Annotated in this window: 56 protein-coding genes and 1 tRNA gene (1 of these 57 running past the window's edge); 22 read left to right on the top strand and 35 right to left on the bottom strand. The window is 68.3% G+C overall.

Features of this window, described 5'->3' with window-relative positions:
• A protein-coding gene (locus tag ACUN0C_RS17715; RefSeq protein WP_445467729.1) for an NUDIX domain-containing protein crosses the window boundary here: on the top strand, positions 1-272 show its 3' portion. It extends 184 nt beyond the left edge of the window; the window shows 272 of its 456 coding nt (coding positions 185-456); the start codon falls outside the window, past its left edge; the stop codon is at positions 270-272.
• Between the two features lie 7 nt (positions 273-279).
• Here ACUN0C_RS17715 and ACUN0C_RS17710 read toward each other — a convergent pair whose 3' ends face one another.
• On the bottom strand, positions 280-1,269 hold the full coding sequence (locus ACUN0C_RS17710) for a glutathione S-transferase family protein (protein ID WP_445467728.1): 990 nt from the start codon (positions 1,267-1,269) through the stop codon (positions 280-282).
• A 318-nt stretch (positions 1,270-1,587) separates the two neighbouring features.
• Between ACUN0C_RS17710 and ACUN0C_RS17705 the strand changes: the two genes are divergently transcribed.
• A complete protein-coding gene (locus ACUN0C_RS17705; RefSeq protein WP_445467727.1) occupies positions 1,588-2,094 on the top strand; it encodes a GNAT family N-acetyltransferase in 507 nt (168 codons plus the stop codon).
• Here ACUN0C_RS17705 and ACUN0C_RS17700 read toward each other — a convergent pair.
• The 4 genes from ACUN0C_RS17700 to ACUN0C_RS17685 are packed head-to-tail and all read right to left on the bottom strand — an operon-like array spanning position 2,091 to position 8,865.
• On the bottom strand, positions 2,091-4,160 hold the full coding sequence (locus ACUN0C_RS17700; RefSeq protein WP_445467726.1) for a hypothetical protein: 2,070 nt from the start codon (positions 4,158-4,160) through the stop codon (positions 2,091-2,093). The two genes, ACUN0C_RS17705 and ACUN0C_RS17700, sit on opposite strands and share 4 nt — an antisense overlap.
• A complete protein-coding gene (locus ACUN0C_RS17695; protein ID WP_445467725.1) occupies positions 4,157-6,937 on the bottom strand; it encodes a DUF4159 domain-containing protein in 2,781 nt (926 codons plus the stop codon). Before ACUN0C_RS17695 ends, ACUN0C_RS17700 begins: the two co-directional genes overlap by 4 nt.
• Positions 6,934-7,857 (bottom strand): DUF58 domain-containing protein, encoded by a 924-nt coding sequence (locus tag ACUN0C_RS17690; RefSeq protein ID WP_445467724.1) that lies wholly within the window; start codon positions 7,855-7,857, stop codon positions 6,934-6,936. The genes ACUN0C_RS17695 and ACUN0C_RS17690 overlap by 4 nt, the downstream gene beginning before the upstream one ends.
• A gap of 3 nt (positions 7,858-7,860) precedes the next feature.
• Positions 7,861-8,865 (bottom strand): AAA family ATPase, encoded by a 1,005-nt coding sequence (locus tag ACUN0C_RS17685; RefSeq protein WP_445467723.1) that lies wholly within the window; start codon positions 8,863-8,865, stop codon positions 7,861-7,863.
• A gap of 152 nt (positions 8,866-9,017) precedes the next feature.
• Here ACUN0C_RS17685 and ACUN0C_RS17680 point away from each other — a divergent pair, with 152 nt between their 5' ends.
• From ACUN0C_RS17680 to ACUN0C_RS17670, 3 genes are read left to right on the top strand one after another with little or no spacing between them, the layout of a single operon-like run.
• Complete coding sequence (locus ACUN0C_RS17680) at positions 9,018-9,584, top strand: DUF1285 domain-containing protein (protein WP_445467722.1); 567 nt, start codon at positions 9,018-9,020, stop codon at positions 9,582-9,584.
• Positions 9,577-10,227 carry a CoA pyrophosphatase gene (locus tag ACUN0C_RS17675; protein WP_445467721.1) on the top strand — a complete coding sequence of 217 codons (651 nt, stop codon included), beginning with the start codon at positions 9,577-9,579 and terminating at the stop codon, positions 10,225-10,227. The genes ACUN0C_RS17680 and ACUN0C_RS17675 overlap by 8 nt, the downstream gene beginning before the upstream one ends.
• Positions 10,224-11,435: a CCA tRNA nucleotidyltransferase gene (locus ACUN0C_RS17670; RefSeq protein ID WP_445467720.1), complete on the top strand. Its 1,212-nt coding sequence runs from the start codon at positions 10,224-10,226 to the stop codon at positions 11,433-11,435. Before ACUN0C_RS17675 ends, ACUN0C_RS17670 begins: the two co-directional genes overlap by 4 nt.
• On the opposite strand, the gene ACUN0C_RS17665 is transcribed toward ACUN0C_RS17670, so the two are convergent.
• Together ACUN0C_RS17665 and hemF are read right to left on the bottom strand one after the other, a co-directional pair.
• The gene (locus tag ACUN0C_RS17665; protein ID WP_445467719.1) at positions 11,404-11,601 is read right to left on the bottom strand and encodes a DUF1059 domain-containing protein; all 198 of its coding nucleotides are present in this window, start codon (positions 11,599-11,601) and stop codon (positions 11,404-11,406) included. The genes ACUN0C_RS17670 and ACUN0C_RS17665 overlap by 32 nt on opposite strands.
• Before the next feature lie 69 nt (positions 11,602-11,670).
• Positions 11,671-12,564, bottom strand: a complete 894-nt coding sequence (gene hemF / locus ACUN0C_RS17660; RefSeq protein WP_445467718.1) for an oxygen-dependent coproporphyrinogen oxidase — start codon at positions 12,562-12,564, stop codon at positions 11,671-11,673.
• Positions 12,565-12,737: 173 nt separating this feature from the next.
• On the opposite strand from hemF, the gene ACUN0C_RS17655 reads away from it, so the two are divergent.
• Entirely contained in the window at positions 12,738-13,304 is a 567-nt protein-coding gene (locus ACUN0C_RS17655) for an HdeD family acid-resistance protein (RefSeq protein ID WP_445467717.1), read from the top strand.
• A 9-nt stretch (positions 13,305-13,313) separates the two neighbouring features.
• Here ACUN0C_RS17655 and ACUN0C_RS17650 read toward each other — a convergent pair whose 3' ends face one another.
• Positions 13,314-13,778 carry a tRNA (cytidine(34)-2'-O)-methyltransferase gene (locus ACUN0C_RS17650; RefSeq protein WP_445467716.1) on the bottom strand — a complete coding sequence of 155 codons (465 nt, stop codon included), beginning with the start codon at positions 13,776-13,778 and terminating at the stop codon, positions 13,314-13,316.
• Between the two features lie 161 nt (positions 13,779-13,939).
• Here ACUN0C_RS17650 and ACUN0C_RS17645 point away from each other — a divergent pair, with 161 nt between their 5' ends.
• Positions 13,940-14,782, top strand: coding sequence for a cupin domain-containing protein (locus tag ACUN0C_RS17645; protein ID WP_445467715.1), 843 nt, complete (start codon positions 13,940-13,942; stop codon positions 14,780-14,782).
• A 41-nt stretch (positions 14,783-14,823) separates the two neighbouring features.
• On the opposite strand, the gene ACUN0C_RS17640 is transcribed toward ACUN0C_RS17645, so the two are convergent.
• The 3 genes from ACUN0C_RS17640 to ACUN0C_RS17630 are packed head-to-tail and all read right to left on the bottom strand — an operon-like array spanning position 14,824 to position 16,989.
• Positions 14,824-15,519: a DUF502 domain-containing protein gene (locus ACUN0C_RS17640; RefSeq protein WP_445467714.1), complete on the bottom strand. Its 696-nt coding sequence runs from the start codon at positions 15,517-15,519 to the stop codon at positions 14,824-14,826.
• Positions 15,520-15,561: 42 nt separating this feature from the next.
• The gene (locus ACUN0C_RS17635; RefSeq protein ID WP_445467713.1) at positions 15,562-16,272 is read right to left on the bottom strand and encodes a D-lyxose/D-mannose family sugar isomerase; all 711 of its coding nucleotides are present in this window, start codon (positions 16,270-16,272) and stop codon (positions 15,562-15,564) included.
• 9 nt (positions 16,273-16,281) lie between these two features.
• On the bottom strand, positions 16,282-16,989 hold the full coding sequence (locus ACUN0C_RS17630; RefSeq protein ID WP_445467712.1) for a PIG-L deacetylase family protein: 708 nt from the start codon (positions 16,987-16,989) through the stop codon (positions 16,282-16,284).
• A gap of 49 nt (positions 16,990-17,038) precedes the next feature.
• Between ACUN0C_RS17630 and ACUN0C_RS17625 the strand changes: the two genes are divergently transcribed.
• On the top strand, positions 17,039-18,943 hold the full coding sequence (locus ACUN0C_RS17625; RefSeq protein WP_445467711.1) for a heavy metal translocating P-type ATPase: 1,905 nt from the start codon (positions 17,039-17,041) through the stop codon (positions 18,941-18,943).
• Here the strand turns inward: ACUN0C_RS17625 and ACUN0C_RS17620 are convergent.
• The 6 genes from ACUN0C_RS17620 to ACUN0C_RS17595 form a co-directional block, all read right to left on the bottom strand.
• Entirely contained in the window at positions 18,906-19,193 is a 288-nt protein-coding gene (locus ACUN0C_RS17620) for a PilZ domain-containing protein (protein ID WP_445467710.1), read from the bottom strand. The genes ACUN0C_RS17625 and ACUN0C_RS17620 overlap by 38 nt on opposite strands.
• A 172-nt stretch (positions 19,194-19,365) precedes the next feature.
• Positions 19,366-20,382 (bottom strand): TerC family protein, encoded by a 1,017-nt coding sequence (locus ACUN0C_RS17615; protein ID WP_445467750.1) that lies wholly within the window; start codon positions 20,380-20,382, stop codon positions 19,366-19,368.
• Between the two features lie 224 nt (positions 20,383-20,606).
• The gene (locus tag ACUN0C_RS17610; RefSeq protein ID WP_445467709.1) at positions 20,607-21,890 is read right to left on the bottom strand and encodes a TRAP transporter large permease; all 1,284 of its coding nucleotides are present in this window, start codon (positions 21,888-21,890) and stop codon (positions 20,607-20,609) included.
• Positions 21,887-22,477 carry a TRAP transporter small permease gene (locus ACUN0C_RS17605; RefSeq protein ID WP_445467708.1) on the bottom strand — a complete coding sequence of 197 codons (591 nt, stop codon included), beginning with the start codon at positions 22,475-22,477 and terminating at the stop codon, positions 21,887-21,889. Before ACUN0C_RS17605 ends, ACUN0C_RS17610 begins: the two co-directional genes overlap by 4 nt.
• A gap of 58 nt (positions 22,478-22,535) precedes the next feature.
• Positions 22,536-23,516, bottom strand: coding sequence for a TRAP transporter substrate-binding protein (locus ACUN0C_RS17600; RefSeq protein ID WP_445467707.1), 981 nt, complete (start codon positions 23,514-23,516; stop codon positions 22,536-22,538).
• Positions 23,517-23,580: 64 nt separating this feature from the next.
• Positions 23,581-24,780 carry a pyridoxal-phosphate-dependent aminotransferase family protein gene (locus ACUN0C_RS17595; RefSeq protein ID WP_445467706.1) on the bottom strand — a complete coding sequence of 400 codons (1,200 nt, stop codon included), beginning with the start codon at positions 24,778-24,780 and terminating at the stop codon, positions 23,581-23,583.
• A 101-nt stretch (positions 24,781-24,881) separates the two neighbouring features.
• Between ACUN0C_RS17595 and ACUN0C_RS17590 the strand changes: the two genes are divergently transcribed.
• Both ACUN0C_RS17590 and ACUN0C_RS17585 read left to right on the top strand, forming a co-directional pair.
• Positions 24,882-27,845, top strand: coding sequence for an FAD-binding and (Fe-S)-binding domain-containing protein (locus ACUN0C_RS17590; protein ID WP_445467705.1), 2,964 nt, complete (start codon positions 24,882-24,884; stop codon positions 27,843-27,845).
• Positions 27,842-28,519 (top strand): GntR family transcriptional regulator, encoded by a 678-nt coding sequence (locus ACUN0C_RS17585; protein WP_445467704.1) that lies wholly within the window; start codon positions 27,842-27,844, stop codon positions 28,517-28,519. The genes ACUN0C_RS17590 and ACUN0C_RS17585 overlap by 4 nt, the downstream gene beginning before the upstream one ends.
• 45 nt (positions 28,520-28,564) lie before the next feature.
• Here ACUN0C_RS17585 and ACUN0C_RS17580 read toward each other — a convergent pair whose 3' ends face one another.
• From ACUN0C_RS17580 to ACUN0C_RS17565, 4 genes are all read right to left on the bottom strand, one after another.
• The gene (locus ACUN0C_RS17580; RefSeq protein WP_445467703.1) at positions 28,565-29,941 is read right to left on the bottom strand and encodes an amidohydrolase family protein; all 1,377 of its coding nucleotides are present in this window, start codon (positions 29,939-29,941) and stop codon (positions 28,565-28,567) included.
• A 26-nt stretch (positions 29,942-29,967) separates the two neighbouring features.
• Positions 29,968-31,905, bottom strand: a complete 1,938-nt coding sequence (locus tag ACUN0C_RS17575) for a TRAP transporter large permease subunit (protein ID WP_445467702.1) — start codon at positions 31,903-31,905, stop codon at positions 29,968-29,970.
• Between the two features lie 313 nt (positions 31,906-32,218).
• On the bottom strand, positions 32,219-33,400 hold the full coding sequence (locus ACUN0C_RS17570; RefSeq protein ID WP_445467701.1) for an NAD-dependent epimerase/dehydratase family protein: 1,182 nt from the start codon (positions 33,398-33,400) through the stop codon (positions 32,219-32,221).
• Positions 33,401-33,436: 36 nt separating this feature from the next.
• Entirely contained in the window at positions 33,437-33,580 is a 144-nt protein-coding gene (locus tag ACUN0C_RS17565; protein WP_445467700.1) for a hypothetical protein, read from the bottom strand.
• A gap of 177 nt (positions 33,581-33,757) precedes the next feature.
• Between ACUN0C_RS17565 and ACUN0C_RS17560 the strand changes: the two genes are divergently transcribed.
• A complete protein-coding gene (locus ACUN0C_RS17560) occupies positions 33,758-34,144 on the top strand; it encodes a hypothetical protein (RefSeq protein ID WP_445467699.1) in 387 nt (128 codons plus the stop codon).
• A 229-nt stretch (positions 34,145-34,373) separates the two neighbouring features.
• Positions 34,374-34,700: a CopM family metallochaperone gene (gene copM / locus ACUN0C_RS17555; RefSeq protein WP_445467749.1), complete on the top strand. Its 327-nt coding sequence runs from the start codon at positions 34,374-34,376 to the stop codon at positions 34,698-34,700.
• A gap of 75 nt (positions 34,701-34,775) precedes the next feature.
• Here the strand turns inward: copM and ACUN0C_RS17550 are convergent, their stop codons facing one another.
• On the bottom strand, positions 34,776-35,675 hold the full coding sequence (locus ACUN0C_RS17550) for an SGNH/GDSL hydrolase family protein (protein ID WP_445467698.1): 900 nt from the start codon (positions 35,673-35,675) through the stop codon (positions 34,776-34,778).
• A gap of 321 nt (positions 35,676-35,996) precedes the next feature.
• Here ACUN0C_RS17550 and ACUN0C_RS17545 point away from each other — a divergent pair, with 321 nt between their 5' ends.
• A complete protein-coding gene (locus tag ACUN0C_RS17545) occupies positions 35,997-36,791 on the top strand; it encodes a DUF1194 domain-containing protein (protein WP_445467697.1) in 795 nt (264 codons plus the stop codon).
• A 10-nt stretch (positions 36,792-36,801) separates the two neighbouring features.
• On the opposite strand, the gene ACUN0C_RS17540 is transcribed toward ACUN0C_RS17545, so the two are convergent.
• Both ACUN0C_RS17540 and ACUN0C_RS17535 read right to left on the bottom strand, forming a co-directional pair.
• Complete coding sequence (locus ACUN0C_RS17540) at positions 36,802-37,854, bottom strand: hypothetical protein (protein ID WP_445467696.1); 1,053 nt, start codon at positions 37,852-37,854, stop codon at positions 36,802-36,804.
• 120 nt (positions 37,855-37,974) lie between these two features.
• Positions 37,975-38,562, bottom strand: coding sequence for a DUF1134 domain-containing protein (locus ACUN0C_RS17535; protein WP_445467695.1), 588 nt, complete (start codon positions 38,560-38,562; stop codon positions 37,975-37,977).
• A gap of 198 nt (positions 38,563-38,760) precedes the next feature.
• Between ACUN0C_RS17535 and chpT the strand changes: the two genes are divergently transcribed.
• Positions 38,761-39,405 (top strand): histidine phosphotransferase ChpT, encoded by a 645-nt coding sequence (chpT, locus tag ACUN0C_RS17530; protein ID WP_445467694.1) that lies wholly within the window; start codon positions 38,761-38,763, stop codon positions 39,403-39,405.
• 141 nt (positions 39,406-39,546) lie between these two features.
• A complete protein-coding gene (locus ACUN0C_RS17525; RefSeq protein ID WP_445467693.1) occupies positions 39,547-39,912 on the top strand; it encodes a response regulator in 366 nt (121 codons plus the stop codon).
• 19 nt (positions 39,913-39,931) lie between these two features.
• Here the strand turns inward: ACUN0C_RS17525 and ctrA are convergent, their stop codons facing one another.
• Positions 39,932-40,633: a response regulator transcription factor CtrA gene (ctrA, locus tag ACUN0C_RS17520; protein ID WP_445467692.1), complete on the bottom strand. Its 702-nt coding sequence runs from the start codon at positions 40,631-40,633 to the stop codon at positions 39,932-39,934.
• 404 nt (positions 40,634-41,037) lie between these two features.
• Here ctrA and ACUN0C_RS17515 point away from each other — a divergent pair, with 404 nt between their 5' ends.
• The gene (locus tag ACUN0C_RS17515; protein WP_445467691.1) at positions 41,038-41,412 is read left to right on the top strand and encodes a flagellar export protein FliJ; all 375 of its coding nucleotides are present in this window, start codon (positions 41,038-41,040) and stop codon (positions 41,410-41,412) included.
• Between the two features lie 4 nt (positions 41,413-41,416).
• Here the strand turns inward: ACUN0C_RS17515 and ACUN0C_RS17510 are convergent, their stop codons facing one another.
• The 4 genes from ACUN0C_RS17510 to sciP all read right to left on the bottom strand — a co-directional run bounded on the left by ACUN0C_RS17510 (position 41,417) and on the right by sciP (position 43,841).
• Positions 41,417-42,160, bottom strand: coding sequence for a sulfotransferase-like domain-containing protein (locus tag ACUN0C_RS17510; protein WP_445467690.1), 744 nt, complete (start codon positions 42,158-42,160; stop codon positions 41,417-41,419).
• A gap of 12 nt (positions 42,161-42,172) precedes the next feature.
• On the bottom strand, positions 42,173-42,481 hold the full coding sequence (locus ACUN0C_RS17505; protein WP_445467689.1) for a GNAT family N-acetyltransferase: 309 nt from the start codon (positions 42,479-42,481) through the stop codon (positions 42,173-42,175).
• Positions 42,482-42,490: 9 nt separating this feature from the next.
• The gene (locus tag ACUN0C_RS17500) at positions 42,491-43,441 is read right to left on the bottom strand and encodes an aminotransferase class IV (protein WP_445467688.1); all 951 of its coding nucleotides are present in this window, start codon (positions 43,439-43,441) and stop codon (positions 42,491-42,493) included.
• A 124-nt stretch (positions 43,442-43,565) separates the two neighbouring features.
• Entirely contained in the window at positions 43,566-43,841 is a 276-nt protein-coding gene (gene sciP, locus ACUN0C_RS17495) for a CtrA inhibitor SciP (RefSeq protein ID WP_445467687.1), read from the bottom strand.
• Between the two features lie 165 nt (positions 43,842-44,006).
• Here sciP and mnmA point away from each other — a divergent pair, with 165 nt between their 5' ends.
• The 3 genes from mnmA (at position 44,007) to ACUN0C_RS17480 (ending at position 46,091) form a co-directional block, all read left to right on the top strand.
• Positions 44,007-45,158 (top strand): tRNA 2-thiouridine(34) synthase MnmA, encoded by a 1,152-nt coding sequence (gene mnmA, locus ACUN0C_RS17490; protein ID WP_445467686.1) that lies wholly within the window; start codon positions 44,007-44,009, stop codon positions 45,156-45,158.
• A gap of 119 nt (positions 45,159-45,277) precedes the next feature.
• Entirely contained in the window at positions 45,278-45,661 is a 384-nt protein-coding gene (locus ACUN0C_RS17485) for a DUF883 family protein (protein WP_445467685.1), read from the top strand.
• 4 nt (positions 45,662-45,665) lie between these two features.
• Positions 45,666-46,091: a hypothetical protein gene (locus ACUN0C_RS17480; RefSeq protein ID WP_445467684.1), complete on the top strand. Its 426-nt coding sequence runs from the start codon at positions 45,666-45,668 to the stop codon at positions 46,089-46,091.
• A 4-nt stretch (positions 46,092-46,095) separates the two neighbouring features.
• Here ACUN0C_RS17480 and ACUN0C_RS17475 read toward each other — a convergent pair whose 3' ends face one another.
• Together ACUN0C_RS17475 and ACUN0C_RS17470 are read right to left on the bottom strand one after the other, a co-directional pair.
• Positions 46,096-47,040 carry a 2-hydroxyacid dehydrogenase gene (locus tag ACUN0C_RS17475; RefSeq protein WP_445467683.1) on the bottom strand — a complete coding sequence of 315 codons (945 nt, stop codon included), beginning with the start codon at positions 47,038-47,040 and terminating at the stop codon, positions 46,096-46,098.
• Positions 47,041-47,104: 64 nt separating this feature from the next.
• Positions 47,105-48,187 (bottom strand): endonuclease/exonuclease/phosphatase family protein, encoded by a 1,083-nt coding sequence (locus ACUN0C_RS17470; RefSeq protein WP_445467682.1) that lies wholly within the window; start codon positions 48,185-48,187, stop codon positions 47,105-47,107.
• A gap of 65 nt (positions 48,188-48,252) precedes the next feature.
• Between ACUN0C_RS17470 and ACUN0C_RS17465 the strand changes: the two genes are divergently transcribed.
• Both ACUN0C_RS17465 and ACUN0C_RS17460 read left to right on the top strand, forming a co-directional pair.
• On the top strand, positions 48,253-49,158 hold the full coding sequence (locus tag ACUN0C_RS17465) for an NAD(P)-dependent oxidoreductase (RefSeq protein WP_445467748.1): 906 nt from the start codon (positions 48,253-48,255) through the stop codon (positions 49,156-49,158).
• A gap of 345 nt (positions 49,159-49,503) precedes the next feature.
• The gene (locus ACUN0C_RS17460; protein WP_445467681.1) at positions 49,504-49,662 is read left to right on the top strand and encodes a DUF3309 family protein; all 159 of its coding nucleotides are present in this window, start codon (positions 49,504-49,506) and stop codon (positions 49,660-49,662) included.
• A 6-nt stretch (positions 49,663-49,668) separates the two neighbouring features.
• On the opposite strand, the gene ACUN0C_RS17455 is transcribed toward ACUN0C_RS17460, so the two are convergent.
• Together ACUN0C_RS17455 and ACUN0C_RS17450 are read right to left on the bottom strand one after the other, a co-directional pair.
• Positions 49,669-50,043, bottom strand: coding sequence for a hypothetical protein (locus ACUN0C_RS17455; protein WP_445467680.1), 375 nt, complete (start codon positions 50,041-50,043; stop codon positions 49,669-49,671).
• A gap of 12 nt (positions 50,044-50,055) precedes the next feature.
• On the bottom strand, positions 50,056-50,886 hold the full coding sequence (locus ACUN0C_RS17450) for a universal stress protein (protein WP_445467679.1): 831 nt from the start codon (positions 50,884-50,886) through the stop codon (positions 50,056-50,058).
• A gap of 202 nt (positions 50,887-51,088) precedes the next feature.
• Between ACUN0C_RS17450 and ACUN0C_RS17445 the strand changes: the two genes are divergently transcribed.
• Positions 51,089-51,165: transfer RNA gene (locus tag ACUN0C_RS17445), tRNA-Met, on the top strand.
• Here the strand turns inward: ACUN0C_RS17445 and ACUN0C_RS17440 are convergent.
• Both ACUN0C_RS17440 and ACUN0C_RS17435 read right to left on the bottom strand, forming a co-directional pair.
• Entirely contained in the window at positions 51,122-51,925 is an 804-nt protein-coding gene (locus ACUN0C_RS17440) for a tyrosine-type recombinase/integrase (RefSeq protein ID WP_445467747.1), read from the bottom strand. The genes ACUN0C_RS17445 and ACUN0C_RS17440 overlap by 44 nt on opposite strands.
• 524 nt (positions 51,926-52,449) lie before the next feature.
• Positions 52,450-53,864 (bottom strand): hypothetical protein (locus ACUN0C_RS17435; protein ID WP_445467678.1); only part of this gene is annotated, 1,415 nt, incomplete at its 5' end.

The raw sequence follows: 53,864 nt of genomic DNA, 5'->3' as shown, positions 1-53,864 counted from the left end.
TCCGGGAGGTGCGCGAGGAGGCGGGGGCGGTCCTCGACGCGCCGCCAGTCCTCGTCGGCCTCTACCGCAACCGCAAGGTCGATCCGCGCGATCACGTCGCGCTCTATCTCTGCCGGGACTGGTCCCAGCCGCACCCCCCGAACCTGCCGAACCGCGAGATCGTGGCGTGCGAGGCGTTTGCGCTGGAGCGCCTGCCTCCGGACACGACGGCCGCGACGCGCGCCCGCATTGCGGAGTTCCTGGACGGCAGGACGCCCGGCCAAGACTGGTAGCGCGCCCCTACTTCGGCATGCCGAGCGCCGGAAAGCGATCGCGGTCGTGCGGCGCATCGAGGATCTGGTTCGGCCCGAGCGGGACGATTCCGGTCGGGTTTATCGTCCGGTGGCTGCCGTAATAATGCTGCTTGATGTGGTCGAAGCTGACGGTCTCCTTCACGCCGCGGATTTGGAAGAGATCGCGCAGGTATTCCGACAGGTGCTTGTAGTCGCTGATCCGCTTCCAGTTGCACTTGAAATGGCCGTGATAGACGGCGTCGAACCGGACGAGGGTCGTGAACAGCCGCCAGTCCGCCTCGGTGAGCTGGTCGCCCACGAGGAAGCGATGGTCGGAGAGGCCTTCGTCGAGTTCGTCCAGCGTCGCGAAGAGCTGGCGGAACGCCTCGGCATAGGCCTCCTGCGTCGTCGCGAAGCCGGCGCGGTAGACGCCGTTGTTCACGCTGCCGTAGACGCGCTCGTTGATCTCGTCGATCTCGGATCGGAGCGGCTCCGGGTAAAAATCGAGCGTGTCGTCGCCGAACCCGTCGAAAGCCGAATTGAGCATCCGGATGATGTCGGCCGATTCGTTCGAGACGATGGTGCTGCGCTCCTGGTCCCAGAGCACAGGCACCGTCACCCGGCCCGTATAGCCCGGCGCGGCCTTCAGGTAGACCTCGTAGAGCCGCCGCGCGCCGTGGACATGGTCGGGCAGGTCGTCGCTGAACGTCCAGCCCTCACTGCCCATGTGCGGCTCGACCACGGACAGGCCGATCGCGTCGGTCAGCTTCTTGAGCTTGCGGAAGATGATCGTTCGGTGCGCCCAGGGACAGGCCAGCGAAACATAGAGATGGTAGCGGCCGGGCTCGGCCTTGAAGCCGCCTTCGCCAGTCGGCCCGGCCGCGCCGTCGGCCGTCACCCAATTGCGGAATCCGGAGGGCGCGCGCTCGAAGCGACCGCCGCTGCTCTTCGTGTCGTACCAGGTATCGTGCCACTCGCCATTGACGAGAAGACCCATGCTTACCCCCTCGTGAGCATGGCCGAAGAAAGCGGGCTTCCTCCTTTCCGGCTCGTCAGAGCGGCCGCCTCGCAACGCGGCTCACCCGCTCCCCCGACCGTAGTTCGGTCGGTGCTGAACGGTTCCGCCCCGCTCGCGTTCCGCTTGTGGACGACGAAAGGTCGTGTTACGCGCGCCCCATGGTCCACGAGAGCCGCACCCGAATCGCGCGACGACGGCGTCACCCGGCGCTGCGATGCGGCGCATCCCGTTTTCTCACCGGCGGTCCCGCGGCCTGAATTCCGCACGTCGCCGGACACCTTCTCCGCGCGGGCGACCATGACCAGACCAAACGACGCAATCCGCCCCGAGCGGCCCGACGACGAGGCCGCGATCGAGGCGCTCCAGAAAGCCGCCTTCGGCCCCGGCGCCTATGCGCGGTCGGCCTTCCGCGTACGTGAGCAGGCGCCGCACGATCCCCGCCTCTCCTACGTCTCCGAAACCGACGGGCGGCTGGTCGGGTCGGTGCGGCTGACGCCGATCGCCATCGGCGAGGCTCGCGGCTATCTGCTCGGCCCGCTGGTGGTCGACCCCGCCTACAAGAACCTGGGTTACGGCAAGGCTCTCGTCCGACACGTCCTCGGCTGCGCCGCCCAGGCCGGCGAGCGGTTCGTGATCCTGGTCGGCGACCCGCCCTATTACGCGCCGTTCGGATTCAAGCCGGTTCCCGGCGGGCGGGTTGCCATGCCGGGCCCAACCGACCCGAAGCGGATCCTGGTGGCGGAGCTCGTGCCTGGCGCCGGGGAGAGCCTCTCGGGCATGATCCGGGGGGCGGCGAAGACCTAACGGCCCTCGCGGTACCAGAGCGCGCCGAAGCCACCGACGAGCAGGGCGAGGCCAAGAAGGCCGCTCATGAGCGGCAGGCGGTCGACGCTCTTCAGGACCGACGCTTCGGAGCGGCGGAAGCCGATCCAGCCGTCGCCGGCCGCCGGCGCCCGCGCCGAAACGGACACGACCCGCGGGACGCTGATGCCGCCGCCGCTTGCGAGCCGTCGCACGGATCCGCGCGTCGCCTCCGCCATCGGTGCGAGCCGTTCGGTGGTGCTGATGACGTCCTGGAACTCGCGAGGATTGGCCGGGCCGACATGGGCGAGCGCCGTCAGGTCGCCGTCCTGGGCGCGGTGGAGCCCGATCGGGGCCTCCTCGACGACGGTCCGCCACAGGCCGGGCTTCGCCTCAGCCATCGTGGCCTGGCGCGTCTGGCCGAGCGGCCCGGTGAGTTGCACCGTCGGAGCGGCATCGGCGAGCGTCTGGCGTTCCACGATGAGCGTGCGGCCCTCCGCGCGCGCCGTCAGCGCCTCCTCCTCGAGCTCCGGCTCCTTCATCAGCCAATGCACGAGGCGGCGCAGCAGCGAAGCATGCGGGCCGCCGCCCTCGAAGCCGCGCGCCCACAGCCAGGCGTGGTCGGAGAGGAGCGTGGCGACCCGGCCCTTGTCCTCGCGCGCGAGCACGAGAAGCGGCCGCCCGTCGGGTCCCTCCATCGCCACCTCGCCCGCGATCACGTCGGCCTCGACGATACGGAACCAGCGGCTCCAGGCGGGCGGGTCGGATTCGGAGCCGGGCAGGTCCCGCGTGACCGGGTGGCGTGCCCCGGTGGCGCTCAGCGTCGCATGGTAGGGCTGCTCGTACATTTCGCCCGTCGGGACGGCCGGCAGGATAGAGCCGAGCGGCGTCTCGTAGAGGCTCGAGGGCGAGGCATAGTCGGGCCCGGCGGCGACGAGCACCGCGCCGCCGTCGCGCACGTAGCGGGCGAGGTTGTCGTAGTACATGATCGGCAGCACGCCGCGCCGCTGGTAGCGGTCGAAGATGATGAGGTCGAACTCGTCGATCTTCTCCGAGAAGAGCTCGCGGGTCGGGAAGGCGATCAGCGACAGCTCGTTGATCGGCGTGCCGTCCTGCTTCTCCGGCGGGCGCAGGATGGTGAAGTGGACGAGATCGACCGCGGCATCCGATTTCAGGATGTCGCGCCAGGTGCGCTCGCCGGCATGGGGCTCGCCGGAGACGAGGAGCACGCGGAGCCGCTCGCGCACCACGTCGATCTCGGCGACGGCGACGTTGTTCTCGAGCGCCAGCTCGTTTTCGGCTGCCTCGACCTCGACCTCCGCGATCGTCTTGCCCGCGTGAGTCAGCGGCAGGTCGAGCGTCTGCGTCTCGCCGACACCCACGGCGTCGACGGCGACCTCCACCCCGTCGATGCGGAGGCGGACGGTGACGGGGGTGCCGGGCGCGAGCGCATTGTCGATCACGCGGAATGCGATCGTCTGCGGTTCGTCGAGGATCGCGAAGCGGGGCGCCCGCTCGATCACGATGCGGCGGTCGCGTTCGCCCTCCTCGCCGGTGACGAGGACGTGCAGCGGTGCCGTAAAGCCGAGCGCGGCGGGATCCTCCGGCACGTCGTGGACGACGCCGTCGGTCACGAACACGGCGCCTCCGATCTGGTCGGCCGGCAGGTCGTCGACCGCCCGCGTGAGCTCCGAAAAGAGCTTCGTGCCGTCGCCGGCGGGATCGTCACCGGCGCGCACTTCCCGCACGTCATAGGTTCCGAGCGCCGCAAGCCGTTCCTTCAGCGTCGCCACGGCGGCCTCCGTCTGTCCGCGCCGCTCGCCGAGGCCCTGGCTGGCGCTCTCGTCGACGATGATCGCGACCGTGGACGGCAGCCCCTCGCGTTCCTCCTTCTGCAGGACCGGGTTGGCGAGGGCGAGGACGAGGAGCGCGCCGGCGACGGCCCTGAACCCCGTCCCGCGAATCCTCTGCCAGCCGAGGATGAGGACGACGGCCGCGAGCCCCGCGGCGAGCGCCATGATCCACGGCCAGGCGAGGACGGGCTCGAAGGCGATGCCGAACCGGTTCATTGGCCGAGGCGCTCCAGCAGGGCGGGGATGTGCACCTGGTCGGCCTTGTAGTTGCCGGTGAAGGAATACATCACGATGTTGACGCCCGTGCGGAAGGCCAGCTCGCGTTGGCGCGGGTCGGCCGGCACGGTCGGATAGAGATAGCGGCCGCCCCCGTCGATCGCCCAGGCGGCGGCGAAATCATTGCCGGTGATCAGGATGGGCGAGACGCCGTCGCCGGCGCGCACCGGGCGGTCCGGATCCTGCGGCGCGTCGCCGATGCTTTCCACCCACAGGTCGGAAGCGTTCCAGCGCCCCGGGAACTCGTTCAGCAGATAGAAGGCCTTGCCCAGCACGTGGTCGGGCGGGACGGGCTCGAGCGGCGGAACGCCGACGCGCGCGAGGATGTCGCGGAGCTTGTCCGTCTCCGGCGTGGCGCCGCCGGCGCCGGGTAGGATCGCACCGCCGGCGTCGCGGGTGTCGAACAGGATGGTGCCGCCGTTCTTCATGAAGCCGTCGATGCGGGCCATGACCTCCGGGGCAGGCACCTCGGCGTCGGCGTCGATCGGCCAGTAGACCAGGGAGAAGAAGACAAGCTCGTCCGTCGCGAGGTCGATCGCGATCGGCTCGCCCGGCTCGAGGGCGGTGCGGCTCGCCAGATACTGGCTGAGACCGTCCAGCCCGGCCCGGCTCGTCTCGTCGATGTCGGAATTGCCGGTCAACACGTAGGCAAGCCGCGTCTGGAGCGTGCCGGCAAGCGCCGCTTCGTCGGCGGCGTCGGCCTGCGCGCTCGCGCGTTCGCCGCCGAAGGCGAGCATGGCGGCGAGCGCGAGCCCGGCGGCATTCGCCAGGCGGCCCGTCAGGCGGCCGGACAGGAAAAGCACCGCGAGGCCGTCCAGGATCGCGAGGATGGCCGCAGCGGCGAGCAGATACGGCCAGAGCGGCTCGGAGCGGCCGGGCTCGAGCGCGCCCGTGGTGCCCGTCCATTGCAGGCGGGCCGGATCGAGCGGCGCGAGGATGGTGTCGGGACCCACGACGTTGAGCGCACGAACGGTGCCGTCGCGGTCGTAGAGGCCGGGGGGCGTGTCCGGTCCTGCTCTTGCGTCCAGAAGGGACGAGACCAGCTTCGCGTTCGGCCCCGGGGGCGCGAGCCGGCCGTAGCCGTCGAGAGTCTCGACCGGCCGCCACGGCTGCGCGGAGCGGTCGTCGACGGCCTCGTCGGCAGCGCTGCCGCGGGATTCAACGGTGCCGGCGGCACTTACGATGGCCGTCAACATCTCGACGAACGCGCCGGAGATCGGGAGGTTGGACCAGCCGGGCTCGGCGGTGACGTGGAAGAGGATGGTCCTGCCCTCGCCGATCCGCCGCGCGGTGACGAGCGGGGTTCCGTCGCGGAGCTCCGCCCACACCTCGGCATCGGCGAGCGCGGTCGGCTCGGCGAGGATCTGGCGGTTGACGAGCACGTCGGCAGGGACCGCGATGCGCCCGAAAGCGCCGGCGGCGGGGAAGCTCCCGATCGGCTGCGGCTCCTCCCAGGAGAGCGAGCCGCCGAGCGCGCGTTCGCCCTGCCTGAGCGCGACCGGAAGCAGGCGCGGATCGCTGCCGCCGATCTGCGAACTCGCGAACCGCACGAGCGTGCCGCCGGCTTCCATCCAGCGCAGCAGCGCATCCGTGGTCTCCGGCGGCAGATTGCCGGTGGCGGTGAGCACGATCACGGAAGCGCCACGCTGGATGAGCGCCTCGAGGCTGGCGCCGGTGCTCGGCGCGTTGGGGCGGAGCAGGTCCGCCCGCGGCTCCAGCGCCCGCTCCACATAGGTCAGCGGCGACAGCAGCGGCTGGGCGCGCTCGGTCGCCTCGCCGACGACGAGGCCCACCGTCTTGCGCCGCCAGTTGCCGTCGAGGAGTTGGACGGCGCCGGCGCTCGCCTCGCCCGTAATAGCGATCCGGGCGAGCGCGTTGCGGAGATCGGCCGGCAGATCGATCCGCCCCTCAGCCTGGTCGGCGCCGCCGAAGGCGATTCCCGTCTCGACGATGCGCCGGCCCTCCTCGTCGAAGCCGGCGAGGACTGCGCGCTCCACCGCGCCGACCCGGATCACCGGGATGCGGACCGCATCGGCGGCGTTCTCGGGCGGCAGAAGGGCGATCACCGGGCGCTCGGAGCTGAGCAGCCGGCCGGAGCGTCCGACCGTCGCGAGCACGCTCGCCAGATCGGCCGCGCCGCCATCGTCGATCGTGCCTGCGATCCACAGGACGTCCATGGAGCCCGCGCCATGAGCATTGGCGATCCGCGCCGCCGCGGCCGCCCGATCCGGTAGATAGGGCCGGGGCACGAGCGCGGCGAGCCGGCGCGCCGCCGCCGAGGCTTCGGACGCCGTGACCGGCTCGGCCCGTTCCGCGGTCGGCACGAGCGCGACGGGGCGGCCGTCGCGCTGCGCCTCGGCGATTGCCGCCTCCGCCACTCTTATGCGGTCGGCAAAATCGGGCGCGGCGTCCCAGCCGTTGTCGAGGACGATGAGCAGCGGCCCCTCGCCGGGGGCGAGCCGCTCGTCGGGCCGCAAAGCGGGCTGCGCCAGCGCGACGATGAGGAGCGTCACGAGGAGGAGGCGGAGGGCGGTCAGCCACCAGGGCGTCCGGCGCGGCGTGTTCTCCCGGTCCTCCAGCCCGAACAGGATCCGCGTCGGCGGAAAGACGACGCGGAGCGGCTTCGGCGGCGTCAGCCGCAGGATGAGCCAGATCACCGGCAGCGCGGCGAGCGCGGCAAGCATCCAGGGGGCCAGGAAGCCGATCGAGCCGATCATCCGGAGACCCGCTGCCGGCCGGGCAGACTCTCCACCGCCGGCCGGCCGCCCACGAGCCGTCCCTGCAGGAAGAGCAGGCCTTCGGCCGCAGGACGATCGGTATGGTGGACGCCGAAGGAGAATCCCGCCTTGCGCGCGGTTTCAGCCATGGCATCGCGGTGGGCGGCGAGCCGCGCCCGATAATCGTCGCGGATCGCGCCCGCCCGCTCGGTGATCCAGGTCGCTCCGCTCTCCGGATCCCGGAACTCGAGCCTGCCCTCGTAGGGGAAGGCCTCCTCGGCCGGGTCGAGCACCTGGAGGAGGTGGAGATTGGCGCCGCGGCCGGCCACGTCGCGGATGCGGGCGCGCATCGTCTCCGCCTCGCTCAGGCAGTCGCTGATCACGACCACCTCCGCGAAACGGCCGATCCGGTCCGTGTCGGGCCATTCCCGGGGCGCGTCGGCCTGCAGGAGCGCGGCCGCCATGCGCTCGGCCGCGTCGCGGCCGATCCGGGGCTCCACGAGCCCGGGCAGGCCGACGCGCTCGCCGCCGCGGCCCAGCATGTCGGCGAGCGCGAGCATGAGGATGATCGCCCGGTCGATCTTCGAGACGGGCGAGAGGCGGGAGTGGAAGTCCATGGAGGGGGAGAGATCGGCCCAGAGCCAGATCGTCTGGGAGGCCTCCCACTCGCGTTCGCGCACATAGAGATGGCGGTCCCGCGCAGAGCGGCGCCAGTCGATGCGCCGCGCCGGCTCGCCGCTCACATAGGGCCGGAACTGCCAGAAGGTCTCGCCGGGGCCGGGCCGGCGGCGGCCGTGGACGCCCAGCATGACGTTGGCGGCGACGCGCCGCGCGTCAACCAGCAGTTCGGGCAGGCGCGCGGCCAGCGTCCGCGCCGCGCCGACGCGATCCCGGATGCTGGTCGGCGCCGTGCTGGCCATCGGCTAGAGGTTCGTCCCCACGGCCCGCGCAATCAGGTCGCGAACGCCGACCCCGTCGGCGCGAGCGGCGAAGGTTACGGCCATGCGGTGCTGGAGCACCGGGATGGCGAGCGCCTCCACGTCGTCGAGGGAGGGTGCGAGACGGCCGCCGATCAGCGCGCGGGCGCGCACGCCGAGCATCAGCGCCTGGCTCGCGCGCGGGCCGGGGCCCCACGCGATCTTGTCGGCGATGTCGGGCTGCGCCTCGCCGGGCCGGACCGAGCGGACGAGGCGGAGGATCGCCTCCACGACCGCCTCGCCGACCGGCATGCGGCGGACGAGGGCCTGGATGTCCATCAGCTCGCGTGCGGAGAGCACCGGCTTGGCGGCGGCCTGGGTGGCGCCGGTCGTCTCGAACAGCATGCGCCGCTCGGCGTCGATGTCGGGATAGAGCACGTCGATCTGCATGAGGAAGCGATCGAGCTGGGCCTCCGGCAGCGGGTAGGTGCCCTCCTGCTCGAGCGGGTTCTGCGTCGCAAGCACGTGGAAGGGACGGGGCAGGTCGTGCGGCTGGCCGGCGATCGTGACGTGGTACTCCTGCATCGCCTGCAGGAGCGCGGACTGCGTGCGCGGGCTGGCGCGGTTGATCTCGTCGGCCATCAGCAGCTGGGCGAAGATCGGGCCCTCGATGAAGCGGAAGCTGCGGCTGCCGTCCGGCGCCTCTTCGAGCACTTCGGCGCCGAGTATGTCGGAGGGCATCAGGTCCGGCGTGAACTGGATGCGTCGGGCGTTGAGGCCGAGGACGGTGCCCATGGTCTCGACCAGCTTCGTCTTGGCGAGGCCCGGAACGCCCACGAGGAGACCGTGGCCGCTCGCGAAGACGGTGATGAGAGCCCGCTCGACGACTGTCTCCTGGCCGAAGATGACCTCGCCGATCGCGGTCCGGACCTCGACGAGACGCGCCGCGGCGTTCTCGGCCTCCCGCACCACGCTATCCGGATCGATCGGGAGGGTGTCGATTGCGCTCATAGCGGACTATCCATAGATCAGCGACCATCCTGATGTGGTGCACGAACCGTGCCGAGGACAGGTGTTGTTGTTGTGCGGAGCGATTGTGTCAGGGCGCGGGCAGAACGGAAATCACTTTCGGGCCATCGCCGGCGCATGTCAGGGGTGAGATCGTGAGCGGACCGACGCTGCCCGCCGGACTTGCGGCGCTCGTCGAACGGGCGGGCTCGGCCGCGCCGGAGCGCCCGGTCGAGCGGTGGGATCCGCCCGATTGCGGCGATATCGACATGCGGATAACCGCCGACGGAACCTGGCACTACATGGGCGGCCCGATCGGACGCGAGGCGCTGGTCCGGCTGTTCGCCTCGGTGCTTCGGCGCGAGCCGGACGGCCGCTACGTGCTGGTGACGCCCGTCGAGAAGCTCGGCATCCGCGTCGACGACGCACCGTTCGCCGCCGTCGAGATGGCGGCCGACGGGGAGGGGCGGGCGGCGCGGCTGACCTTCCGCACGAATGTCGGAGATGTCGTCACGGCCGGGCCGGATCACCCGCTCCGCTTCGCGCTGGAAGCGGAGACCGACGGCCTGAAGCCTTACGTCCTGGTGCGCCGGGGGCTCGAGGCTCTGCTGGCGCGCCCGGTCGCATTCGAGCTCGCGGAGCTTGCGAGCGCCCACGAGGGACGGCCCGGCGTCTGGTCGGGCGGCGCCTTCTTCGCCTTTCCCGAGGCCGCACATGGCTGAGCACGTCCGTTACGGCGCGGAGGATTTCCGCCGGCGCGTGCACGAGCGGCTCCTGCCGCATCCGGGTGCGGCCGTCGGCGACCACAGCCTCAATCCGGAGATCGCAGAGCTCTTCCACGGCGTCCCGCACCGGCCCGCCGCCGTGCTCGTGCCCGTGGTGGTGCGCGAGCCGCAGGCAACCGTCATCCTGACCCTGCGTACCGATACGCTCTCCTCGCATCCCGGGCAGGTGGCCTTTCCCGGCGGACGGATCGATCCGGACGACGACGGGCCGGTCGCGGCGGCGCTCCGGGAAGCGGAGGAGGAGATCGGGCTCGATCCGGCCTTCGTCGAGACGCTCGCGCTCGGCCCCGATTATCTGAGCGGGTCGGGATTCCACGTCGCCCCGGTGCTGGCGCTGGTGAGGCAGGGCTTCGCGCTCCGGCCGAACCCGCACGAGGTCAGGGACGTCTTCGAGGTGCCGCTCGGCTTCCTGATGGATGCCGCCAACCACAGGAAGGCGAGCCGCGTCTGGAAGGGTGCGACCCGGCACTTCTTCGAGATGCCGTACGGAGAGCGCTACATCTGGGGCCTGACGGCGGGCATCCTGCGCGTGCTCTACGAACGGCTCTACCAGGACGAACTGGCGGAGGCCGGCGAATGATCCCCTCGCTCGCCCGAGCCGACTTTCTCAAACTCGCTTCGACGCGAATGGCGCTTGCGGCGCTTGGCGCCGAGGACGGGCGCACCCGCGTAGTCGGCGGCGCGGTGCGCAACACGCTGCTCGGCCAGGCGGCCACCGACATCGACTTCGCCACCCAGCTCCGGCCGGAGGAGGTGATCGCGCGGGGCGAACGGGCGGGGCTGGAGGTCGTGCCGACCGGGCTCGCCCACGGGACCGTGACGCTCGTTGCCGGCGGGCGCCCCTTCGAAGTGACCACGCTGCGCGCCGACGTCGAGACCGACGGCCGCCGCGCCGTCGTGCGTTTCACCGAGGACTGGGCCGAGGACGCCTCCCGCCGCGACTTCACGATGAATGCGCTCTATTGCGGGGCGGACGGCATCGTCCACGACCCGCTCGGGGGCTACCCGGACCTCCTCGAGCGGCGGGTCCGCTTCATCGGCGACGCCGAGGACCGCATTCGCGAGGACTATCTCCGCATCCTGCGCTTCTTCCGCTTCTTCGCCTGGTACGGGCGCGGACGCCCCGACGCCGAAGGCCTCAAGGCCTGCGCCCGGCTCAAGCCGGGACTGGCGATCCTCTCCGCCGAAAGGGTATGGAGCGAACTGAAGCGCCTCTTCTCCGCTCCCGACCCGACGCGGGCGCTGCTCTGGATGCGGACGACGGAGGTCCTGCAGCGGGCCCTGCCGGAGAGCTGGGGCATCGATGCGATCCACCGGCTTGTCGGGACCGAACAGGCAGAGGGCTGGACGCCCGATACGCTGCTGCGGCTCGAAGCGGTGCTGCCCCCGCACCGGGCGCGGCTGGAAGCGCTCGCCGACCGGCTTCGTCTCTCCAAGGCCGAGGCCGCGCGGCTCCTCGCCTGGGCGGAGGCGCCGGAGCCGTCGGAGTCCCTTTCCGATGTCGAGCTGTCGAAGCTTCTCTACCGGACCGGCGTCGGGCCGATCGCCGACCGCCTCCGCCATGCACTCGCGCGCGAACGGGAAACGGCGCCGGAGAACGTTCCGCTCCGTCGATGGCAGCTGGCATTCCTTTCAGCGTGGGACCGGCCGACCTTCCCCCTTTCGGGCAAGGACCTGCTCGCCGAAGGCATGTCCGCCGGCCCGGAGATGGGCCGACGGCTGAAGCAGCTCGAGGAACGCTGGATCGAAAGCGGGTTCAGCCTCGAGCCTGCTGCGCTTCTTCACTGACCTCCTGGATCCGCGCCTTCGCGCGCTCCAGGAATCGCGGCGTGACGACCAGGTCGTGCGCCTGGCGGGCATGGCGGGCTTCGATGTGGAGGACGTCCTGGTCGGTATCCGCCTGCGCCTTGAAGTTGCAGCCGGGCACCAGATCACCGCACGAGATACGCTTCATCATTGGCTCCCTCGTTCTGGACAGTTTCCATTCTGGCACGCTTTGCAGCGGTTTTGCGGCGGCGGAATGTCACGGCCATCTGGCGAGCGGTGGCATGGACGAGAGGATGGAGGCGACGTTGCCGCCCGTCTTCAGCCCGAACACGGTGCCGCGGTCGTAAAGCAGGTTGAACTCGGCGTAGCGCCCGCGCCGGACGAGCTGCTCCTCGCGGTCGGCTTCGGTCCAGCGCGTCGCGAAATTGGCGCGCACCAGCTCAGGATAGACGGCCAGGAAGGCGCGGCCGACATCCCTCACGAAGGCGAAGTCGGCCTCCCATTCGCCGGAATTCAGGTAGTCGAAGAAGATGCCGCCGATGCCGCGCGGCTCGTTCCGGTGCGGCAACCAGAAATAGTCCGCGCACCAGTCGCGATAGCGCTCGTAATCGACCTGCGCGTGGCGATCGCAGGCAGCCTTCATGGCGCGGTGGAAACGGACGGTATCGGGATCCTGCTGCGTGCGCCGGCGGTCGAGCACGGGCGTCAGGTCGGCCCCGCCGCCGAACCACTGGCGCGTCGTGACGACCATGCGTGTGTTCATGTGGACGGCGGGCACGTGCGGGTTCTGCAGGTGCGCGATCAGCGAGATGCCGGACGCCCAGAATCGCGGGTCCTCCGACGCGCCCGGGATTTGCGTGCGGAACTCCGGCGCGAATTCGCCGTGCACGGTGGAGACATGGACGCCGACCTTCTCGAAGACCCGCCCGCGCATCACGGACATGACGCCGCCGCCCCCGTCCGCTCCGGAATGGTCCGCGCGCGACCAGCTCGTACGCTCGAAGCGGCCGGGCTCCCGGTCGGCCATCGGCACGCCGCTCGGCAGCTCGCGTTCAAGGATCTCGAATGCCGTGCAGATCTGGTCGCGCAGGCGCTCGAACCAGACCCGCGCCGCGCTCTTCTTCGCGTCCAGATCCTCCGGGAGGGACATGGCGTCCAGATCGGGACGGTATCGTGCCAGTGGGTTCTGCATGGAGCCGGGGTTAATCCATCGCCGCGCCGCGGGAAAGACACCCTTCAGCAACGGGGCGCAGCGCGATTGGCTCCGGCTGGGGGCACGGCTAGGCTGCGCGCCTGCCAAGGTGGCAGAGGGGGAGGGGTGTCATGGTCATCGCCAATGAGATGATGCCGTCGGGTGCTCCGGCGCGCGCGCTGCGCTCGCGCTGGGGCTGGTTCGTCGCGCTCGGGCTGGTTGCGATCCTCGCCGGAATGATCGCGCTTGCGAGCGTGGTGACGGCGACGGTCGCGAGCATTTTCCTGGTCGGCCTCATGATGATCGTTTCGGGAGTCTTCGAGGTGATCCACGGCTTCCAGATGAAGGACTGGAGCCGCTTCTTCCTCTGGATCGTCATCGGCCTGCTCTACATCGCCGCGGGCTTCATAGCGTTCTCCAATCCGCTGCTGGCCTCCGCGGTGCTGACGCTGATGCTCGGCATCGGCCTCATCACGGCCGGAATCGTGCGGATCGTGCTGGCCATGAACATGAAGAGCGGCTCGGCCTGGGGCTGGCTGGTCGCGTCCGGGATCATCACGCTGGTCCTTGGCGCGATGATCGTGTTCGGGTGGCCCGCCACCAGCCTCTACGTGCTCGGCATCTTCCTGGGCTTCGACCTGATCATCTCCGGCGCCGCCTGGCTCGCGATGGGCCTGGCGCTTCGCAAGCTCGCCTGACGGCGCGCGTCACGGCCGCGGGAGGTCGCCGATCTGGCGAAGCGCCTCGGCGACCGCTATCCCGGCCGCCACCGCAACGTTCAGCGAGCGGTTCCCCGCTGCGAGGGGAATGCGGAGCACCGCGTCCGCGCTTTGTTGGACCGGGAGGGGCAGGCCGGCGCTCTCCCGGCCGAGGAGGAGCACGTCGGACGGGGCGAAGGCGAAATCGTGCAGCGCGATCCGGCCATGCGTCGAAAGCGCGACGAGCCGGCGGCCGGCTGCGGTCCGCCACGCCTGGAACGCCGGCCAGTCCCTGTGCTCGCAGATCGTGGCCCGGTCGAGGTAGTCCATGCCCGCGCGCCGCAAGTGCCGGTCGGTCAACACGAAGCCGCAGGGATGGACGATGTGGACGCTCACGCCGAGGCAGGCGCCGAGCCGAATGATGGCGCCGGCGTTCTGCGGGATGTCAGGCTCTAGAAGGGCGCAGGCGACCATGGCGTAAACCTCTTGCCTGGACCGATCCCGCACGCGGCTTTGCGGAACCGGCGGCGGCAGTCGGCCGGCGAGAAAAGCGCGGTCGCGGCGGGCACGGTTGCGCCCGGCACGGCGACACACGAGAATGCGGCCGAACGAACGAGTGGCGATGGGAGGAACGAATGGCAATCCAGTTCAGCGCAGGCACGACCGATGCGGAGTCTGGCGGCCCGGGCATCGCGCGCCGGCGGATGCTCGACACGGATCGGGTGCCCGGCACGCGGGTGCTGCTCGATTTGCTCACGCTCGAAGCCGGCGCGGCTCTGCCGCTCGACATCGCCTCCGACAGCCTCGCCTGGTTCCAGCTCCTGGAGGGAGCGGTTCGATTTTCCGGGGACGGCGTTCGCGCCGAACAGGAGCTCACTGCCGACCATGTCGCGTTTCTGCCGCCTGGCTTCCGCGGGCGGATCGTGAGCGCGGAGGGGGCATCGCTGATCCGGGCCGAGGCCCCCAAAGCGGCTGAACTCGATCCGGATCTGACCGCCAATCCGCCGAAGCTGCGAGTGATCGACTGGACGCGGGAGCCGGTGCTCGATTCCGAGCACGACGCCCGCAAGCGCATTTACCTGGCGACGCCGAAGCTTTTCGGCACGCACGCCATCAAGGGCGAGATGATCATCTACCCGCCCGGCACGAGCGGCGCCAATCATCACCACGTCGGCGCCGATCACTTCATGTTCTTCCTGAAGGGGAGCGGCACCGCCTATGCCAATGAGGCACCGTTCCGCGTGAAGAAGGGCGACCTCGTCTATTTTCCGGACCTCGAGCGGCACTATCTGACCGCCGACCCGGATTGCGAGATGAGCTTCGTCGAGTTCTTCGCGCCGGGCACGTTCCAGACGATCTGGGTCAACCCGGCCGAGGTCTGCACCTGGAACCCCACGGGGCGCGACATCCGGGGCAATGGCGGCGTACGCGAGATCGCCAGGCACGGCGGCGAGGCTGCGACGCCCGCCGACGTCTGACGGCGAGGCATCGGCCCCCGCTGCCCGCGCGGTGAAAGGCATCACGCCTGAGCCGCGGGCGGGGCCGCGCCGGGCAAGTCCGGCGGGCGGCGGCCGGACGGCCGGATCGGGATCGCATCGGGCGAAAGCGCGCCGCCCGACACGATGAACGCCATGGCGTCGTTGGTCGTCCAGTCGAGCCAGACGATGCGGGACGTCGGCACGATCTCGACGTAGCCGGAGGTCGGGTTGGGTGTCGTCGGGACGTAGACGGCGGCCAGCTCCTCGCCGGTATCGGCGGCGTGGAAGATGCGGGTCACGAAGCCGACGGCGCGCATTTCGGGCGTCGGGAACTCGATAAGGACAATCCGCTGCGTCTGTTGCCCGCCGGCTCCGCCCTGCACCGAATCGACGAGCGTCCTGGTGGCGCCGTAGATCGTCTTCACGAAGGGCGTGCTCTCCATGATGCGGTGCACGAGGCGGAAGAGGCGCCGCCCGATGACGGCGTTCGTGGCGGCACCGAGCAGATAGAGCATGACGAAGACGAGCACGAGGGCGAGCGCCGACTGGAACCAGGGATCGACGAGAAGGTCGGCGATCTCCGGATAGTTCGGCCTCACGCCGCGCGCCAGGGTGGCCACGAAGGGACGCCCGATCCAGACGAGCAGATTGAGGAAGAACCAGACGAGCCAGAGGCTCACCCAAATCGGTATGATGGCGAGCAGGCCCGCCAGGATGTTTCGCCGGATCCGGTCCAAGACCTCTCCCCATGTCGGTTAGCCGGTACGAACCGCGCCACTCTAGACCGAGATCGTTCCCGATTTGTCACGTGCCTGGCCGAGGAGCCTGTCGTAGTCGCCGACGAGGAGGCGGTCGGGCGGCTCGTCCTCGTCGATCTCGGGAAAACGGCCGACCGGATCGCGGAAGACGATGTCCGTGAGGTCGTCGTTGACGGTCGAGACCTCACCGACGAGCACGTCACTGATCTCGCCGCGGAAGGCGTGCCAGATCCCCGGAGGCAGGGTGACGCTCTCGCCGGGATGGAGGCGGAGACGTGCACCCGGGCCGAGCCGGCGCTCGCGCCCGTCGCATTCGACGCGCACGGCCGCCATCGGCTCGATGGCGCCGTCCGGTCCGGAGGCAAAGAGGTCGAGGGCGAGGATCGCGCCGGCGCGGTTGATGATGTCCTCCGTCTTCCGGAGGTGCCGGTGCATCGGACAGGTCTGGCCGCGCCGGACCACCATCACCTTTTCGCAATAGGATCGCTGCCCGGGTCCCTCGGCGTCGCCGTTGCGCATCGTGAAGAGCACGAGCCCGGTTTGGCGGAAGGCGCCGGAGCCGAAGTCCGTCACGTCCCAGCCGAGCCTCGCCGCGATCAGACCGCCGATCTCTGCGCGCGCCGCGGCAAAATCGTCCGGATTCCAGTCGGCGAATGCCGGCAGCGCGAAATCGTGGCGGGCGATGAATCGCCGCGCGTCGCGGACGATGGCGTTGACGTCGGACCGCCTCATCCCGTCCCCCTACGAGCCGCCGCCGAACGGCCGCACGGGCGGGGCAGGCGGCAGCAGGTCGCGCACATCTCCGAACGGGAAGCGGCTTTCGAAGCGATAGGCCTCGGCGCGGGCGTCCCCCCCGGCATTGCATTGCAGGGCGCGCAACCGGTTGAGGGTGTCCGCCGCCGTCACGAAGCGCTCCGAATCCTGCGAGGCATGGCACCGGATTGCGGCGCGCTTCGTCTCCATGCCGGCCGTGACGTCCACATAGTGGGTCGGCTGGAAACCGACGCCTGCCATGGTGTCGGCGTGGAGGAGGGGGACATTGAAGCCGGCCCCCGCCACAAGTGCCGCAGCGAGCGCCCGATGGTCGGCATGGTAGTCGTTCGGCGCATGGGTAACGATCAAATCGGGGCGCAGGGCGTCGATCTCGGCGGAAAGCAGCGCCGGAAGGCGCGGCTCCGCGGACAGACCCCCGTCCGGCAGGTCGAGGAAGCGGGGTGTCACGCCGAGGATGGCGCCGGACTGCTGCGCCTCGTGCCGCCGGCGGGCGGCAAGCGCGTCCGGCGCGCCCGCGCCGCCCCGCGCGCCATCGGTGGCGATCACCCAGCCCACCTCGTCCCCGCGCGCCTGCGCGGCGAGCAGGAGCCCGAAGAAATAGATCTCGACGTCGTCGGGATGGGCGCCGAAGCCGATGATGCGCATCATGGTCCCATGGGCGAGAGAGGGATTCATAGGGCCGCATCCCGGGCTTCGCCAGATGGTTGCGGCATGACCGGGTTAGATGATGGCGGCTGAACGCTTCAAATGGGGCTGGCTCGACCTCGCGCTCCTCGGCGCGGCCGGCGCCGGCCTTGCCGCCGGCGTGCTCGCCTGGGCGCTCGGCGACGCGCGCACTGCGGCAGTGCTTTGGGGCGCTGGGATCGTGCCCGTGCTGGCCGGCCTGGCATTCGAGATCGTCACCTCGCTCCGGCGCGGCGAGGTCGGGCTCGACATCATCGCCGCACTCGCCATGACGGCCGCGCTCCTGATGGGCGAGACGCTTGCCGGCGTGGTGGTCGCGCTGATGTATTCCGGCGGGCAGTTCCTCGAGAGCTATGCGGCGCGAAGGGCTCGGCGCGAGCTGACGGCACTGCTCGAGCGCGTGCCGCGAACCGCCGCACGCTTCGAGCCGTCCGGGCTGGTCGAGGTCCCGATCGAAGCGGTTCAGCCGGGCGACAGGCTCCTCGTGCGGCATGGCGACATCATCCCGGTCGACGGCACGGTTGGGACCGGGCCGGCAGCGCTCGACCAGTCGGCGCTGACCGGCGAATCGCTGCCCGTCCGCCGCGCTGCGGGCGAAGAGGTGCTCAGCGGGTCGCTCAATGTCGGCGCTCCGTTCGAACTCCGCGCGATCCGTCCGGCCGCGGAGAGCACGATGGCGGGAATCGTCCGGCTGGTGGCGGGTGCCGAGCGGGCGAAGGCGCCCATGTCCCGGCTCGCGGACCGGTACGCCATGCTGTTTCTCGGCGTGACCCTCGCGCTCACCGCTGCAGCCTGGCTCGGGTCAGGCGACGGAAGCCGCGCGCTCGCCGTCCTGGTCATCGCGACCCCATGCCCGCTCATCCTGGCGGTGCCGATCGCGCTCATTGCCGGCGTATCCCGTGCAGCCGCTCACGGCATCCTCGTGAAGGGCGCAGCCGCGCTCGAGGGGCTGGCGGCGGCGCGCGTGATGGTGATCGACAAGACCGGGACGCTCACCTCCGGCCAGCCGGAACTGGTCGGCGAGGAAGCGCTGGCCGGCGATCCCACCGAGGCGCTGAGGCTCGGTGCGTCGCTGGAGCAGGCCTCGCGCCATCCGGTCGCCACGGCGCTCGCGCAGGCGGCGCGGGGCCGCGGGCTCGTCCTCTCCCCACCGTCGGACGTGAGTGAGGATGCGGGGGCGGGCGTGGCAGGGACGGTCGAGGGCAGGGCCGTTCTCGCCGGATCGCCGGCCTTCGTGCGTCAAGAGCTCGGAACGGCCGGCGATGCGCTCGATCGCGCATTCCCGAACGACCGGCTCGCGGTCGTCGTGGCGATCGACGGCCGACCGGCGCTCGTCCTCTACCTTGCCGATCGGGCGCGCCCGGAGGCTGTCCAGGCGCTCCGAGCCCTGCGCCGCCTCGGCGTCACGCGTTCCGTGCTCGCCACCGGAGACCGAAACGAGATCGCCGGTTCAGTTGCGGCCGGCCTCGGCTTCGATGCCGTGCGCGCCGAACTCGTGCCGGCGCAGAAGGTCGACGTCGTGATCGCAGAACGGGTCCATGGCCGCGTGATGATGGTGGGAGACGGCGTGAACGATGCGCCGGCGCTCGCGGCAGCCGATGTCGGGGTGGCGATGGGCGGGCGCGGCGCCGCGGCCTCGGCCGAAGCCGCCGACATCGTTCTCCTCAGCGACGATCTCTCCCGGCTCGCAAGCGGCGTGGGCGTTGCGCAATACGCAATGAAGATTGCGCGCCAGAGCGTGTTCGTCGGGATCGGCCTCTCCAGCGCCGGCATGGTGGCTGCCGCGCTCGGCTACATCCCGCCGGTGCAGGGCGCCCTCATCCAGGAGGCGATCGACCTCGCCGTCATCCTCAATGCGCTGCGGGCGCTCGGGGGGCCGAGAGAGCGTGCGGAGCGCGTGGCGCCGTTCAGACCGCCCGCTTCTGCGGCCGGGCAGGCCCGGTGAAGTGAATGCCGGCCTCCAGCCCGTTCTGCCAGGCGACCTCGGCCGGGAGGATGCGGCGTTCGCTTTCGATCAGGAGCTCGAACGTCCCGGGAAGCTGCGTGAAAGCGCCGAACTTCAGGCGGGCGCCGACCTCGCTCATGTCGCGGATCAGGCAATCGAGCACGAGCTGGTCGGACAGGATGATGCGGCCGGCTTTCAGCGTGCGGTGCCGCTCGTGCTCCCGGCCCTTCTCGCGATCCTCTTCCGACACCATCGTCTCCCCGCCCGGCCACTCAACCGCTTCTGCCGGCGCCAATATCGCCGGCCGGCGTTAATTCTTCGCTGACCGCTCGGCATCCGGGTATCCGCGGGCTCCATGACCGGGAGCAGCGGGCGGGGCGCTGCGGGCAGGAATGCCGGCCACGCAGCGCCCGCACGTCCGGTCACGCTTGCTTCGGCTCGAGGGGGCGCGGTTCCTCGCCGGCCGCACCTGCCCCGCGGGTCCGGCGCAGCGAATAGAGAACGCCCGCCGAGAGGATCGCGAAGGTGATGCCGAGCGACCATTCGGCCGGGAACTTCTCCCACCCGAGGAGATCGGCGACGAAGATCTTCGAGCCGATGAAGACGAGCAGGACGGCGAGCGCCTGCTTCAGGTAGGCAAAGCGGTGCAGGACGGCGGCGAGCGCGAAATAGAGGGCGCGCAGGCCGAGGATGGCGAAGATGTTCGACGTGTAGACGATGTAGGGGTCCGTCGTGATGGCGAAGATCGCCGGCACGGAATCGACCGCGAAGACGACGTCGGTGATCTCGATCAGGACGAGTGCGAGGAAGAGCGGCGTGGCGTAGAGCGCGGCCCGCCCCGTGCGCTGGTCCGGGAGCCTCACGAAGAACCGGTTGCCATGGAGTTCGTCGGTGACGTTGAGCCGCCGCCTGAGGAACTTCAGGATCGGGTTGCCCGACAGGTCGGGCTCATGACTGCTCCACCAGAGCATCTTGATGCCGGTGGCGATGAGGAACGCGGCGAAGATGTAGAGCACCCAGTGGTACTCGGACACGAGCGCCGCGCCGAAGCCGATCATGATCGCGCGCAGCACGATGACGCCGAGAATGCCCCAGAACAGGACCCGGTGCTGGTACGCGCGCGGAATGGCGAAGAAGCCGAAGATGGTGGCGATGACGAAGAGGTTGTCGACCGCGAGGCTCTTCTCGATCAGGAAGCCCGTTACGTACTCGACGCCGGCCTGCCGGCCGATGGTCCACCAGACGAAGGCGCCGAACGCCAGCCCCAGGACGATGTAGAAGGCCGAGAGCGAAAGGCTCTCGCGGATGCCGATCTCGCGGCTGCCGCGATGGAAGACACCGAGATCGAGCGCGAGCAGCGCGACCACGAGGCCGAGGAAGCCGAGCCACATCCAGAGCGGCTTCTCGAGAAACAGAGTTGTGAGAATGTCCATCGAAATCCCTCCTGTTCGAAGGGAACGCGATGCCGCGCGCGACAGAGCGATTCCGGACCCGGCATCGAGTTCACCCGATGCGGTCCGACATCACGATGGGACATCGTCAGAGGGGCCCGGCCCGCGGTGGGGTAGATGGCGGAACTTCCGCACCTCTTCAAGGGGCGGGCGCGATTTTCCGGCCGTCGGGAGCGGGAGAGGCGTCGCGCTTCGCGTTGCTGCAGGACCGGCTACCGGTAGAAGTACTCGACGAGGCCCATGGGGACGATCGGCACGTAGGTCACGAGCATCAGGACCGCGGTCAGCACGGCGATGAACCAGACGTTGACCTTCGACACCTCCCAGATGTCGGCCTTGGCGATTGAGCAGGCGGTGATGAGGACGCTGGCGACCGGCGGCGTCTGCTGGCCGATGGCGAGGTTGAGCGTGACGATCAGGCCGAAATGCACGGGATCGATGCCGACGGCGGTGATGAGCGGCACGACGATCGGGATGACCAGGATGATCGCGGCGGCCGAGTGCAGGAAGAAGCCGATCACCAGGAAGAAGACGTTGAGGAGCGCCAGGATGACGTACTGGTTCTGCGTCATGCCGAGGATGGCCTGGGCGAGCTGCTGCGGCAGCCGCATCTCGGTCAGGTAGACGCCGACCAGTGCGGAGGCCGCCACCAGCAGCATGACGATCGCCGTCTGCACTGCGCCGTCGAGGATCGCCTGGCGGAGATAGCGGAAGTCGAGATCGCGGTACACGACGCCGCCGATGAAGAGCGCCGCCACGACCGCGAGGCCCGCGCCTTCGGTCGCGGTGACGAAGCCGCCAAAGATCGAGCCGAGGATGATCACCGGCATCACGAAGGCCCAGGCGGCTTCCTTGAAGGTCCGCCAGACCCGGCCGAGGTTGAAGATCTCCTCGACCGGCCAGCCGTAGCGGCGGGCGAAGTAGTAGCAGAGGAGCATCATCGAGAAGCCGCCGATGATGCCCGGCACGATGCCGGCCACGAAGAGCTGCACGATCGAGGCATTGGCCATCACCCCGTAGAGGATCATCGGGATCGACGGCGGGATGATGATGGCGAGCGATGCGGAGGAGGACGTGACCGCTGCGGCGAAAGCGCGGGGATAGCCCCGTTTCTCCATTGCCGGGATGATGATCGTGCCGACCGCCGCCACGTCGGCGACGGCCGAGCCGGAGATCTCGGCGAAGAACATGGAGACGCCGATATTGATCATCGCCAGCCCGCCGCGGATGAAGCCGAACAGGGCGGAGGCGAAGGCGATCAGGCGGCGCGAGATGCCCGACGCGTTCATGATCGCGCCGGCCAGGATGAAGAGCGGGATCGCCAGCAGCGGGAAGCTGCGCGCGCCGTCATACATGACGAGCGCGACATTCGGCAGGATGTCGACGCCCTGCGTCGTCACCATGGCGACGACGGCCACCACGCCGAGCGCGACGGCGATCGGAACGTTGATGAGGATCAGGGCGAAGAGCCCGAGCAGCATGAGCGCGAGGATCACGGATGCGCCCTCCCGGCCCGGCCGCGCAGGATCGCGTCGGGGTCGTCCCCGAACTCCTCCTTCGCCGCCGCAATCGCCTGCTCGACTTCCTCGTGCTCGAGCGAGATGCCGGCCCTGAGCTTCGCGAAATAGCCCGGCATGGACAGGAGTTCGCCCACGATGAAGAGCGCCGCGCCGACCGGAATGACGGACTGGGTGAGCTGGATCGGTACCCAGGTGAGGGAGACGAGCGTCGAGCCTTCGAGCACTTCGAGCACCACCATGCCCATCCAGGCGAGGATGACGAAGAAGCCGATGACGATGATTTCGCCCACGACCGCGAGGGCCATCCTCGGGCCGACCGGAAGCGCCATCAGCACGCCGTCGAAGCCGATATGGCCCCGTTTCAGGGCGGCGAGCGCGCTCGCATAGTAAGTGAGCCAGGCGAGCAGCACCGAGGCCACCTCGTCGTACCAGCTGGGAGATGAGCCCATCGTGCGCGTCACGACCGCGTAGACGACGATCGCGGTCAGCGCGACGACCAGCACGCCCGAGACGATCTCCAGGATCAGTTCGAGCGCGCGCGACGCCCAGTTCACGAATGTCATCGGGGGAAGCCGTCCTGGCGTGGGGGGCTCCCGCGGCGCGGAAGCCCCGTGCTGCGGATCAGGAGCTCTGGCCGAGTGCGAGCGCCTTGTCGATCAGCGTCTTGCCTTCGGGCACTTCGGTTGCGAAGGCGTCGTAGACCGGCTGCGAAGCCTTGATGAAGGCGTCCTTGTCGACCTCGTTCATCGCGACGCCGGCATCGGTTATGACCTTCACGAGATCGCGGTCGAGCTCCGCCGCCTTCTCGTACACGAAGGCCTGCGTCTCCTTGGCTGCCTCCTCGAGGATCTTCTGCGTCTCCTCGTCGAGGCGACCGAACTTGTTCGAGCCCACCACCACGTAGGCCGGCGTGTAGACGTGGCCGGTCATCGACAGGAACTTCTGCACTTCCTGGAACTTGGCGCTCGCGATCTGGGCGAGCGGGTTCTCCTGGCCGTCGATGACGCCCGTCTGCAGCGCCACGAAAACCTCCGAGAACGCCATCGGGGTCGGGTTCGCCCCGTAAATCTGGAACATCTTCACCCGCCAGACGCCCTTCGGCACGCGCAGCTTGATGCCCTTCAGATCTTCCGGCGTGTTGATCGGATGCTTGCTGTTCGTGATGTGGCGGAACCCGTTCTCCCAGATGCCGAGGATCCCGTAGCCCTTCGCCTCGGCCGCCGGGGCGAGCTCGGGCCAGACGATCTCGGCCTCGATCTTCTTCATGTGGTCGCGGTCCTTCACGAGATAGGGCATCTCGAACATGCCGAAGGCCGGAACCACGGACGACATGACCGTGGAGGGAAGCGCGAAGTCGACGGTGCCGAGCTTCAGCTTCTGGAGGAGCTCGTCGTCCCCGCCGAGCTGGCTCGAGCCGTAGACGACGACCTTGGCCTTGTCGCCGAGCTTGGCATTGGCGATCTCGGCGAACTTGTTGGCGGAGGCCTCGAACAGGGATCCTGGCTCCCCGACATGGCCGAACTTCAGTTCGGTCTGGGCGAGGGCCGGGGACGCGAACGTCGCGGCCAGAATGAGCCCCGCAAGGCGGGCTGCGAGTGTCATGGGTCTTCCTCCCGTTTTTCGTTTCCAGTGAGCGCCGGCTTCTGCCGGTCTTCTCGTTGAAAGACTATTCCGCTGCCGCCCTTCTTGTCTCTCCGCGTCCGGCGGTGGAGCCGAGAAAATCGAGCGCCGCCTGGACGCCGCCGCGTTCGTGCGGCACGCCGGCGAGCTGGAGGCCCATTTCGACGCCAGCCAACGTGCCGGCGAGCATCAGGTCGTTGAAGTCGCCGAGATGGCCGATGCGGAAAACGCGGTCCGCGACCTTCGAGAGGCCGTTGCCGAGCGACATGTCGAAGGTCTCCGCGACGACTCGGCGGAAACGGTCGGCGCTGTGGCCCTCGGGCATGAGGACGGCGGTCAGCGATCCGGAATAGTGGCGCGGCTCGCGGCAGAACACTTCGAGGCCCCAGGCCTCCACGGCCCGCCGGGTCGCTTCGCCGTGACGCGCGTGCCTCTGGAACACGTTGTCGATCCCCTCCTCGTGCAGCATGTCGATGGCTTCGGCGAGGCCGTAGAGGAGGTTGGTCGCCGGTGTGTAGGGGAAGAACCCCGTCTCGTTGGCTGTGAGCATCTCGTCCCAGGACCAGAAGGACTTCGGCAGCTTCGAGCTTCTCGACGCGGCGAGCGCCTTGTCGCTCAGCGCGTTGAAGGAGAGGCCCGGCGGCAGCATCAGGCCCTTCTGCGAGCCGCCCACCGTGACGTCGACGCCCCACTCGTCCTGTCGGAAGTCGATCGAGGCGAGGGAGGAGATGGTGTCCACCATGAGCAGCGCCGGATGGCCGGCGGCGTCCATCGCCTTGCGGACGGCATCGATCCGCGTGGCGCAGCCGGTCGACGTCTCGTTGTGGACGACGCAGACCGCCTTTATGCGGTGCGCGCGGTCCTCGCGCAGACGGTCTTCAATGGCTTCCGGATGAAGGCCGGACCGCCAGTCGCCCTGCAGGAATTCCGGCTCGAGCCCAAGCCGGGAGGCAAGCCCGCGCCACAGCGAGGCGAAATGTCCGGTTTCGTACATGAGCACGGCGTCGCCGGGCGAGAGCGTGTTCACCAGCGCTGCTTCCCAGGCGCCCGTTCCCGAGGCCGGATAGATGATGACCGGCCCCGAGCACTTGAAGATCGTCTTCATGCCGTCGAGCACGCGGCGGCCGAGCGCACCGAATGCGGGGCTGCGATGGTCCATGGTAGGCATGTCCATCGCCCGCAGGATTCGATCCGGGACGTTGGTGGGACCGGGGATCTGCAGGAAGTGCCGGCCGGGCGTGCGCATCGGGAACTCCGTCGGGTCGGCGCCATGCGGCGCGACGCTGCATCGGTTGCAAGTGAATTATGCATTCATTATTCGTGTCAAGCGCCGATGTCGAGGTCCCGATGGCCGTCCACTCCCTTCGTCCCGCTCTTCAGAACCGGCTCAGTGCTGCACTACGGGGCGAGATCCTATTCGACGCCTTCTCGCGCGGCCGCTATGCGACGGACGCGTCCTTCTACCAGATCATGCCGGTCGGCGTCGCGGTCGTGCGCGGTGAGGAGGACGTCGCGGCCGCCCTCGCCATCGCCCGCGAGGAGGGGGTCACGGTGCTCGCCCGCGGCGGCGGGACGTCCCAGTGCGGGCAGACGGTCAACGATTCGCTCGTGCTCGACACGTCGAAACACTTCAACGGCATCCTGGAGCTCGATCCGGCGAACCGGCGCTGCGTCGTGGAGCCCGGCATCGTGCTGGACGAGCTGAACCGCGCGCTGAAGCCGCACGGGCTCTGGTTTCCGATCGACGTCTCGACGGCCTCGCGGGCGACGATCGGCGGCATGGCGGGGAACAATTCTTGCGGCACGCGCTCGATCCGGTACGGCATGATGCGCGACAACGTCATCGCCATCGACGCCCTGACGGCGGACGGGCGCAAGATCCGGTTCGACGCCGTATCGCGCGACGAGGCGCTTCGGAACGCAGCCGGGCCGGACGAGGGCCTCTTCCGCGACCTCCTGACGTTCGGCGCCGAGAATGCGGACGAGATCCGGGAGCGTTTTCCGAACGTGATCCGGCGGGTCGGCGGATACAACGTCGATGCGCTGCTGCCGAACGGTCCCACCAACAAGCTCGCCGACCTGCTGGTCGGATCGGAGGGGACGCTGGCGCTTTCCACCCGGATCGAGCTGAAGCTCTCGCCGCTGCTCGGCCGGAAGCTCGTGGGCGCCTGCCATTTCGCCCGGTTCTACGATGCGATGGATGCGGCGCAGCACATCGTCCCCCTCGGCCCGACGGCCGTCGAGCTCGTCGACCGCACCATGATCGAGCTCGCGCGCGACATCGCGATGTTCCGCCCGACGGTCGAGCGCTTCGTGCGCGGCGAGCCGGACGCGGTGCTGCTGGTGGAGTTCGCGGAGGAGGACATGGCGGAGAACGACCGCCGCCTCCGGATGCTCGGCGAGGTGATGGGCGACCTCGGCTATGGCTGGGATCGCGACGGGCGGAACTGGGGCGGCGTCGTCGAGATCACGGATGCCGGCCTGCAGGCGGCGATCACGGAGGTGCGTCAGTCGGGCCTCAACATCATGATGTCCATGAAGGAAGCGGGAAAGCCGGTGTCCTTCGTCGAGGACTGCGCCGTGCCGCTCGAGCACCTCGCCGACTACACCGATCGCCTGACCGCGATCTTCGAGAAGCACGGCACGCGCGGCACCTGGTACGCCCACGCCTCCGTCGGCTGCCTGCACGTGCGCCCGGTGCTGAACCTGAAGCTCGAGAAGGACGCGAAAGCGATGCGTGCGATCGCCGAAGAGGCGTTCGAGGCGGTGCGCGCGTACAAGGGCTCCCATTCCGGCGAGCACGGCGACGGCATCGTCCGGTCCGAATTCCACGACATGATGTTCGGCGGCCGCATGGTCGAGCTCTTCGAGCGGGTCAAGGATCGCTTCGACCCGGGCGGCGTGCTGAACCCCGGCAAGATCGTGCACGCGCCGCGCATGGACGACCGCAACCTGTTCCGCTACGGGCCGGCATACCGCCCCGCCGGCATGACGCCCGCGCTCGACTGGTCGGCCTGGAAGAGCCCGGCCGCCGGATTCCAGGGCGCGGTCGAGATGTGCAACAACAACGGCGCCTGCCGCAAACTCGAGGGCGCCGTGATGTGCCCCTCCTACAGGGTCACGCGGAACGAGCGCGACGTGACGCGCGGCCGCGCGAACAGCCTGAGGCTCGCCATATCCGGCCAACTCGGGCAGGACGCGCTCGCCTCCGACGAGATGATGGAGACGCTGAAGCTCTGCGTCTCTTGCAAGGGCTGCCGGCGGGAGTGCCCGACCGGCGTCGACATGGCCAAGATGAAGATCGAGGTGCTCGCCGCGCGGAGGGCCCGGTACGGCCTCGGGCTCCGCGACAGGCTCGTCGCCTACCTGCCGCGCTATGCGCCGCTCGCGGCGCGCATGCCCTGGCTGATGAACCTGCGCGACCGCGTGCCGGGCGCAGCATCGCTGACCGAGAGGCTTACCGGGCTTACCGCGAAACGTTCGCTGCCGGCGTGGCGGCGCGACAGGTTCGATCCCAGGGGTCAGGCTGTCGGCCCGGAAGACGGGCGCGAAGTCCTGCTCCTGCCCGACACCTTCAACGTCTATTTCGAGCCGGAGAACCTTCGTGCCGCACTGTCGGTGCTGACGGCCGGGGGATATCGGGTCCATCTCGCCGGCCCGCTCGACGGCGGGCGGCCGCTCTGCTGCGGGCGCACCTTCCTGTCGGTCGGCCTGGTCGAGGAGGCGAAAGTGGAGGCGACGCGGCTGATGGCGGCCGTCCTGCCCTTCGCGCGACGGGGCGTTCCGATCGTCGGGCTGGAGCCGAGCTGCCTCCTGGCGCTGCGGGACGAGCTCGCCTCCGTGCTGCCCGGGCGGGATGCGGAGACGATCGGATCGCATGCGCTGCTGCTGGAGGAGTTCCTTGCGCGCGAAGCGGATGAGGGCCGGCTTGCATTGCCGCTCTCCCCGGTGGCAGGGAAGGCCTATCTGCACGGGCACTGCCACCAGAAGGCATTTGCCGCAATGGGCGCGGTCGAGAAGGTCCTGCGGCTGGTGCCGGGCCTGGAAGTCGAGGCCATTGCCTCGTCCTGCTGCGGAATGGCAGGAGCGTTCGGCTACCAGGCCGAGACCTACGACGTCTCGATGGCGATGGGCGAGCTGAGCCTTCTGCCCGCCGTCCGGAAGGCGGAGCAAGACGCGATGATCGTGGCGGACGGCACGTCCTGCCGGCACCAGATCGAGCACGGGACCGGTCGGCAGCCGGTGCATGTGGCGCGCGTCCTCGCGCAGGCGCTTGCAACGACGGCCGAACCGGCGGAAGGGAGGGCATGACCTTGGACCTGCCGACTCCCCAGTTCATCCGGCGCCGCTCGCTTCACGACGAACTCACGGAACGCGTCCGCGCCATCATCACGGACGGCGAGCTCTCGCCCGGACAGAAGATTCCCGAGCGGGAGCTCTGCGAGCGGTTCGGCGTGTCGCGCACGCCGCTCCGCGAGGCGCTGAAGGTGCTCGCCTCGGAAGGGATCGTGACGCTGCAGCCGAATCGCGGCGCGCGCGTCAGTTCCCTCACCGTGGCGGAGCTCGAGGAGGTGTTCCCGGTCATGGGGGCGCTGGAGGCCCTTTCGGGCGAGATCGCCTGCCGCCACATCACGGAGACCGAGCTCGCCACGATCCGCAGCATCCACGAGCGGATGGTCGAGCATTGGCGGCGGGGTGAGCTCGAGCCCTATTTCCGGCTGAACCAGGCCATCCACGAAGCCATTCTCGAAGCCACCCGCAACGAGACGCTGAAGGCGATGTACCGAAGCCTCGCCGGCCGCCTCATGAAGGCGCGCTACATCGCCAACATGACGCCCGAAAGGTGGGCCGAGGCGGTCTCGGAGCACCAGGCGATCCTCGCCGCGCTGGAGGCACGGGATGGAGCGAGGCTCTCCGCCATCCTGAAGGCCCATCTCGCCGGCAAGCTCTCCACGGTAAAGGAATGGCTCGAGCGACAGGTTTGAGCGGCTGACACGAAGGGCCACGTCCAAGCCCGTCTGCGCTGCCGATCAGGCCGAAATCTTCATGTGTGCGACCGTGGCCCCGAAGGCGGTGCGGATGCGCGCTCCGGACGCGGCGAGCGCCTCCCGCCGGCGATCGAGCCCATCGTGGAGGAGACGCCCCGCCCGCTTCACCGTCGTGCCCGCGACAATCACCGTGTCCACGTTCGCCGGCCCGGCCTGCAGCACGATCGAGGCGACGGGGTCCGCCACCGGGAAAAGGTTCAGGTCGGTCGCGCGCAGCATGACGATGTCGGCCTGCTTGCCGGGGGTGAGGGACCCGACCTTGTGGTCGAGGCCGGCCATGCGCGCGCCGTCGATGGTCGCCCAACGCAGCGCCTCCTCCGCGCCGACGGTGATCGAAGCCGGGCCCCGGCCGGTTTCCGAGATCGCGTCCAGGCTGTCGAGGAAGCGCGCGCACTGGAGCGCGAAGCGCGTCACGGAGAACATGTCGCTGCTCATTCCGGACTCGATGTCGGACCCGATGCTGACCAGACCGCCGAGCGCGCGAAGCCGGTTCGTGAGGGGCCGGCCGAATCCCATCTGCATCTCGACCTCGGCGGTGACGGCGAAGCTCGCGCCGTGATCCACCAGCATCGCAAGACAGTCGTCGGCAACGGCGTTGCCGTGCACGATATTCGTCTTCGACCCGATCATCCCGCCGAGCGCGCAGAGCCGCTCGAAGCCGTCCGGCACAAGCATCGGACCGCTCACATGCATGGAGGCGACGATATCGAGTTCGCGCGCGAGCCGGAGGTCCGTCTCGGCGACCTCGTAGACCGACATCCCCGGACCCAGGATGGCGAGGCCGCAGGTGACGAGCCGGTCGTCGGTGGTGAAGCGGTCCCGGCGCAGCCGTTCGATTTCCGCGCGGGGCAGGGGGATCTCGCTGAAGTGCTTCTGGCCTTCCTTCGGATCGGGCTTGGGCGAGCCGTGCAGGAAGAGCGCCCTGATCCCGGCTTCCTCCAGCCCGTCGATCGCCGCTTCGGTGTGCTCCGGCGTCGGATTGTTGTGGCACCAGTCGACAAGGGTGGTCGTGCCGCACGCGAGCTGGTTCAGAGCCCCGACGAGGTTCGCGATGTAGATGTCGTCAGGGCGGAAATGGGTGGCGAGCCCGGCATGCATCGCGCGGAGGTACTCCTGGATGGTCCAGTCCGCCGCGATCCCCTTGAGTGCTGTCTGCCAGGTGTGCATGTGCGCATTCACGAAGCCGGGCATCACGATCATGCCGGCGGCGTCGATCGTCTGGGCGCCTTCGGGCGCCTCGAGGGCCGGGCCGATCGCCGCGATGCGGCCCTCGGCGACGAGGAGGTCGCCCCGGGCGAGCGTCCCGACGGCCGGGTCCATGCTGACGATCGCGCCGCCCTTGAGGAAGAGGTGGGCCACGTTTCACTCCCTGGTGGATTGCGTCCTCACAAGAGCGCGAGGCTGATCTGCGGAAAGGCCATGATGAGGATGGTGACGACGATCATCGTCACCACGAAGGGCGCCGCCCCCGTGAAGATGTCCCCGAGGGTGACGAATCCCGGCGGCAGCGCGGATTTCACGACGAACACGGCGAGCCCGAAGGGGGGCGTGATGAGACCCACCTCCACGGCGATCACGGTGACGATGCCGAACCACACGAAGTCGCCGCCGAACGCCGCCACCACGGGCAGCACGATCGGCAGCACGATGAGCATGATCGAGGTGGAATCGAGGATCATGCCGAGGAGGAGCACGATGACGAAATAGACGGCGAGGAACAGCGCCAGGCCGAGATGCAGGTCGGCGATGAAGGCCGTCATCTGCATCGGGATCGTGGATAGCGTCAGCATCCGGCCGTAGAGGCTTGCGGCGATGATGAGGAAAAGGATCGAAGCCGAGATGTAGCCGGTCTCCAGCACGACGCGGCGGACCGTCTCCCAGTTGAGCTTCCTCTTCAGCGCGCCGACGACGAAGGCCGCGAACGCGCCCACCGCACCGGCTTCGGTGGGCGTAAAGATGCCGGCATAGATGCCGCCCATCACAGCGGCCACGATGCCGACCACCGGGGCGAGGCGAAGCGCGACCTCGCCCGCCGTCATGCTGTCGCCCGCGACCTCGTGCGGCTTGCCGACGAACCGGGGAAAGAACGTCGCCATCACGACGTTGAGGACCGAGAAGGCGACGGCGAGCAGGATGCCCGGGATGATCGCGGCGATGAAGAGCTTGCCGATCGAGGCTTCCGCGACGAGGCCGTAGATGATGAGGAGCAGGCTCGGCGGGATCAGCATGCCGAGAACCGAGCTCCCCGCCACGACGCCGACCGCGAAGCGTGGCGTGTACCCGCCCTCGATCATCGGCGGCACGGCGACGCGGCTGAAGACCGCGGCCGACGCGATCGAGCTTCCGGTGATGGAGGCGAACACAGCGTTGGCGGCGACGGTGGCGATGCCCAGTCCGCCGCGGACGCGCCGAAGCAGGAACACGGCAACCTGGAAGGCGTCCCGGCCGACATCGGCCTTGTCGAGGAGCAGCCCCATCATCACGAAGAGCGGAACGACGCCAAATTCGTAGGAGCGGATGGTGCCGCTCGCAGCGATCCCGAGCGCGTTGTCCGCAACCATCGGGTTGTGTCGCGTGAGCCAGATGCCGACGAAGGAGAGTGCCAGCAAGGCAAAGCCGATCGGCATCCCGATCGCCACCGCGACGAGCAGCCCGCCGAGCGACAGGAGCCCGATCGTGATCGGCGTGGAGGCGATCTCGAAGTTCACGAACAGGAATGCGGCGACGCCGGTGAGGACGACGAAGATCGGGAAGGCATTGGCGACAAGGTTTCGGTAGGCGCGCGCCAGCTCCCATCCCGCCGCGGCCGTCTTCAAGGCAGTCTCGACGAGAGCCACCGCGCAGCCGACCAGGACCGCCAGCTTGAACGGCCAGACGGTGATCTGGTAGGCGCCGACCGCGCCGGTGAATTCGCCCGACGAATAGGAGCGGCCGAAATCGGCCCAGAGCCAGAGCAGCGCGCGCCAGAGGAGAAGCGTCGCGATGCCGAAGAAGAGGAGGTCGAGCGTGCGGGCGAGCGCCGGCCGCGTCTCTGCCCAATGCCCGAACAGGAAATCCGCGCGGATCAGCCGGTTGTCGCGGATCGTGCTGCCCAGCTGCAGGAAGACGCAGGCGACGATCAGCAGCGACACGATGTCGGTGACGCCGTTGATCGGCGCGCTGAAGAAATAGCGCAGCACGATGTCCGCGCAGATCAGCAGCATGATGAAGACAATGCTCGACGAGGCGAGTGCGGAGAGCGTGAACGGCACCACGCCGTAGAGCGCTCGCCCCCGGCCCGGCGCGAGCCGCGGGCCTGCCGTTCTCGTCAGTCCGTCGCTCATCTTGCAGATCCCCGGTGCTGCGCCGGATGCCGGCGACGCCCGCTGTGCCGGGGCCTCAGAGGTCGGCCGAAGGATCGCGATGCGGGGTACCGCTCCGCGCCGGCGATCCCCCTGGCAAGGCGAGGCACGAGGTCATCAGCATCGTCTTTCCTCCCGGCCCAGATCGACCCATGCCGACGAGACCGCCCTAGTCACCGCTTCAAGCTAGCTATTCCACACGCGATCCCAAATCAACGGCAAACGATTGCCATGCAGTCCGCACGCGGTGGAATAGTGCGCGATCCCGGACTCCCGCGCACCAAACCGGGCGGTCCTACGGACCCGGTCTCGGCGTCTGCCAGTACGAGACGCAAGGAATCTTCGATCGGTCGCAGCGCGCCGCATACTTCCGCGCGACCTGCGTCACCTCCGTCAGCATACCCTCCTCGAGGGTGATCGGCTGCAGCCCCATGCCCAGAAAGCGGTCGTTCACCACGTGCAGGTCGTTCTCGTCCGCTTCGGTGCGCGGATTGCGGAGATACTGGACGGGCGTCCCCGTCAGGCGGGAAACCAGCCCGGCGAGATCGCGGATCCGGTACGTCTCGGTCATCTGGTTGAGGATATTCACGCGCTCGCCGGTCTGCGGCGGATTGTCGATCGCGAGCTCGATGCAGCGGCATGTGTCCTGGATATGGATGAAGGCGCGCGTCTGACCACCCGTCCCGTGGACCGTCAGGGGATATCCGATCGCCGCCTGCATCAGGAACCGGTTCAGGACGGTCCCGTAATCGCCGTCATAATCGAACCGGTTGATGAGACGCTCGTCCAGCATCGTCTCCTCGGTCTGGGTGCCCCACACGATGCCCTGGTGCAGGTCCGTGATCTTCACCTTGTCGTTCTTGTTGTAGAAGAAGAACATCAGCTGATCCTGGGTCTTCGTCATATGATAGACCGACCCGGGATTGGCCGGGTACAGGATCTCCTCCTCCACGCTCGTCCCGCTGCCGATCTCGACCTGGACCTTCAGGTAGCCTTCCGGAATCTTCATCCCGGCCGTGCCATATCCGTAAACGCCCATCGTGCCGAGGTGGACGAGGTGGACGTCCACACCCGATTCCACGATGGCGGCGAGGACGTTGTGCGTGGCGCCGATATTGTTGTTGACGGTGTAGCGCTTGTGCCAGGACGACTTCATGGAATAAGGCGCGGCGCGCTGTTCCGCGAAATGGACGATGGCGTCCGGCCTCTCTTCAGAAATGAGCGTGAGAAGCCGATGGTAATGTTGCGCGACGTCGAAACGCTCGAAGCGGATCGACCGGCCGGCGCACTCCTCCCACGCCGCCAGTCGCTCCGACGCCGGCCGGATCGGCGTGAGGGATTCGACTTCGAGGTCAACGTCGATCTTCCGCCGCGACAGATTGTCGACGATGATGATCTCGTGGCCGCGCCGCGACAGGTGAAGGCTCGTCGGCCAGCCGCAAAACCCGTCGCCACCCAAAACGATTATCTTAGCCATCAGACCTGTACCGCTTGCGAGCGGGGTCCGGCCCGCTCAGTCGTGATTGCCCGGTTCATCCGGATGTCCGTAGGCGTCGGGCTGCAGCGCCGGGACGCGGCCCGGGACGACGAGGCTCTCCGTTCCCCGGTGCCAGGGGGACCCGTCATCGTGGAAGGGGCACGTCTCATTCTTCGCCATTCCTTGCCCGCTCCGGACGGTGCGCGCAAGGCGGCCGGATAGCGACCCGCGGGCGGCGCCCGGGCGCGGCTGGCAACAGAGTCACGAACGCCTGCCGGTGGCGCGAGCGGCCATGACGGATCGCAGGAGCCGCCGACGCGGAATTGCCGTCATCGCGGTGGAAGTTCGCCCTGAACGATGGCACGGTTGTGCTTCGACGAACGGCAGCAGGTGGTCGGGAAGCTGTTGATGCTCAGGGTGATCGCCGTGCTCCTCGTGGTCGCGGGCCTCGCCGTCGCGCCCGCCCACGCCTTTCGGTGTGGCGGGTACTCCGCTGCCATGTCCACGGCGGCGGTCGAGGCCGGCCATGGCCACGGGGGAGCAAACCATCCTGCACCGGACGGTGCCGTCGATGCCGACGGCTCGATGCACGACCACGCGGCGTGCTGTGGAAGTGCCGCACCGACCTCCGCCGCGCCGCTCCCGCCGGCGCGCGCGGGAGCGCGGTACGTCCACTGGCAGCCGGAAAGCCCGGCGGGGGTCGCCCTGCCGCCGCGCGGACCGCCGCCTCGAGTCCTGATCTGACGTCTCGGACTGAACGGGCGCAGACGATGACGTTTGCGCCGCGACAGGAATCCAGATCAGGGATCAAGACATGAAGACGTTGAACCTTTGCGCGGCTGCGGCCGCATTGCTCGTGCTGTCCTCCGCCGCCCATGCGCAGCAGGACGGTAGGCCCGAGGCATCAGGCGCCGGCGGGCACGGTCATGCGGCATCCGACACCGTCCCGCCGGCAGGATCGACGCATGACGGCATGCAGATGCCGCCCGGCATGCACGGCGGACAGGGGAGCGGGGAGGCTGCTGCCCCGAAGGGCGACCAGGGGCCGGCCTCCAAGGCCTATGCCGAGGCGAATGCCCGGATGCACGCCGAGATGGACATCGAGTTCAGCGGCGATGCCGACCGCGACTTCGCGCGCGGCATGATCGCCCATCACAACGGGGCGATCGCAATGGCCAAGATCCTGCTCGAGCACGGCAGCGATCCGGAATTGCGGAAGCTGGCCGAGGAGGTGATCGAGGCGCAGTCGGAGGAGATCGAGTTCCTGCAGGCTTGGCTGGAGAAGAACGGATCGAACTAGGGCGGACCGCGATCGTGCAGAAGGCCGCCGGAATGACCGGCGGCCTTCGCTGAGGGCAGAGCAGACGGACTCGTGCTAGTGCGGGACGGCTTCGGCGCCGGCAAGGTTCGCCATCGGGACGAGCGCCTCGGCGGATGCGACACGCGCCGGGCCGGTGAGCGTCCGGATCGCGTCGGCCAACCGGTCGGCGATACATGCGTAGCCGAAGTCGCTCATGTGCATGCCGTCGCGTGACAGCATGGCGCCGAGCGTCTCGGGGGTGCGCAAGTTCGCCTCCTTCATGAAGGCGTACCGGGAGAAGAGCGGCACATGGCGGGCGCTCGCCGTCTCGGCGATTGCGGCGTTGAAGCGCTCGAAGCGGGCGAAGTCCCTTATCCGCGTGAAGAATTGCGGATCGAAGAGCAGAAGGTCGGCTTTCGCGGCCCGGACCACCGACACGCCGCGTTCGAGCTCGTCCCTGAAGGCGGCTTCGTCCACCCCCTGCAGGATGTCGTTCGTACCGACCTGCCAGATCACGAGCGCGATCGGCCGGTCCGCCAGCGCGGCGGTGAGCCTCTCGACGGCGCGCGCCGCGATCTCTCCGCCGATGCCGGCGTTGAGCACGGTGACATCGCTCCGCTTCCAGATCTCCCGCAGCGCACCTTGAAGTTGGGCCGGGTAGCTGAAGGCCGGCGAAGAGGCGCCGACCCCCTCGGTCGAGGACGACCCGATCGCCAGGATTTCAATGGGCTGCGGCTCGTCCAGGCGGTGGGCCAGGGACGGCAGCGCCACGGCTGCGCCGGCTGCCGCGTCCGGATCGCCGACGGCTGCATTGGCCGCCAGCGTGCCAGCCTGCAGCGACGGACAGGCCGGAGCGGCGAAGCCGCTTTCCGGCGCTGCGGTCTGCAGGACCAGACCGACCGCGAGTGCGACAATAACCCTGCGCGCCGCGCAGCCGAACGTGCCGGCTCGCGCCGTGATGTGAAGTTCAGACACCGAATTGTCCCCATGCCCCTCAGGAACTCGGCGCTCATCTAGCAGAGTTGCTGGAGCGAGCACAGTCGTCGTTTGGATGAAGCAGCAGATGAGGCGCGTTCGCGTATGAACCGTGCTGTTGAAGTCACATACTTAGCAGGCTTTCTTCGGCGGATGCGCGGCGACACAGCGCTGCGGAATGTGCCTGTCGGAGCCGGATTCTCCCGCGGGTCCGCCGCTCAAGCTCGGAAACGGGCATTCACACCTGCGTGTGGCGGGACGGGCGAGGGTTGAGGCGCGACGCTCCGATGCCGATGATGAGCGGAACGCAAGGAGGCCGGCATGCCGTTTCCGGACCTGAAGATGTTCCGTGCGCTCGCGGCGGCGGCGTTCATCGCCGCTGGTCCGGCTGCAGCCGAGGAGGTCGATCTCGAACTGGTCCTTGCGGTCGACGTTTCGCGCTCAATGGACTTCGATGAGCACGCCGTGCAGCGGAACGGCTATGTCGAGGCCTTCCGCCACCCGGACGTGCTGAACGCGATCGCGTCCGGCATGACGGGGCGCATCGCCGTCACCTATCTGGAGTGGTCGGGTTCGGCGACCGGCACGATCGTTGCCCCTTGGACCGTCATCGACGGGCGCGGCAGCGCGGAAGCCTTCGCAGCGACGCTCGCGGCCGCGCCGATCCAGCGCCTGCACGGCACCTCGATATCGCACGCGCTCAACCAGGCCTCCGCGCTCTTCGACGAGAGCCCCTACCGGAGCCACCGCCGGGTGATCGACGTCTCCGGCGACGGGCCAAACAACATGGGGCCGGCGGTCCTGTCTGCCCGGGACGCCGTGCTTGCCCGCGGGATCATCATCAACGGCCTGCCGATCATGCTGAAGGCGCCGGACGGGCTCTACTCGATCCGCAACCTCGATGAGTATTACGCCGACTGCGTGATAGGCGGCCCGGGCGCCTTCCTCGTGCCGGTGCGAGCGATCGAAGGCTTCGCCGAGGCCATCCGCCGGAAGCTGGTCCTGGAGATCGCCGGGCGGCAGCCGATGCTGATGCTGGCCGCCGACACCGGCCGACGGCAATCGGTCGACTGCATGGTCGGAGAACGGCTGCGGCGGATGTGGATGGACCAGTAGGTCGGCCGCTTCAATCGCCGACGGGCTGCGGGCTCGTCGGCTTCAGTGACCGGATCTCCGCGAGGGCATCCAGGAATCGCTTCTCGGCGCTGTTCTGCTCGGGTTCCGCGGCGGCGGACGGGGTCGTCTTCGCCGCTTTTTCGCGCCTGCCGGACACCGAGGCGACCCGGGCCGAGAGACGCGAGGCGGGTGAATCGAGCATCGGCCCTGCCGCCGTCGCAGGCAACTGCGCCATGCTGCGCTTGCCCGACGCCCGCCAAGGCGTTCCTCCGAGCGCCGCCGCGGCTTCTCCGGCCATGCGGTGGAGATCGCGCGCGATCCGCTCCACCTGTTTCGTCTCGGGGGTATGATCGGCGGCCGACGGGGCGGCTTCCGGCGCAGGCTCGCCGTCCGCGCCGAGGGCTCGGGGTGCCGGCTCAGGCTCGGCCAGCGGTCTGACCTGCATCCAGGGCGCGTCGAGGATCTCGTAATCGGCGGCATCGGGAATGGCCGACATGGTCCGGCTCAGTTCGCGCAGGCTGGCCCGCAGCGTCTCCCCGTCGCCCCGCAGCCGGGCCAGCTCGATCTCGTACTGGCCGACCACCCCGCGCGATTCGGAGAGTTCGGCCTGCATGGCAGCGAGCCGCGCGCGCTCGGCCTCGATCGTCTGCTCCGCCTCGCGAAGCGCCGCGGCAGCCTCCGCCTTTTCCCTATGGAGCGCCTGCAATTCCTCGCGCAGTTGCCCGGAGATCTCGTAGAGTTCCCGGATCTCCTCGTCGCGGACGGCGAGATCCGCCGTCACCGAGGCCAGCTCCTGCTCCTTCATGTCGGAGTTGAGCCGGTAGGCGGTCGCGCTGTCGAGGAGACGGTCGACCTCGCGCTCCAGCCTGCGCGTCTCGATCGCGTGGCGGGCGCGCAGCTCGTCGCGCTCGATCTCGAATTCCGCGCGCCGGGTCGCCAGACGCGCGGTCAGGTGCGCCGCAGTGAGGCGACGGGCTCTCCCGACAAACGCGATCGCAACGACCAGGGCGACCAGGCCGCTCACGAATGCGCCGAGGGCGAACATCATGGCCGATTGAATCATTGCGGCCTCCGGGCGCGCCACCCTCTGCGCAGATATACAACTCGCATGGCAGCGGCAACAGATAGGCCGGTCCCGGCCCCGGTCCAGCCGGCCCGGCCGGGTGGAGGCGGAAGAATGCCGTCAGAACGGGTTCCAGGTCGCCGCGGGCGTGAACTTCAGGTAGCCGACATTGATGCCGAGCCGAGCGCCGACCCCCGTCCGGATCGGGACGAGATAGATCGGCTGCTGCGCGGACGTGGTGTTGGCGAGAACGGTCATGCCGAGGCCGCCGACGAGGTAGGCCGACCCGGCGATACCCCCGTAGCGGCGGAAGAGGTCCTCGACCGCCGGCAGGTCGTAGACGAGCACCATCGTGCGGTTGCCGTCTCCGCCGATGTCCCATCCGATCGACGGGCCCTGCCAGAATACGTGCCGCTCCCCTTGCGTCTTCGTGTAGAGGGTGCCCTCGCCGTAGCGGAGGCCGCCGAAGATCGCCCCGGACGCCTCTTCGCCGATGATGTAGCCGTTCGGCAGGCCGTAGCTGCTGACGGCGCGCTCCACCAGCGCGGCGAGTTCGCCGGACGCGCGGCCGAACAGCTTGTGTCCTGCCGCGACGATCTCGGCCGCGGTGTAGGTGTCGGTTGCGGGCGCCGGCTGCTGCGCGAAAGCCGCAGGCGAGAAGGCGAGAAACGCGGTCAGGAACCACGACACAAGCCGAAGACGTCCCATGAGTGGCCTCTTGCAATGCTCCGCGTGAACGGGTCCAGTCAGCATCCGTCAGGGTTAAGGCCCGGTTAATCGGCCAGCCTGAGCAGGGTTCACAAGCGCTTGTGATGGCCGGCACGGGCGGGTTATCCCTCCAGGGGTCCCCATGCGAATCGACCGGCCCCCATGCCTCCGCTTCCGAGCGCCGAACGTGAGACACCGATGACCAGCTACGAGATCGATCCGCTCGAGCTTTCCGCCCTGGTGGCGAGCCGCGTCTGCCACGACATCATCAGCCCCGTCGGTGCGATCGTGAACGGCCTCGAGGTGCTCGAGGAGGAGCGGGACGAATCCATGCGCCAGTTCGCGATGGATCTCGTCCAGAAGAGCGCGCGCCAGGCGTCCGCGAAGCTCCAGTTCGCCCGGCTCGCCTTCGGGGCCTCGGGGAGCGTCGGCTCGGAGATCGACATGGTCGACGCGGGACGCTGCGCGAAAGGCTTCATGGAGCGGGAGAAGGCGGAACTGGACTGGGCCGTGGCGGCGCCCTTCCTTCGCAAGGCGCAAGCCAAGCTGCTTCTCAACCTTCTCCTCATCGCGGTGAACTGCGTCGCCAGGGGCGGGACCATCCGCATCACGGCAGAGCGCGAAGGCGACGAAGCCGTCATGAGGGTCACGGCCGAGGGGGACCGGGCCCGCGTGCCGGCCGGGGTCCGCGAGGTGCTGACCGAAGGCGCGATACCGAACCCGCTCGACGCTCATGCGGTCCAGCCGCTCTATGCCGCGCTGATGGCGCGGGAGGGCGGAATGGCGATCACAGTCAGCGAAGAGGAGAACCGGGTGGTCCTCGGAGCCCGACCCGCGGCGTGAAGAACGGCCGGCGAATTGCGGGCCGCCTTGCAGCTTTATCTTAAGTATGCCGGTTGACCGTAGGGTAACGGCGGCCTGCTACACCAGCCCTCGAAGGTCGCGATCGCCATAAGCGGCCGCTAGGCGTCTGAGGACTGGACCATGAAGCACTGCCTGATCGTGGACGATTCCAATTCGATCCGCAAAGTCGCCCGCCGAATCCTGCAGGATTTCGACTTCGTCACGGAGGAGGCGGACTCGGAGAAATCCGGTCTGGAGGCCTGCCGGCAGTCCATGCCGGACTGCGTGGTCGTCGACTGGAACATGCCGGACGGGGATGGGCTCGAATTCGTGAAGCAGCTCCGGGCCATGCCCGGCGGCAGCCAGCCGAAGGTCATGTACTGCACGTCCGAGAACGACCGCACGAAGGTGGCCAAGGCCATGCGGCTCGGTGCGGACGTTCACATGATGAAGCCGTTCGACCGCGAAAGCCTGGTGCGCACCTTCTCGGAAGCGGGGCTCATCTGACCCGTCGGGCGGGCTGCGCTCACGCGATCTCGCGGTACTCGTGCTCCTCGGGTTCACGCAGCACGTAGCCGCGGCCCCACACGGTTTCGATGTAGTTCTTGCCGTCGGTGGCGGCCGCGAGCTTCTTGCGCAGCTTGCAGATGAAGACGTCGATGATCTTCAACTCCGGCTCGTCCATGCCGCCATAGAGATGGTTCAGGAACATCTCCTTGGTGAGCGTCGTGCCCTTGCGCAGCGAGAGGAGCTCCAGCATCTGGTACTCCTTCCCGGTGAGATGCACGCGATTGCCGTTCACCTCAACGGTCTTGGTATCCAGGTTGACGCGGAGATCGCCGGTCTGGATGACCGACTGGGCGTGGCCCTTCGAGCGCCGGACGATCGCATTGATGCGGGCGACCAGCTCGTCCTTGTGGAAGGGCTTGGTCATGTAGTCGTCGGCGCCGAAGCCGAGGCCTCGCACCTTGTCCTCGATGCCGCCGAGGCCCGAGAGGATCAGGATCGGGGTCTTGACCTTCGCCACGCGCAGCGTCTTCAGGACTTCGTAGCCGCTCATGTCCGGCAGGTTCAGGTCCAGCAGGATGATGTCGTAGTCGTAGAGCTTGCCGAGGTCGACGCCTTCCTCGCCCAGATCCGTCATGTAGACGTTGAAGTTCTCAGACTTCAGCATCAGCTCGATGCTTTGCGCGGTGGCGCTGTCGTCTTCGACCAGAAGAACCCGCATGCCAATCCCCTTTTTGGCTCCGCCGGCCACCGGACCGCGGCGACCCGCCCGAGCAGGCAATCCCACGCAACGCTACATCCGAATGGTTAACCGACTCTATCGGCGCAGGGCAAGCTCAGCCCATGAACTTACAACCCTAGCTTCTTGATTCGGCTGCGATTCCGTGCGGCTCTGCTCACAAGCCTGGTTAAGAAACTCCCGTTGAGATTCGTACGGACTCGATTTTTTCGAATGCCCGTCCGGATCGCTACTTTCCGTTAGCCGGCGGGGTTTACCCGACCTTAAGCCCTCCACCGCATCATTGATCCGACCTGTAAACGAAAGGTTACCGCAGCCTTGACGGCCCGTGCTCGCCTTGATTCGCGAGGGGTTCGCCGGACTGCGCGGGCTGGGAGTGCTGCGTAATGAAGTCGCGAGATAGCGTGATCCGCCAGAAGCGGTTTCAGGTGGAAGAGAAGCGGCGACAGGCCGGGCAGATCGAGGCCATGGCCGAGGAGTTCGGCCGGATGGTCGCCGAACTCGATCGGGAGATCGCCGCCGAGCACCGCCGCACGGGCATTGAGGACGAGAAGCACTTCGCCTATTCGACCTTCGCCCGGGCGGCGAAGCAGCGCCGGGCGAACCTTCAGAACTCCATTCACGACCTGCAGGCGCAGCTCGATGCGGCCCGCGCCGGGCTCGACCTGGCGATGGCCGAGTTGCAGCAGGAGGAAGAGAAGCTGGAGCGCGAACTCGCGCTGGAGGCAGGGCGCTCGGGCTCCGTCCGGGCCGCGAGCTGAGACTTCAGCCCAAAGCGTGAGCGGCGAGGCGCCGATAGATCGGCATCGCCGCGGCCTCGATCTCCTGGAGACCGGGGTCCTGCAGGACTGGGAGCGGGGAGGGGTTGCCGAACCCCGTGGACCGGTTCACCGCCTCGTACCAGTGCCGGGCCCAAACGCCGTCCGATGCGCGCGTGCCAGGCGGCCAGGCGAGCATCGCCTCCTCGAACCCAATTCCGAGCGCCCCGCACAGACGGGACAGCACGGCGCGGGGCGCCGCCAGGACCGCGTCCGCATCGATCACCGGCGGCGGGTGCCCAGTCATCTCAGCGACTTGTGCGAATAATCTCTCCTGTTGCGTGAATCCGATATCGAAGAGCGAGACGGTCTCCCTCTTCGCGGCGTAGGAGGCGAGCACCCGCGCCGGGTGGCGGATGAGGAAGGCGTGCCTGCACGCTGCCATCCAGTCGAGCCCGATCTCCGGCAGCATGTGGTGCGTCATGTGCTTCTGGTAGAAGACCGGCTTTCCGCCGGGCGCAGGGCCGGCGAGAAGGTCGGCGATCCGCCGCCAGTCGCTCTCGTGGCTCCGGATCACCTCGTCGCGCATCGGATGATCCGCGCCGGACATGCGCAGGAAGCTGGCATAGAACGGCTCGTCGACGACCGCGCAGTCGGACCTGTTGCCGAAAGAGCGCATCATCGCCGTCGAGAGGTTGCGCGGCCCGGACCACATCGCGATCCGGACGACCGGAGCGTCACGGTCCGGCAATGACGCGCTCGCTCATGCCGGGGGAACGGGCGTGGGATCCGTCCATTCCGGGTGCGCCTCGAACACGCGCCGCGCGAAGGAGCAGAGCGGCACCACCTTGTGGCCGACCGCGTGCGCCTCCCGCACGGCATGATCGACCAGGCGTTCGCCCAGCCCGTTCCCGCGATGGCTGAAGGGCACTTCCACGTAGGTGATGGCGATGACGCCCGCCGTCCGTTCGTGAAACAGGAGCTCCGCTTCAGCGTCGTTCTCAAGGGGCAGGACGTACCGACCGGCAGGCCCTGAACGCTCCAGTCGGATCGGATTTCCGTTTGAGGCCATGCTCGCTCCTCAGTTCTCTGCCGCGCCGTCCGCAATCGGGGTCAGCGAACGGCGAACCAGGCCGCGGTAGAGTTCCCTCAGGCGGGTCGTGACCGGGCCGGCACCCCGCCGGTCCGCATCCCATCCGATGGCGCGGCCATCGACGGAGCTGACGTGGACCATGCCCGCGAAGGTGCCGGTCACGAAGGCTTCGTCGGCTCCGTAAACGTCCACCGTGGAGAAGCGTTTCTCGTGGGCCGGAATGCCTGCCTCGCGTGCTGCGCGGAGGATGTTGGCGCGCGTGATCCCGCCGAGGCAGTAATCCGGCGGGGAGGTCCACAGCTCTCCCCTGCGGACGATGAAGAAATGGGTCGAGTTGCAGGTCGCCACGAAGCCTGCTGGATCCAGCATCAGCGCTTCGTCCGCGCCGGCCTTCGTGGCCTGGATGCAGGCCAGGATGCAGTTGAGCTTGGAATGCGAATTGAGCTTCTGATCCTGCTCGGCCGGGCCCGTCCGACGGATATGGACGGTGAAGAGGGTGATCCCCTTCTCAACCATCTCCGGACGGGGCAGCTTGTATTCGGGAATGATGACCACCGTTGCCGGCCCGATCGTCACCCGCGGATCCTGATAGGGCGTCCGCTTCACACCGCGCGTGACCATGAGGCGGATGTGGACGCCGTCGCGCATCGCGTTTGCGCGCAGGCACGAGAAGATGCGGCTTGCGAGCGCGGCCCGGTCCAGCCCGATGTCCATGTCGATCGACTTGGCGCCTTCGTAGAGCCGATCGAGATGCGCTTCCAGAAAGGCTATTCCGCCGTCGGTGACGCGGAGCCCCTCCCACACCCCGTCGCCGAGCACGAAGCCGGAATCGAATACGGAGACGACGGCGCGCTCGCGCGGGAAGAGCTCGCCATTGACCGAAATCAGGACAGCGGCGTTGCGCGGGTCGTCGAGATATTCGTGGGTGCCGGTGGTCAAGGCCCACCTCCGTTTCGGGGAGGGGGATTACGCGTGTTCGGGCGCGGTGGGAAGGCCGGATGCCGACGCGGGCGGCGAGAAGGCCGCAGCAGGCGAGCGCGACAGGGCGGTTCACGCCACCCGATCAGTTCCTATATTTCTGGATCTTGGTGGTACGGAGCCCGGCGAGACCATGCTGATCGATGGACAGCTGCCAGGAGAGGAACTCCTCGACGGTCAGGGTGTAGCGATCGCACGCCTCCTCGAGGCTGAGCAAGCCGCCGCGGACCGCGGCCACGACCTCGGCCTTCCGGCGAATGACCCAGCGCTTGGTGTTCGCAGCCGGAAGATCCGCGATGGTCAGGGGACTGCCATCGGGCCCGATCACGTACTTCACGCGTGGACGGATATGGTCGGCCATGGTGGACTCTTACGCACAACTCGTCGGTGGCCCTCTTCTAGGCCCGGCCGCCTTAAAATTCGGCTAAGTGCATCGCTTTGAATTGCTTAACAATTCTAAAGATGCTTGGCCTTGCTGCCCGATTCGGTTGGGCTATAGTCCGGGCGCCAGAAGCAGGCGTTTACCATGAGCATTGATCTCGGAATCCCGGGGCCACGAAGCGCGGCCCGAGTCGTCGTCGCCATGTCGGGCGGCGTCGACTCGTCCGTCGTTGCAGGCCTTGTGAAGAGTGCCGGCTATGAGGTTGTCGGCGTTACGCTTCAGCTCTACGACCACGGCGCGGCGGTACACCGTTCCGGTGCCTGTTGCGCCGGTCAGGACATCCACGACGCCCGCGACGTGGCCGAGCGGCTCGGCATTCCCCATTACGTGCTCGATTACGAGGCGCGTTTCCGGCAGGCGGTGATCGAGCCGTTCGCCGAGAGCTATGCGCGCGGCGAGACGCCGATCCCCTGCGTCTCGTGCAACCAGACGGTCAAGTTCGCCGATCTCCTGGACACCGCGCGCCAGCTCGGCGCGGCCGCGCTTGCAACCGGCCATTACGTGCGCTCCGCCCTCGTGGGCGGGCGGCGGGCGCTCTTCCGCCCGGTCGATCTGGAACGCGACCAGAGCTACTTCCTCTTCGCCACGACCCGCGAGCAGCTCGATTTCCTGCGCTTCCCCCTCGGCGGGCTCACCAAGGACGAGACCCGCGCGATCGCGCGCGAGCTCGGCCTGCAGGTGGCCGAGAAGCAGGACAGCCAGGACATCTGCTTCGTCCCGCAGGGACGCTACACGGACGTCATCGAGAAGCTGAAGCCCGGAGCGGCGGAGCCCGGCGAGATCGTGCATGTCGACGGCCGGGTGCTCGGGCGCCACAGCGGCGTGATCAACTTCACGATCGGGCAGCGGCGCGGAATCGGGGTGGCTGCCGGCGCGCCCCTCTTCGTGGTGCGGCTCGACGCCGAGAACGCCCGCGTCGTCGTCGGCCCGCGCGAGGCTCTCGCCGCGCGCACGCTGGCGCTGAGGTCCTTCAACTGGCTCGGGGAAGGCGCGTTCGAGGATGCGGCTGCCGAAGGGCTGTCGGTGTTCGCCCGCGTGCGATCGAGCCGGCCACCCCTTCCGGCGGTGCTCCTTTGGGAGAACGGCGAGGCGCGGGTGACGCTGGGGCAGAGCGAGATGGGTGTGGCGCCCGGACAGGCTTGCGTGCTCTACGACGGGCCAGGCTCCGATGCCCGCGTCCTCGGCGGCGGGACCATCACGGCGAGCATCGCGGATCTCGGCCGCGACGCGGCGTGAGCAAGCCCGGAAGCGCGTTGCGGAGATCCGGACTTCGCGCCTATCCTGAGCCGGGGAACAATTCTGCCGACCCGCGCATTCGAGCAACGGGTCAATCATCCCAATCGAGGAGTAGGATCATGGCCAACGAGGCGAGCACGGGCGCGTCGGGACGAGGAGGCGCCGGCCGGTCCCCGTCGCAGGCGAGCGACCTGTCCGATACCGCGACCAGCGCGGACATGAAGTCCCTTTCGGCACAGCTCGACATCCTGAAGGAGGACGTGGCGACGTTGACCGCGACGCTCACCGAGCTTGCGAAGTCCGGCGCGCGCGAGGGCCGGGCCCGGGTCGAGCAGACGGCGGAGGATTATTATCGCGAAGGCCGCCGGCAGGCGGACGCGGTACTGGCCGAAGCCCGTGCGCTCGGCGAGGAGGTCGAGGGCCAGATCGGTCGCAACCCGATCACGGCCGTCCTGATCGCACTGGGGCTGGGTTTCCTGATCGGCCTGATGTCGCGCCGCTGACGCGATGCTGCGGTTCGCCACGACGGCCGGCCTCGCGCTGGCCGCCGCAAACATCAGGAGCCGCATCCGCGCGCTCTCGATCCGCGCCGCACTCGCGGCGGTCGGAGCGCTCTTTCTCGTCGGGGCGGCGAGCTTCGCCCTCGTCGCCGCCTACCTGGCCCTGCAGGCACCGCTCGGTGCGATCGGCGCGGCAGGCGCGATCGCGTTCGCGCTGCTGCTGATCGGCCTCGTCTTCCTGTTCTTCGCGCAGAGGGCTCCGCGCGAGCAGATCCGGGAGATGGACTATGCGGCGTCCGGCAGCCTTCAGGACCAGTACGCCCAGCTCGGCCGCGCCTTGAGCTCAGGCGGGACGCTGAGCAATCCCGTGGTGCTCATCGCCGGCGCCGCGCTCGTGGCCGGCTATCTGTTCGGACGGCGCGGAAAGCGCTGACGCTTCAGCAGACGCGCTTGATGTCGTCGAGGCGCCCCTCGAAGTAGGCGGCGAGGTTCGTCACGACGAGGTCGCCCATGGCGCGCCGGGTCTCCACCGTGGCGCTCGCCTGGTGCGGCTGCAGGACGACGTTCTGCATGGAGAACAGCGCCTCCGGCACGTTCGGCTCGTCGGCGAAGACATCGAGCCCGGCGCCGCCGAGGGTGCCTTCCTGCAGCGCTGCGACGAGGGCCGGCTCGTCCACCACCGATCCGCGCGCCACGTTCACGAGGATGCCGTCCGGGCCGAGCGCGTCCATCACTTCTCGGTTGATGAGATTGCGTGTCGCCGCCCCGCCCGGGGTGATGACGACGAGCAGCGCGCAATCGTGCGCCATCGCCACCAGGTCCGGATAATGCCTGTAGGGCTGGTCCGGCTGCGCGTTGCGCGTGTGATAGACGATCTCGCAGCCGAACACGCCGAGCTTCGTGGCGATCGCGCGGCCGATGCGGCCGAAGCCGACGATGCCGACACGCTTGCCTGCGATGCCGCGCGCGAGCGGCGGATCGCCCTCCCGCGCCCAGCGGCCTTCCCGCACGTAGCGGTCGTTCGCAACGATGTTCCGGGTGGTCGCCAGAACGAGCGCCACGCCCATGTTGGCGACGTCGTCGTTGAGGACGTCCGGCGTGTTGGCGACGATCACGCCGCGGCTGCGCGCGTGGTCGACGTTCAGCGAATCGACGCCGACGCCGAAGGACGAGACGATCTCGAGATTGGGGCAGGCGTCCATCAGCGCGATGCTGCACCCGTCGAACGTGCTGGTGGCGATCGCCCGTGCCTTCGGCCCGACGCCTTCAAGCATCGCCTGCCGGTCCGGCGCCTTCAGGAGGTTATGGGTGGTGTAGGCGGCTTCGAGCGCGGCCATCACGTGCGGCATGAGCGAGCCGGCGATCAGCACATCGGGCTTCATCGTTCCTCCTGGGCGCGGCGCGGCACACTACCGGCGGCCAACGAGGAAGGGCAAGCGGTCCGGCTCACTTCTCCCAATCGGTTCCGATCGGCTCCCTGTCGAGTTGCTGCGCCTCGGCGACGACCTCCCGCGCTTCCTGCCGGTCGGCCTGGTCGGGCCGTTCGGGCGCCTCGTCGGAAGCCTCCACCGGGGTCAGCGCGAGCGCGAACCACATCGGGAAGTGGTCCGAGCCGATATGCGGAAGGCGCTTCACCTCGATCACCCTGAAGGCCGCATCGTGGAACAGGTGGTCGAGCGGCCAGCGCATGAACCAGAACCGCGCGTCGAAACTGTTGAAGAAGCCCCGGCCGACGCGCGGGTCGAGCAGCCCCGTCAGCCGCTGGAACCGCTGGGTCGTGCGCGACCATGCCACGTCGTTCAGATCGCCGGTCACGATGCAGGGCAGGGGATCGTCGACCACCTCCTTGGCGACGAGCACGATCTCCGCGTCGCGGCCGAGCGTGTCCATGTGCGGGATCGGCGGCTCCGGATGAACGGCATGGAGGCGAACCTGTGCGCCGTCGCGGAGCGTCACGGTCGTGGCTATCGAGGGCACACCCTCCAGGAGCCGGAACATCAGCTGCGTGTCGGAGAGCGGCAGCCTGGAATAGAGCACGATCCCGTAGGCATTGTCCTGCGGCTGCTCGATCCTGTTCGGATAGTCGGAAGCGAGCGGGGCGAGGGCTTCGAGCCATGGCCCATCGATCTCCATCAGCACGAAGATGTCGGGCTGCATCTCAGTCACGAGCGCGACCAGCCGGCCGTAGTCGCGGTTCGACATCTTCACGTTGCTGCTGAGGATCCGGATCGTGTTGTCGCCTCGGGGATCGCCTGAATAGTCGATGGACTGGACCTTCCAGAGCGGCGTGAAGCGGAGGCAGATCGCAAGCTGCAGCACGAGGACGACCGCTTGGACGGCGAGGAGGGCCATGCCCCAGGGCCAGAGCGGCGCGTAGAGCAGCGTGAGCGGGATGAGGGCAGCGGCGAGGGCCGCGATCTGCAGCCGCGGAAAGTCACAGGTTCGGACGAATCCATGCGCGACCGGCAGCGCAGGCAGAAGGGTCGCGAGCGCCAGCAGGAACGTCACCGCGGCGATCAGGGTAAACATGGGTGATCTCGGCGGTCCGCACGATTGAGGCTGGTCCCTGATAGCGGAGTGCGGCTATCGGTGCCATCCGGCAGAGTGGCAGGAGTGAACAGATGGCGCGGATCGGTTTCGTCGGCACGGGGATCATGGGCTTTCAGATGGCGCGGCGGCTCTGCGAGGCCGGCCACCAGGTCCGCGCCTGGAACCGCAGCCGCGAGAAGGTGGACCGGCTCATCCAATGCGGCGGGTCGGTGGTGGGGACGCCTGCCGAGGTTGCGGAACGGGCCGAGATCGTGATCGGCATGCTGGCCGACGGGCCGACGAGCGAAGCCGTCTTCTTCGGCGAGGGCGTCGTCGCCGGAATGGATCCGGGCGCCCTTCTGATCGACATGGCGTCGATCCCGGTCGAGACGGCGAAGGATCATGCCCGGCGCTGTCGCGAGGCGGGCCTGGGTTATCTCGACGCCCCGGTCTCGGGCGGCGAGAAAGGCGCGACCGAGGGCACGCTGGCGATCATGGTGGGGGGCGAGGCGGCGGACTTCGAGCGCGCGAAGCCGGTGTTCGCAAGTCTCGGCCGTGCGACCCGCGTCGGTCCGGCCGGGAGCGGCGACCTCGCCAAGCTCTGCAACCAGATGATTGTCGGCAACACGATCGCGACGGTGGCCGAGGCCCTGCTGCTCGCCGAGCGGGGCGGCGCCGACCCGGCCGCCGTCCGCGAGGCGCTGATGGGCGGCTTCGCGGATTCCGCCATCCTGCGCAATCACGGGCTCAGGATGCTCGAGGCGAATTACCGGCCCGGCGGCCTGTCCCGCTACCAGCTCAAGGATCTGCGCACGGCATCGGGCCATGCCCGCAGCCTTGCGCTCGAGCTTCCCGTGACGGAGCTCGTCACCAGGATCTTCGGCGACGTCGTCGAGCACGGCGATTCCGAACTGGACCATTCCGCGCTGTTCCGGGAGATCCGCCGCCGCAACGGGCTGCCGGTCGACTAGGGGCGTTTCGCCGGGAGAGATTGGCCGTCGCAGGCGGCGGACGTGCGCAATTGAACCAGGGGAACCGGACGTCCGAACCCGTCGTCGGCGCTCATCTCCCCCCGAGGGCGGTCTCGGCCGGCAACGCCCGGGCGCAGTTGTGCTACGACCTGTCGTATCCGGGCCGATCGGCACGCGTCTCGCCTGGCGGCACGACCCTCAGTCGGACCAACCCCTGCGCACCGATACTGAGCCGGGGAACTTGCCCTCGTCATCGACGTTCTCACTGCGACGGTCGCTCACCGGACGCGGCCGGGCGCGGCATCCGCCGGCACAGAACGTCACGGTCACGCAAGGAAGAATGCCATGTCCGTCGGAACGATCCTTCTCATCATCCTGATCCTGCTCGTGATCGGGGCGATTCCCGCCTGGCCTTACAGCCGCGGCTGGGGATACGGCCCCTCGGGCATCGTCGGCGTGCTGCTGGTGATCCTCATCATCCTGTTGCTGATGGGACGGATCTGAGCGGCCTCAGCTGCGGACATCCTCCACGGAGACGACGCGGAACGTCCTGACCTCGTCATCGTGCTCGCGGATGGCGACGTAATCGCCCGGCCGGAACGTGTGGGTCTGGAACCGGTATCCGGTTTCGTCGTCATCGGCGTCTCCGAGGAGGTCGTAATGGAAGGCCCAGGCGCCGCCCGGCTTCCGCACGAGGTGCCCGTGCTCCTCCTCGCCGCCCCAGAAGCGCTGGACGCGGCAGCGGTCGCGGGCGCCCTTGAAGACCGTCGGATCGATATGGCCGTCTGCCGAGAGCGGAGCGACGAAGGCATAGCCGTGGTGGCGGCTTCCGTCCGGGAACCCCGGATTGCGGGCGAGCTCGAGCCGTATGGCCTTCAGCGACATCTTGCCTGACCCTTAGTGAGACATCAGAACCGGCAGCGTCATCTGCCGGAGGATGCTGTTGGTGACCCCGCCGAAGACCGTCTCGCGCAGCCGCGAGTGGCCGTAGCAGCCCATGACGAGAAGGTCCGCCCCGAGATCCGCCGAGCGCGAGAGCAGCTCGTCGGCAGGCGGGATCTCCGCGCCGCGAACGGTGGAAACCTCGACCGCGATGCCGTGGCAACCGAGAGAGGCTGCGAGCGCGTTCGCCGTGCTCGCCCCGGCCTCCCCGACGGTCAGGAGGTGGACGATCGCGCCGTCCTGGATGAGCGGGATCGCGTCGAAAGCAGCCCGCGCCGCCTCGCGGGCGCCGTTCCATGCGATCACCACGTTGCGCCCGACCTCTGCGAAACGTCCGGCCGTCGGCACGAGCAGCACGGGGCGCCCGGCGCCGAGGACGAGATCGGCCGGGCCGTAGCCGGTGGCGGCAGGGATCGCATCGTCCCACTGGCTCGCGACCACGAGGTCGGCCGTGCGGCAGGAGGCGATCACCGCCCGCATCGGCGGCTCGTCGCCGGGCTCTGTCGCATGCCAGTCGCTCTCAAGGCCGAGGAAGGCGGCGCGCGCCCGGAACCGCTGCGCGATCCCGTCGGCAGCCTTCTGGTAGGCTTCCTGCTGCGCCACGATGAATTCCGCGGAGACCGGCACGGTGACGTCGGCGTAGATGACCACCGAGGGTGTGCCGTGGATGCCCACGAGGCGGGCGTGGAACGCGCTGGCGAGCGGGCCCGCAACGTCGAGCAGCCGCTCCGACAGTTCCTCCGTCGGGATGTGGACTGCAATGGTGCGGATTGCTGCCGAATCCATTCTCGTTCTCCTGTGCCCGGGCCGGGACGCCCTGCGCATCGGTGCGCGCAGAGATGACCCCCCGCATTGATGGAAATCAAGCCGGCAAGGGACCGGGCCGCGCGAATTCCGTGACGGCACCGAGAGCGCTGGGGAACGTCGCAGTCGGCGGCGAGCCTGCTTGACCTCTTCGCACCCCGCCCCCTATATGCTGCGCACCGGCGGCGGAGTAGCTCAGCTGGTTAGAGCAGCGGAATCATAATCCGCGTGTCGGGGGTTCGAGTCCCTCCTCCGCTACCACTGAATTCATTGAGTTTTTCCCGTCCACAGGCTCTTCCAATGGCAGGCAGTTGGGCGTTCGGTTGGGAATTTCCGTCGCAGTCTCGTGCGCCTCCCGCTTCCTCATCGCCGACGTGGCAAGCCCCAGGTCTCGCTTCAGATAGTGCGAATCCAGAATTGCACCGACATCTCTCAGGCTGTGGCCGGTGATGGTGGCAATTTCCGCTTCGCTGCATCCAGCAAGCGCCAGCCGGGTAACCGCCGTGCCACGCAGGTCATGGAAGGTAATCCCTGAAAGGCCCGATCTCCGGCAGGCGCTCCGCCACGATGCCCGAAATCCTGACTCGGTCCACGGCATGCCCTTCTCTGTCGTCAGGATGGTGTCTGCAGTCCTGCGCGCGTCGTCGAGGATTGCCTTCAGGGGAGCGGCTACCGGTATGGTTACACGCACACCTGTCTTCCCCTGCCTCAGTCGGATGGCTTCCCCGTCATAGGCTGCCCATGTCAGCTTGAGGAGGTCTCCCTGGCGTTGTCCGGTCCAGAGAGCAAGCATGAGCGCCAGGCGAAGGTGCTCAGGCGCCTTCGCCATGAAGGCTTTCTCGTCGTCGATCGCCCAGATGTTCTCGACGCGCCTGGATCGGTAGACCTTGCCACCACGTTCGCACGGATTGCACGGCACTAATCCACGGTCGAATGCCCAGGCAAGAATGAGTGCCAGTACGGAATAGGCATAGTCGGCCTGTCTGCGGGATTTGGTCGCCAGCCGGTCGCGCCAGGCCATGAACTCGCCACGCGTTCGCCGATCGGCAAGCGCTGCAATCGGAAAATCACCGTACTCGGCTTCGATCTTTCTGATCTGCCGGACATAGTCGACACGGGTGCGGGGCGCCAGGTCACTGAAACCGGGAGAAGCTTGATAACGGTCCAAGATTGTCTGGAGCGTATCAGGGGCAGGCGTGCGCCTCTTGCTGACGGCCTTGTTATAGGAATCGACGAATTCAGGTGTACCGGGCTTGCCCTCCAGGCGTGGCCCACCTTTCCACGCGTACCAGTATGTCCGGTACGTTCCGTCGGCCAGCTTCTTGTGAACGCTGTTGATCCCTCTAAGCCTGACGCGCATTCCTGTTGGCTCTCCATGCATCCAGCGGATTTGGCTGTTCCTGGGCGCCTTGGCCCTTGTGAGAGATCGTGATCCGCCCGTCGGGACCGATCTCGGTTTGAACGATCTCGAGGCCGCAAGCCTGAGCGGCTTTCACGGCCCGCACGATGTCCGATTGCCTGAAAAGTGACGACTTTCTCGGCATTTCACGCTCGTAGTGTTTCCCCGCCGGACGAGTGCGTCGCGCAGGGGATGTAATAATCGGCTGAGGGATACTTGTGTGTCACGAGGAGGATTTGTGAGATGCGATTTCCCAAACCCCTAAGCGTTACGGAGGTATTCTCCGCCCTGTCCTTGTCCATGGAGGCGTCGATCTCGTCGCCGATGAAGAGCGAGAGAACGTTGTTGGTCAGGACCTGACCGAGGGCGATCCGCAGCGCGAGATTGGCAACCGCCTTGCCCGATCCGGACAGGGTGTTGATCGACTGACCGTCGACGGTGATCTCGAACTCCTCGTCGACCTCGACCACCTGACGCTGCCCGCCGGTCATCTGCTTGATCAGATGGCTGGCGACCCTGTTCAGGCTCGGGACCAGGTGCTGGTTGACGAGGGACCGCAGCGTGACGAGCGCCGCCTTGGCCTTCTTCCAGGCCTCGGCTGCCTCCCGCAGTTCCTTCACCTTCTTCTGCGTCTCCTGATACCGGACCAGATCCCGGTTGAAGGCGGCGAGCTGCGTCTCGTAGACGATCGCCTTCTGGTACTGGTCCTGTACCTGGAGCAGGTCCTTGGTGGCGTCTGCCAGGGAGAGAGCTTCGGCCTCCTTCGCATTGCACTCCGCCTGCCAGGCCCGGTAGGATTCCAGTTCCTGCTCGTAGCGGGCCAGATCCCGCTCGTAGACGAGGCGGGCCTGATACTGGCTGGTGAAGTCCTCGTGCTCCGTGTCGTCGATCTGGGCCTCGATCTCCGCCCGGCGGGCCTGGTTCTCGATGTCCTGCCGGGTGAAGCCCGGCTTCGGGGCCTCCGGTGCGTCGACGAAGTCGTGGCAGTGGGCCTCCCAGTTGGCGAGGATCCGTTTGGCCCGTTCCAGCTTCGTCTTGTCCATCGGCTCGGCCGGGCAGGGACGGCCGGCGATCTCGTTCTCCAGATTGAGGGCTTCATCGCGAAGCCGATCCACGCTCGACTGCTCGATCGCCCAGCGGTGTTCACACTTCGGGCATTCATGGTAGCCGCGAGACAGATGCTCCTCTATATGCTGGTTGATGTCGGCCAGATCGCAGTGGAGGTCGTACAGCCCCCATGCAGCCTCCTCGGCTGCAATCTCCGCTGCGGTCATGGTCGGCATCGGATGCTGCCGCAGGAAGGCCTCGCGGGCCTGCCAGGCCTCCCACGCCTCGATCGCGGAGACGTCCCCGACCTCGACCTTGGGCAGGCGCTTCAGCTCGGCCCTGAGAGCCCTCTGTTCGGCATCGTGCTCCTGCTGCTGCTTGGCGAGGGGCGCCAGATCCTCGGAGGACATCGTGATGGTGCAGGTCGGCTCGACCGGTTCCTTGGGCACGACCGAGAGCCAGCCCATGATCGTGTCGAGCCGGGCCTTGTCGGCCTGCATCTGGTCCAGCTTCG

Source organism: Faunimonas sp. B44 (assembly GCF_052655945.1).
The sequence above is the reverse complement of the archived record's forward strand: the minus strand, read 5'-3'. Positions and strand labels throughout refer to the sequence as shown.

Excerpts from the sequence above, each read along its gene's own strand:
- ACUN0C_RS17710 (WP_445467728.1), bottom strand. The coding sequence starts at position 1,269 with ATGGGTCTTCTCGTCAATGGCGAGTGGCACGATACCTGGTACGACACG.
- ACUN0C_RS17705 (WP_445467727.1), top strand. The coding sequence starts at position 1,588 with ATGACCAGACCAAACGACGCAATCCGCCCCGAGCGGCCCGACGACGAG.
- ACUN0C_RS17700 (WP_445467726.1), bottom strand. The coding sequence starts at position 4,160 with ATGAACCGGTTCGGCATCGCCTTCGAGCCCGTCCTCGCCTGGCCGTGG.
- ACUN0C_RS17695 (WP_445467725.1), bottom strand. The coding sequence starts at position 6,937 with ATGATCGGCTCGATCGGCTTCCTGGCCCCCTGGATGCTTGCCGCGCTC.
- ACUN0C_RS17690 (WP_445467724.1), bottom strand. The coding sequence starts at position 7,857 with ATGGCCAGCACGGCGCCGACCAGCATCCGGGATCGCGTCGGCGCGGCG.
- ACUN0C_RS17685 (WP_445467723.1), bottom strand. The coding sequence starts at position 8,865 with ATGAGCGCAATCGACACCCTCCCGATCGATCCGGATAGCGTGGTGCGG.
- ACUN0C_RS17675 (WP_445467721.1), top strand. The coding sequence starts at position 9,577 with ATGGCTGAGCACGTCCGTTACGGCGCGGAGGATTTCCGCCGGCGCGTG.
- ACUN0C_RS17670 (WP_445467720.1), top strand. The coding sequence starts at position 10,224 with ATGATCCCCTCGCTCGCCCGAGCCGACTTTCTCAAACTCGCTTCGACG.
- ACUN0C_RS17665 (WP_445467719.1), bottom strand. The coding sequence starts at position 11,601 with ATGAAGCGTATCTCGTGCGGTGATCTGGTGCCCGGCTGCAACTTCAAG.
- hemF (WP_445467718.1), bottom strand. The coding sequence starts at position 12,564 with ATGTCCCTCCCGGAGGATCTGGACGCGAAGAAGAGCGCGGCGCGGGTC.
- ACUN0C_RS17655 (WP_445467717.1), top strand. The coding sequence starts at position 12,738 with ATGGTCATCGCCAATGAGATGATGCCGTCGGGTGCTCCGGCGCGCGCG.
- ACUN0C_RS17650 (WP_445467716.1), bottom strand. The coding sequence starts at position 13,778 with ATGGTCGCCTGCGCCCTTCTAGAGCCTGACATCCCGCAGAACGCCGGC.
- ACUN0C_RS17645 (WP_445467715.1), top strand. The coding sequence starts at position 13,940 with ATGGCAATCCAGTTCAGCGCAGGCACGACCGATGCGGAGTCTGGCGGC.
- ACUN0C_RS17635 (WP_445467713.1), bottom strand. The coding sequence starts at position 16,272 with ATGAGGCGGTCCGACGTCAACGCCATCGTCCGCGACGCGCGGCGATTC.
- ACUN0C_RS17630 (WP_445467712.1), bottom strand. The coding sequence starts at position 16,989 with ATGAATCCCTCTCTCGCCCATGGGACCATGATGCGCATCATCGGCTTC.
- ACUN0C_RS17625 (WP_445467711.1), top strand. The coding sequence starts at position 17,039 with ATGATGGCGGCTGAACGCTTCAAATGGGGCTGGCTCGACCTCGCGCTC.
- ACUN0C_RS17605 (WP_445467708.1), bottom strand. The coding sequence starts at position 22,477 with ATGACATTCGTGAACTGGGCGTCGCGCGCGCTCGAACTGATCCTGGAG.
- ACUN0C_RS17600 (WP_445467707.1), bottom strand. The coding sequence starts at position 23,516 with ATGACACTCGCAGCCCGCCTTGCGGGGCTCATTCTGGCCGCGACGTTC.
- ACUN0C_RS17595 (WP_445467706.1), bottom strand. The coding sequence starts at position 24,780 with ATGCGCACGCCCGGCCGGCACTTCCTGCAGATCCCCGGTCCCACCAAC.
- ACUN0C_RS17590 (WP_445467705.1), top strand. The coding sequence starts at position 24,882 with ATGGCCGTCCACTCCCTTCGTCCCGCTCTTCAGAACCGGCTCAGTGCT.
- ACUN0C_RS17585 (WP_445467704.1), top strand. The coding sequence starts at position 27,842 with ATGACCTTGGACCTGCCGACTCCCCAGTTCATCCGGCGCCGCTCGCTT.
- ACUN0C_RS17575 (WP_445467702.1), bottom strand. The coding sequence starts at position 31,905 with ATGAGCGACGGACTGACGAGAACGGCAGGCCCGCGGCTCGCGCCGGGC.
- ACUN0C_RS17570 (WP_445467701.1), bottom strand. The coding sequence starts at position 33,400 with ATGGCTAAGATAATCGTTTTGGGTGGCGACGGGTTTTGCGGCTGGCCG.
- ACUN0C_RS17565 (WP_445467700.1), bottom strand. The coding sequence starts at position 33,580 with ATGGCGAAGAATGAGACGTGCCCCTTCCACGATGACGGGTCCCCCTGG.
- ACUN0C_RS17560 (WP_445467699.1), top strand. The coding sequence starts at position 33,758 with ATGGCACGGTTGTGCTTCGACGAACGGCAGCAGGTGGTCGGGAAGCTG.
- copM (WP_445467749.1), top strand. The coding sequence starts at position 34,374 with ATGCAGATGCCGCCCGGCATGCACGGCGGACAGGGGAGCGGGGAGGCT.
- ACUN0C_RS17545 (WP_445467697.1), top strand. The coding sequence starts at position 35,997 with ATGCCGTTTCCGGACCTGAAGATGTTCCGTGCGCTCGCGGCGGCGGCG.
- ACUN0C_RS17540 (WP_445467696.1), bottom strand. The coding sequence starts at position 37,854 with ATGATTCAATCGGCCATGATGTTCGCCCTCGGCGCATTCGTGAGCGGC.
- ACUN0C_RS17535 (WP_445467695.1), bottom strand. The coding sequence starts at position 38,562 with ATGGGACGTCTTCGGCTTGTGTCGTGGTTCCTGACCGCGTTTCTCGCC.
- chpT (WP_445467694.1), top strand. The coding sequence starts at position 38,761 with ATGACCAGCTACGAGATCGATCCGCTCGAGCTTTCCGCCCTGGTGGCG.
- ACUN0C_RS17525 (WP_445467693.1), top strand. The coding sequence starts at position 39,547 with ATGAAGCACTGCCTGATCGTGGACGATTCCAATTCGATCCGCAAAGTC.
- ctrA (WP_445467692.1), bottom strand. The coding sequence starts at position 40,633 with ATGCGGGTTCTTCTGGTCGAAGACGACAGCGCCACCGCGCAAAGCATC.
- ACUN0C_RS17515 (WP_445467691.1), top strand. The coding sequence starts at position 41,038 with ATGAAGTCGCGAGATAGCGTGATCCGCCAGAAGCGGTTTCAGGTGGAA.
- ACUN0C_RS17505 (WP_445467689.1), bottom strand. The coding sequence starts at position 42,481 with ATGGCCTCAAACGGAAATCCGATCCGACTGGAGCGTTCAGGGCCTGCC.
- sciP (WP_445467687.1), bottom strand. The coding sequence starts at position 43,841 with ATGGCCGACCATATCCGTCCACGCGTGAAGTACGTGATCGGGCCCGAT.
- mnmA (WP_445467686.1), top strand. The coding sequence starts at position 44,007 with ATGAGCATTGATCTCGGAATCCCGGGGCCACGAAGCGCGGCCCGAGTC.
- ACUN0C_RS17485 (WP_445467685.1), top strand. The coding sequence starts at position 45,278 with ATGGCCAACGAGGCGAGCACGGGCGCGTCGGGACGAGGAGGCGCCGGC.
- ACUN0C_RS17480 (WP_445467684.1), top strand. The coding sequence starts at position 45,666 with ATGCTGCGGTTCGCCACGACGGCCGGCCTCGCGCTGGCCGCCGCAAAC.
- ACUN0C_RS17475 (WP_445467683.1), bottom strand. The coding sequence starts at position 47,040 with ATGAAGCCCGATGTGCTGATCGCCGGCTCGCTCATGCCGCACGTGATG.
- ACUN0C_RS17470 (WP_445467682.1), bottom strand. The coding sequence starts at position 48,187 with ATGTTTACCCTGATCGCCGCGGTGACGTTCCTGCTGGCGCTCGCGACC.
- ACUN0C_RS17460 (WP_445467681.1), top strand. The coding sequence starts at position 49,504 with ATGTCCGTCGGAACGATCCTTCTCATCATCCTGATCCTGCTCGTGATC.
- ACUN0C_RS17455 (WP_445467680.1), bottom strand. The coding sequence starts at position 50,043 with ATGTCGCTGAAGGCCATACGGCTCGAGCTCGCCCGCAATCCGGGGTTC.
- ACUN0C_RS17450 (WP_445467679.1), bottom strand. The coding sequence starts at position 50,886 with ATGGATTCGGCAGCAATCCGCACCATTGCAGTCCACATCCCGACGGAG.
- ACUN0C_RS17440 (WP_445467747.1), bottom strand. The coding sequence starts at position 51,925 with ATGGCCTGGCGCGACCGGCTGGCGACCAAATCCCGCAGACAGGCCGAC.